We start from the raw sequence: 55,393 nt of genomic DNA on the forward strand, positions 1-55,393 counted from the left end.
GGCATCAGGCTTCCTCGCTTTCCTGCGCGGCGGCGGTGGCGGCCTGGCGCACGCGGCGTGCGCCCAGGTCGTCCATCTCGCGCTGGTCGCGGCGCTCGACCACCTGCCGCTCCTGCGCGCGGTAGCTGGCGGCCAGCTGTTCCAGCACCTGCTTGTCGCGGCTGGCCAGCAGCAGGCGGTCGCGTTCGATGTCCACGCTCGAGCGGCTGCGGTCCACGTTCTGCAACTGCTGCGCCAGCGCCTGGTCGATGCGGTCCAGGAAGGCGCGGCGGTTGGCCAGCTGCGCCGGACTGGTGGCGGCCATCTGGCTGTTGGCGTATTCGGCGGCATAGCCGCGCAGTTCCTCCAGCCGCGATTCCTGCAAGGCGAGCGAACGCTGGCGCTCGGCCAGGTCGCGGGCGACGGAATCCTCGTGTTCCTGCGCGCGGCGCAGCAGCGGGTCGATTCGGCGGGATTGCATCATGGCGGGACTTCCTTAGCTTTCCAGCGGACTGCGTGGGGCGGGGGCGCCCACGGGGGCATTGCGTTCGACCAGGGTTTCCAGCGCGGCGCGGCTGCTGGGCAGGTCGGCGGCGCGGGCCACGTCCTGGCCCAGGAACTCGACGATCTCCGGCCAGCGTTCCAGCGCTTCGTCCACGGTGGGATCGTTGCCGCGCTGGTAGGCGCCGATGGCGATCAGGTCGCGGTTGCTGGTGTAGGCGGACAGCAGGCGCTTGAGCTTGCGGATGCGGTCGCGCCAGGTTTCGTCGGCGATCTCGGTGACCACGCGGCTGACCGACGATTCCACGTCGATGGCCGGGTACAGGCCACTGTCGGCGACGCGGCGCGACAGGAGGATGTGGCCGTCCAGGATCGCTCGCGCGGCGTCGGCGATGGGATCCTGCGGATCGTCGCCCTCGGTCAGCACGGTGTAGAAGGCGGTGATGGAGCCGCGGCCGGCCGAACCGTTGCCGGCGCGTTCCACCAGCGCGGGCAGGCGCGCGAATACCGACGGCGGATAGCCGCGCGTGGTCGGCGGCTCGCCGACCGACAGGCCGATCTCGCGCTGCGCCTGGGCGAAGCGGGTCAGCGAATCCATCAGCAGCAATACATTGAGGCCCTGGTCGCGGAACCATTCGGCGATGGCGGTGGCGCGGTAGGCGCCTTGCAGGCGCGCCAGCGGCGGCCGGTCGGCCGGACTGGCGACGACCACCGCGCGCGCCAGGCCGACCGGGCCCAGCGTGCTTTCGACGAAATCGCGCACTTCGCGGCCGCGTTCGCCGATCAGGCCGACCACGATCACGTCGGCGGCGGTGTAGCGGGTCATCATGCCCAGCAGCGTGGACTTGCCGACGCCGGAGCCGGCGAACAGGCCCACGCGCTGGCCGCGCCCGATCGGCAGCAGCGCGTTGATCGCGCGCACACCCACGTCCAGCGGCTGGGTGATCGGTTCGCGCGAGAGCGGATTGATCGCCGCGCCGGACAGGCTGACGGTGCCTTCGGCGCGGATCGGGCCGCGCCCGTCCAGCGGCACGCCGTCGCTGTCGATCACGCGGCCCAGCAGGCCTTCGCCGACTTCCACGCCGCCGCGGCGGCGCGACGGCACCACGCGCGCGTTGGGCAGCAGGCCGTGCAGTTCGGCGCTGGGCATCAGGTAGGTGCGTTCGCCGGCGAAGCCGACCACTTCGGCATCGACCCAGCCGCCGTCGGCGACTTCGACCTTGCAGGTGGCGCCCATCGGCGCTTCGCAGCCGATCGCTTCCAGGGTCAGGCCGACGGCGCGGCGCAGGATGCCTTCGCGGATCAGGCCGCGGCCGCCCAGCTCGGGACTGATCTGTGACAGCCGCGCGGACAGGCGCAGGTCGCGCGCGGTCAGCCATTCCAGCGGTTGCGCGCTCATGCCCGCGCCCCGCGGTTGAGGACGGTTTCCAGCGCGCCGCGCAGGCGCGCTTCCAGGGTGCCGTCGATGCGCACGCTCTCGGCGTGCACGCGCAGGTCGCCGCGGGTCAGGCTGGTGTCGGCGGTCAGGCGGGTGGCCGGCATCAACGACAGCACCGGCGTCAGCGCGGCGATGTCGTCCGGGTGCAGGCGCAGCTCCACTTCGCGGCTGGCGCCGCCGACGGCGTCGAGCGCCTCGCTGGCCAGTTCCTGCAACAACTGCGGGTCGGCCTGGTAGGCGCGGCCGACCAGCGCGCCGGCGATGCGCACGGCCAGTTCGGACAGCGCGGCGACGACTTCGTTCTCCAGCCGGTCCAGCGGGCGCGAGAAGTTGTCCAGGATGCCTTCCATCTGCGCGGCCAGGCGACGCACTTCGGCCTGGCCCTGCCCGAATCCTTCGGCGTGGCCTTCGGCCAGTCCGCGTTCCAGCCCTTCGCGGTAGGCGGCGTCCTGGATGGCCTGGATCTCTTCCAGGCTGGGCGGGCGCGGCGGCGGCGGGGCGTCCTGTTCGGGTTCGTCGATGGACAGCACCACGTCCAGCGGCGGCGCCATCCAGCGGATCGGGGAAGGGACGTTCATACCATCTCCTCGGCGTTGGCCATCAGCGAGATGACGCCCTGGTCGGCCAGGCGGCGGACGATGGCCAGGATCTCCTTCTGCGCGCCTTCGACGTCGGACAGGCGCACGGGGCCGCGCGCCTCCATGTCTTCCAGCAGGATCTGCGCGGCGCGCTGGGACATGTTGCGGGTGATCTTTTCCCTGACCTTGGCGTCGGCGCCGCGCAGCGCCAGGCCCAGGCGGTCGTTGGGCACTTCGCGCAGCAGCGCCTGCAGTTCGCGGTCGCCCAGGTCGGCCAGGTTGTCGAACACGAACATCAGGTCCTGGATGCGCGCGCCCAGGTCGGCGTCGACCTGGGTGATGCTGCCCAGGATGGCCTGGTCCTGGCCCGAATCCATGAAGTTGAGGATGTTGGCGGCGACCTTGACGCCGCCGATGCTGGACGACTTGAGGTTCTGGTTGCCGGCGAACTGCCGCTCCATGATCTCGTTGAGTTCGTTCAGCGCATTGGGCGGGATGCCGTCCAGGGTGGCGATGCGCAGCAGCACGTCGGTGCGCGCGCGCTCGGGCAGCATCTTCAGCACTTCGGCGGCCTGGTCGCCGTCCAGGTGAGACAGCACGATGGCGATGATCTGCGGGTGCTCGTTGCGCACCAGGTCGGCGATGGCGCGCGGGTCCATCCACTTCAGCGTGTCCAGGCCGGTGGTGTTGCGGCCCAGCAGGATGCGGTCGATCAGGCTGCCGGCCTTGTCCTCGCCCAGCGCCTGCACCAGCACCTTGCGCACGTAGTCGTCGGCGCCCATGCCCAGCGAGGTCTGCTTGTCCAGCGCGGCGCCGAAGATGTCCATCACCTGCATCACCTGCTCGCGGCTGACGCCGGAGATGGTGGCCATGGCGATGCCGAGCTTCTGCACTTCCTTGGCGTTCATGTGCTTGAGCACTTCGGCCGCGTCTTCCTCGCCCAGCGAGAGCAGCAGCACGGCGGCCTTCTGCACGCCGTTGAGGCTGGTTTCGGGGTTACTCATCGTTGGCCACCCAGTCCTTGACCACCTGCGCGACCTGCTTGGAGTCGGCCTTCACCGCTTCGCGCGCCTGGCGCAGGCGGTCCTCGTAGGCGTCGGAGGGCAGGGCGCGCATCGGCGGCGGCTCGTGGTGCAGCGCCGCGGCGGCGCGCGCGTCGTCGTCCTCGTCGTCCACGACGGTCACGTCGATGCCTTCGTCGTCCTCTTTCCTGGCGGCCTTCGGGTCGATGATCTGGCGCATCGCCGGGCGCAGCACGCCGAACAGCAGGGCGATCACCACCAGCGCGCCCAGGCCGTAGCGGGCGATGTCGCGCAGCAGCGGGTTGTGCAGCCACGGGCTTTCCCAGAACGGCACGTCCTCCGGCTTGTCGATCTCGCGCACGAAGGGGGCGTTCATCACCGACACCGAATCGCCGCGCGCGGCGTCGAAGCCCACGGCTTCCTTCACCAGCGCTTCGATGCGGGTCAGGGTGGCGGCGTCCAGCGCGGTCATCACGACCTTGCCGTTCTCGCCGGTGCGCGGGATGTGGTCCACCAGCACGGCGGCGGTGACGCGGCGCACGCGGCCGGCCGGCTGCCGCGTGTGCTGCAGGGTGCGATCCAGTTCGAAGTTGCGGGTGGCGCTGCTGGCGGTCTCGACCGGCGCGGCGGGATTGGGCGTGGCGGCGGCGTCGGGGCCGGGCGGGGTATTGCTGGTGGCGCCGGGCACGCCTTCGGGGCCGGTGCCGGCGATCGTGTTCTGGCTGACCTGTTCGCTGCGGATCTTGGCCGGATCGTTGGCGAAGGTCTCGCGCGCTTCCTCGGTGACCGAGAAATCCATGTCCACGGCGACTTCGGCGTTGATCCGGCCGGGGCCGGTCAACGGTTCCAGCAGTTCGCGGATGCGTTCGTTGAAGGAGGTCTCCAGCTTGCGCACGCGCTCGAACTGCGCGGCGTTGAGCGCGGCCTCGCTGTTGGGGTCGCTGATGGTCAGCATGCGGCCGCTCTGGTCGACCACGGTGACGCGCTCCGGCGCCAGGTCGGGGATGCTGGACGAGACCAGGTGCACGATGGCGTCCACCTGGTTGCGTTCCAGCAGCGCGCCCGAGCGCAGGTCCAGCACGACGGATGCGCTGGCGACGTCGCGCTGGCGGGTGAACGCGCTGGGCTTGGGGATGGCCAGGTGCACGCGCGCGTCGCGGACCGGGCGCAGCGTGGTGATGGTGCGGACCAGTTCGGTTTCCAGCGCGTGCTGGTAGCGCGCGTTCTCGACGAACTGGCTGACGCCGAAGCCGGGGTCGCGCTCCATCATCTCGAAGCCGAGCCGGCCGCTCTCGGCCAGGCCGGCGCCGGCCAGCTTCAGGCGGGCGTCGTGCAGGTTCTGCTCCGGCACGGAGATCGCGCCGGTGGCCTGGTCCAGCTGGAACGGGATCTTGGCCGCGCGCAGCATGTCGGCGGCCTCGGCGGTGGCCTTGGCGTCCAGCCCGGTATACAGCGGCGTAAAGGCGGGCTTCTGCGACCAGAAGAACACCATCAGGCCCACCGCCACCGCGCCGGCGATCGTCAGCAGCGTGCCCATCTGGCGGAACACCGGCGTATCCTGGATCCTGGAAAGCGCCGCGCCCGCCTTCTCGGCATTCAGCGATTCCTTCAGCGATTCCTTGGAGAGGGTGAGGGCCATGGCGTTGCGGTTCCTGCGCTGGCGTGTCTGGGCGATGGGCGGATGGGCGAGGAGGATTGCGGTGTTGCGTTACGGCGGCGTGCTTTACAGCGGCATGCTCTACAGCGGCATGTTCATGACGTCCTGGTAGGCCTGCACCAGCCGGTTGCGCACTTCCACGGTGGCGCGGAAGGCCACCTGCGACTGCTGCGTGGCCACCATCACCCGCGCCAGGTCGGCGCGCGGGTCGCCCAGTTCGAACGCCTGCGCCAAGGCGCCGGCTTCCTTCTGGGCGTTGTTCACGCCCTGCAGCGCGTTCTGCAGGCTCTCGCCGAAGCTGGGCGCCTTGACCGCCGGCTGGCCGAAGCCGACCGCGCCGGGGGCGAAGGCGCCGGGATCCTGCACCGGTTCCAGCGAGCGCGTGCCCAACTGGGTCTGGTAGCTGCGGATCTGCGACAGGATGGAGGAGACGGCGTCGGACATGGGCGGCGGTGCGGGGCGTCGTGGTGTCTTGTCGTGTCAGGTGCAAGACGCGTGCCGGAACCGCTCGCCGCCGCTTGTCAGTTTTCCGTCGCCAACAGGGCGTCGTCGCGTTCCACGCCGTACTTGCGCAGCTTCTCCACCAGCGTGGTGCGGCGCAGGCCCAGCAACTGGGCGGCATGGGCGACCACGCCGCCGGCGCGTTCCAGGGCGTCGCGGATCAGGTTGATTTCGATCTGGGCGATGTGTTCGCGCAGGTCCAGGCCTTCCTCCGGCAGCCGGTCGACGGGCAGGGCGGCCACGACGGTCTCCGTTGCGGTGGCCGGCGCGGGCGCGGTGGCGGCCGGTGCGGATTCCACCGCCACCGGCTCGGCGGCCGGCGGCAGGTTTTCGGGCTGGTAGCGCTTGGGCAGGTCGTGCGCGCGCACCAGCCCGCCAGGGTGCAGCACCGCCAGGCGCTCGACCAGGTTGGTCAGTTCGCGCACGTTGCCGGGCCAGGCGTACTGGCCCAGCGCCTGCAGGGTGTCGGCGGCGAAGCGGACTTCGCCACGGCCGGTGCGGGCCAGTTGCGCGGCGATGGTGGCGACCAGCGCGGGCAGATCGTCGCTGCGCTCGCGCAGGGCCGGCATCTCGATGGGGAACACGTTGAGGCGGTAGAACAAATCTTCGCGGAAATGGCCGTCGGCGATGCGCGCTTCCAGGTTGCGGTGGGTGGCGGCGATCACGCGCACGTTGCAGCGGATGGTCTGGTTGCCGCCCACGCGCTCGAAGCTGCGTTCCTGCAGCACGCGCAGCAGCTTGACCTGCATCGGCAGGCTCATGTCGCCGATCTCGTCCAGCAGCAGGGTGCCGCCCTCGGCCATCTCGAAGCGGCCCTTGCGGGCGCTCAGCGCGCCGGTGAAGGCGCCTTTCTCGTGGCCGAACAGTTCGCTTTCCAGCAGGTCCGGCGGGATCGCGCCGCAGTTGATCGCCACGAACGGCCCGTCGCGGCGCGGCGACCGGTCGTGGATGGCGCGCGCCACCACTTCCTTGCCGGTGCCGGATTCGCCCAGCACCAGCACGGTGGTGTCGAACGCGGCCACCTGGTCGATCATCCGGCGCAGGCGGACCACCGCCGGGCTGTTGCCGGTCGGGCCGCTGCTGCCGGCGGCGTTCTGCGCCTGGTGCTCGGTATCCAGCCGCTTCAGGCTGGCGCGGCGCAGGCAGGCTTCCAGCTGCGCGTGGCGGATCGGGCTTTCCAGCGCCCAGACGCCGGCCTCGTGCAGGCCGTGCGCGCCGGCGAACGCGGCCGTGTCGCCTTCCAGCAGCAGCACCGGCGGCGGCAGTTGCGCCTTGCCCAGCCAGGCGAAGAAGGATTCCGCCGCCCTGGCATCCTCCAGCGTGCCCACCACCACGGCCAGCCAGTCGTGCGGGCGGTGCCGCTGCACATCCACGTCGCCGGCGCCGGCGACCCAGCGGGGTGTGAGGTCCATGAACTCAAGCAGGCCGGCCAGGCGTTCGGCACGCGTGGCGTCGGCGTCGATGACGAGGATGCGGGATTCACTCATGGCGGCTGTCTTTGTATCTCTCGAGGATGGGCAAGACTTCCTGGATGTAGGAAAGCTTGCTGACGAAATCGTCGGCGCCGGCGCGCATGGCGTGCTCGCGGTGTTCGGCGTCGTCGAAATGGCTGGCGATCACGATGAAGGGCGGTGCGTCCTGGGTCTTGATGAGGCGGGTGGCCTGCAGGCCGCCCATTTCCGGCATGGCCAGGTCCATCAGCACCACCTGCGGGCGCAGGGTTTCGGACCGCTCGATGGCTTCCAGGCCGTTGCTGGCGCGGCCGACGATGTCCAGCCACTCCACCTTGCGCAGGTGGCGCAGGGCGGCGTTGATGAAACCCTCGTGGTCGTCCACCAGCAGAACCGTGATCTTGCTCATGCTTTTACTCGCTCCGTTATCCGGCCTTGGCCAAGACCGTAACGGTAGCGCGTCGGCGTTCCCGGGCGGGAGCGATATCGAGCTGTTCCCGGTACTTCGCCACAGTTCTGCGGGCGATATGGATGCCCTGGCGGGCCAGCAGGCCGGCGATGGCCTCGTCGGCCAGCGGCTTGCCGGCCGGTTCGGACTCGATCAGGCGGCGCACCATGGCGCGCACGGCCGGGCCGGAGACGTTGGCGCCTTCCAGCCGCACGGCGAAGAAATGCTTCAGCTCGAAGGTGCCGCGCGGGGTCTGCATGTACTTGCCGGTGGTGATGCGCGAGACGGTGGACTCGTGCATGCCGATCTCGTCGGCGATCTCCTTCAGCGTCAGCGGCGCCATCGCCTCGTCGCCGTGGGCCAGGAAGCCGGCCTGGCGCTCGACGATGGCGCGGGCCGTGCGCAGCAGGGTGTCGTAGCGGATCGACAGGCCGCGGGTCAGCCAGCGGGCTTCCTGCAGCAGTTCGCGCAGCTTGCCGGCGCCGGGCGAGGCGTCAGCCTGGTCCAGGGCGCGTTCCTGCATGGCGTTGACGCGCACGCGCGGGGTGGTGGCCGGGTTCAGCGCCACGCGCCAGGCGCAGTCGGCGTGCCAGGCCACCACGTCGGGCACGATGTAGCCGGACGGCGCGGGCGCCAGTGTTTCGCCCGGGCGGGCGTCCAGCGACAGGATCAGGCGGACGCCTTCCCGTACCTGCTCCGGATCCAGGTCCAGCAGGCGGGCCAGGCCGTCGTATTCGTGCGCGGCCAGCAGGGCCAGGCCGTCATTGACGATGCGCAGGGCGATGGCGCGGGCCGGCACGCGGCCTTCCAGCCGCTCGAGCTGCACGCGCAGGCATTCGCGCACGTCGCGGGCGGCCAGGCCGGGGAACTCGCCATGCAGCAGGTGCAGGCGCAGGGCCAGTGCGTGTTCGGCGGTGGTGCGGAACTGCGCGGCGGCGATCAGCGCCAGCGATTCCGGGTCCTGTTGCAGGTAGCCGGCGTCGTCGGTGTGCTCCAGCCAGAAGGCGACGACCGGCAGGGCGCGCTCGTCCAGTTCCAGCGCCAGGCGGGTCAGCACGCGCACGTGCGGGTCGCTGGATTCGCCGGCCTCGATGCGCTGCATGCGATCGTCGTCGCCGTCGTGCCAGCTGGCGCCGGGCACGTCCCACAGGCTGGATTCGGGCAGTTCGTCGAACGCGGCCGTCTCGACGGCGGCGGCGTCCTGCGGCGGCAGTTCCTGCAGGGTCTCGCGGGCGTCGGCTTCGGCGGTCTCCTCGACTTCCAGCAGCGGGTTGAGGTCCAGTGCGCGGCGCACTTCCATTTCCAACTGCAGGCCATCCAGTTGCAGCAGCCGGATCGACTGCAGCAGTTGCGGCGTCAGGTGAAGCTGTTGCCCGAGCTGGGCGGATATACCCGTTTTCATTCCCGTGTCCCCGATTCGATGGATGGCCGTGGTGGGCTTCACACCGTGTGAACACTTTGCGCGCGCCGCGCCGGAAAAATAATCGGGGCGTTTCTGGTTGTGATGAGGGCGCGCCCGACCGGCTGTAGGGGCGGCCCCTACAGCGTCGGGTTATCGTCGATGGAGAGTGCCTGTCGGGGCGGGGCGGTCACGGGAATCCGTCACCGGTGGGGCGTATCCACCCCGGTCATGCAAGGCTCAGGCCAGTTCGTTCTGGTGGCGCGCGGCCAGCAGCAGCAGGTCGTTGGCGCGGCGGCAGCCCAGCGATTCCATCATGCGGGCGCGGTGGGTTTCCACGGTCTTGACGCTGATGCCCAGGTTGGCGGCGATTTCCTTGCTGCTCATGCCGCCGCCCAGCTTGCGCAGGATCTGGCGCTGGCGCGGCGAAAGCGCGGCGATGCCGGTGGGGCGCTGGTTGCCCAGCATCGGCGCCAGCATCTTCGAGGAGACCTGCGGGCTCAGGAACACCTGGCCGGCGGCCGCGGCGCGCAGGGCCAGCTCCAGTTCCATCGGGGCGGCTTCCTTGACCACGAAACCGGCGCAGCCGCGGTCCAGCGCCACGCGCACTTGGGTGGGGTCGTTGTGCATGGACATGATGACCACGCGCGCCTGCGGCAGCGTCTCGCGCAGTATCGGCAGGACGTCCAGTCCGCTGCGGTCGGGCAGCGACAGGTCCAGCAACACCACGTCGGGGCGGTGGATGGCGGCCATGTCGATGGCCTGCTGGGCGTTGCAGGCTTCGGCCACGACATCCACATCGGGCAATGACTGCAGCAGGCGGGAGATACCGGCCCGCACCAGGGTGTGGTCGTCGACGATGAGTACGCGCACGGGGGAGAAACCAGTCGGCAGAAGCTGTCCTTAGGGCAGTCACAATAGCGGCGCTGTCGGAAGACGCCAATTCAGAAAGCGGGGAAAGCGCCGGATTCCAGACCTGGGTCACACTTGGCGCGTCCGTTCGCGGCGCGAGAACGCGCACGACGCAAGGCAGGCACGCGACGAGGCCGCACCATGCTCAGGCGTAGGGTGGGTGCATGCGCGTGGGCCGTGCCCGTGGGGAATCAATCCTCGCGGCTGGCGAGCGCGGCCTGGCGGGCTTCGGCGATCTGCCGGCGGTGCTGGCGGAACAGGTGCCGCTCCATCGCTTCGGCCAGGCCCGGGTTGAGCGCACCGAAGCGCAGCCAGAGATGCTGGCCGCCCTTCGCGTCCGGCACATGCGCCAGCACGGTGGCGGGCAGTTCGATGTGGTCGCTGAGCCAGGCCACCGGTTGCAGCATCACCACGCCGGCGGTGCCGGGCGCGACGCCAGCGGGCTGCGCCAGGTCGAGGCGAAGGCCGCGATGCGACCAGCGCAAGGGACGGATGGGCAGGGCGTCTTCCTGCCTGCGCGCCAGCCGGCCCAGCAGGGCCAGCACCAGGTCGAGCTTGGCTTCCAGGCGCTGCAGGGAGGGCGTGGCTTCGTTGCGGTCTTCGTGGTCCTCGCCGCGCACGTCCTCGGCGATGGCCAGGCCGTGCAGCAGCGCTTCGGACTGCGCCTGCAGCAACGGCCGCTCGCCGGCCGCGAATCGCGCGGGCAGCACGGCCTCGCAGGTCAGGGCGTCGCCGAACAGTTCGGTTTCGGCCGGGTGGTCCAGCAGTGGCGCATCGACGGGCATGGTCAGTCCTCGGCCAGGGCCAGGTAGGCGCGCGCGGCGCGGTCGGCGCGTTGCGAGGCCTGCATCTGGCGACGGGATTCCTCGCGTGCATCCTTCATCTGCTGCTGCAGGTCGAGCTGCGCGCGCAGCAGCGTGGCCAGCGCATCGTAGCCCGCGGCACGGCCGCCGTCGGCATGCAGAAACGCGCGCACGTCGCGATCGTGCCGCAGCAGCATGGGTTCGACGTCGTGGAGCTGTCCATCGCGCAGGTCGGCCTGCATGGCCTGCAGTTGGGCGAACAGTTCGTCCAGGGTGGGCGCGGTGCTCATCGCGCGGCGGCGGCCACCGCGGGGCGCTGGCGCTGCTCGGCGGGAATGGCGTTCCACGCCGCTTCGATCTCGGTCAGCAGGTCCAGCGATTCCCGCAGGGCCGAGGCGTCGTTGTTGAGATTGGCCTCGATCAGCCGCGATTGCACGTAGTCGTACAGCGAGGCCAGGCTGCCGGCGATTTCGCCGCCGGCCTCATGGTCGAGCGAGCCGTTGAGGTGGCCGATGATGGCGCACACTTCGCCGATGGCCTTGCCCTTGCGGGCCAGGTCGCCGCGTTCCACGCAGGCTTCGGCCAGGCGCAGGCGCTCGCAGGCGCCGGCCAGCAGCAACGCCACCAGGCGGTGCGGGTCGGCTTCCATGACCGCGCTGCTGAGGCCGGTGTTGCGGTACTGGGCGGCGTACGAATGGGATGACATTCCATTTTCTCCTGTGATCCCCGGCGCGACTGTTCGGCGCCGGTGCGGATCGACGGTTATCCGGTCTGGTTTGCCAGGGCGGCAAGTTGTTGGGCCAGGTAGTTGCTGGTGCTGTTCATCCGCGCGACCATCGCGTCCATCGCCACGAACTGCGCCTTGTAGCGGTTGCCCACGGCTTCCATGCGGGCATCCAGCGCGGTGCGTTGCGCGGCGACATCCTTGATCTGGGCATTGAGGCTGCTGGTGCGTTGCGTGAACGCGCCGTTGCTGCCGATGTAGCTGCCCACCGCGGTCTGCAGCTTGCCGGCGAATCCGCTGTCGCCGGTGAAGGCGGCACGGATCTTCTCGGGGTCGCTGGTCAGGGTGGCGGTGAACTTGCTGCTGTCGAACACCAGCGTGCCGTCGGACGAGGGGTACGCCTTGGTCTGCAGTCCGATCGCCTTGGCGTCCAGCCCCTGCGCGGATAGTTCGCCCAGCAGGCTGCTCAGCACGCTTCGCAGCTGGCCCGAGGCGCTGCGCATCTGCGCATCGCCGGTCAGCGCGGACGGCTCGTTGTTGGTGGCGTTGTACTTGGTCGCCGTGTTGATGGCGTTGATGGCGCCGTTGTACGCGGTGACGAAATCCTGGATCAGCTTGCCGGCCGCCGCCGTGTCGGTGGACACGGTGACGGTGCTGGTGCCCACGGTCTTCAGGTCCAGGGTCAGGCCGGGCACGGCGTCGGTGATCTTGTTGCCGCTGGCGGTGACGGTCAGGCCATCGATCTTCACTTCCGCATCGGCGGCCGGCACGCGCTCCTGCAGGCTGGCGGCCAAGGCCTGCAGGTCGTCGCCGCCGGACGCGAAGGCGAGCGAGATGCCGTTGGCGGCGCCGGTCTTGTCCGAGGACACGGACAGGTACAGGCCGTCGTTCGAGGTCAGCACGCTGGCCTGCACGCCCTTGCTGCGCGCGGCGTCGTTGATGGCGCTGCGGACATCCTGCAGGGTGCTGTCCTGGGCGATGTCGATGGTCAGCGACTCGCCGCCCACCGACAGCGTCAATTGGCCGGCGCCGAACGTCTGGTCCGCCGCCACCGGCTGGTCGGCGATCCACTTGTTGGCGGTGGCCAGCGACACGACTTCCACCGAGTAGGTGCCGTTGGGGGCGCCGCTGCCGACGCTGGCGCCGAGCACGCTGTCCGTGCCCGACTTGACCGTGCGGGTATCGAAGGCGGTGGAGGACTTCAGCGCATTGAGCGCGGTGCTGAGCGTGCTGAAGGCCGAACTGACCGTGCCCAGTGCGGACAACTTGAACTTGGCCTGGCTCTCGATGCGGGTCAGGCGGTTCTCGGCCGGCTTGCGGTCGGCGGCCACCAACTGCTCCACCATGCCGGTGATGTCCAGCCCGGAGCCGATGCCGCCGTATCCCAACGAGTAGTCTGCCATGCCGTGTCTCCTGTCTTTCCCTTTCCGCAAAAGGGAGGCCGGGCGGGCCTGACATCCGCTGCCGGATGCGGCCCGCCCATGCAGTTCCAGTAACGGCCCGCGGCGGCCGTTCTTTAGCCCGCATTTCTCCGTCTCCCACCGCCGCCGTATGCCTGGCCGCTGGTGAGAAATGCGGGCGAGGGGAACGGATGCAGGGTTTGTGCCAGAAGAGCCGGGATTGGGGATTCGTAGAGCAACAGCCGACGGCGCGCCCAATCCCATCATCCCCAATCCCCAATCCCGGCTCCAAGAAAAAAACCCCTCCCGTTGCCGGGAGGGGTTGGAGTACTGCCAAACGGAGGGAGACGAATCCGTCCGTGACGACAGAGAACTAGTCGAGAAAGGTGGAGCGGCGAGGCGTCAGCGGAGCAGGCTGAGCACGTTCTGCGGCACCTGGTTGGCCTGGGCCAGCATGGCCGTACCGGCCTGCTGCAGGATCTGGGTGCGGGTCAGTTCGGCGGTTTCCTTTGCGAAGTCGGTATCGCGGATGCGGCTGCGCGAAGCGGCGAGGTTTTCCGAGCTGGTCTGCAGGTTGGCGACCACCGAGGTGAAGCGGTTCTGCACCGCACCCAGGTCGGCGCGGGCGCTGTTGACCGCGGTCAGGGCGGCATCGACGATCTCGAGGGCCTTCTGCGCGCCTTCGAACGTGGTGATGTCCAGGTCCTTGGCGAAGCTGGCGGTGGCGGTGGCGGCCGCGGTGGCGTCGACGATGCCCGTCAGGCCGATTTCGGTGGCGCCGCCGGTGATGGCGCCGGCCGTGATGTCGAAGTCCTTGCCTGCCTTCACCGAGGTCATGATGACCTTGCCGGCATCGGCGCCGGTGCCGACCGAGGCCGATACGCCGGATTCGCCCAGCTTGGCGTTCACGGCCGTGGCGATGGCTTGCGCGATTTCATCGCCGGTGGCGCCATTCTTCCATTCCACATCGGCGATGGTGACGCCGTTGATCTGCATGCCGGCGAGCTTGCCGTCGGCGGTGGCCGCCGCCGCCGCCGTCGTGGCGGTCTGGACGGCCGCGAACTTGACGTTGCCCAATGCGTCGGACTTCGCATCGACCACCTTGTCGATGGCGATGGCCTGGCCGGCATTGGCGCCGACCTGGAACAACTGGCTGGAGAACGAGCCATCCAGCAGCTTGGTGCCGTTGAAATCCGCCTGCTTGGCGACGCGGTCGATTTCGGCGGTGAGCTGCTTGACTTCGGCGTTCAGCGCGGCGCGGTCGGAGGCCGAGTTGGTGGCGTTGGCCGACTGCACCGACAGTTCGCGGATGCGCTGCAGGTTGTTGCCGATCTCGGTCAGCGAACCTTCGGCGACCTGGGCCAGCGAGATGCCGTCGTTGGCGTTGCGCACGGCCACGTCCAGGCCGCGGATCTGGGTGCTGAAGCGTTCGGAGATGGCCAGACCGGCGGCATCGTCCTTGGCGCTGTTGATGCGCAGGCCGGAAGACAGCCGCTGGATGGTGGTGGCCAGCGAGGCGCCGCTGGTGCCCAGGTTGCGCTGGGCGTTCAGCGAGATCGTGTTGGTGTTGATGACTTGTGCCATGAGAATTTTCCTTGGTCGTACGGACTAGAAGGGGGGCCTGGCCGGAACGGACGGGAGAGCGCCCGTCTCGGCGGTTCTCCGCGATCAGCGGAGCAGGCTGAGCACGTTCTGCGGCACCTGGTTGGCCTGGGCCAGCATGGCCGTGCCGGCCTGCTGCAGGATCTGGGTGCGGGTCAGTTCGGCGGTTTCCTTGGCGAAGTCGGTGTCGCGGATGCGGCTGCGCGAAGCGGCCAGGTTTTCCGAGCTGGTCTGCAGGTTGGCGACCACCGAGGTGAAGCGGTTCTGCACCGCACCCAGGTCGGCACGCGCGCTGTTCACGGCGGTCAGCGCCTTGTCGACGATCTGCAGGGCTTTCTGCGCACCGGCGAAGGTGGAGATGTCCAGGTCGCCCACGAACTTGGAGTCGCCCGCGGCGATGGCGGCGTTGGTGAAGGTGCCGCCGGCCAGCGTACTGGTGATCTGGTCGCCGACCTGGCCTTCCTTCCACGACGAGAAGGTGACCGCGCCGGTGGTGGCGTTCACTTCCGCCGTGATGCCGGTATCGCCGGTCTTGGCGTTCACCGCGGCGGCGATGGCGTTGCCTTTGGCGACCTGGCTGGCCGTGGCTGCGGCCGGGGCGGAGCCGTAGGTGGAGCCCGAGGCGGCGATGTCGATGGCGTCGAAGCTGGTGGTGACACCGTCATTGGTGATGGTGAATGCCGCGATGGTGGCGGCGTTGTAACTGAACGTGCCGGTGGTTTCGGTGGTGCCGCTGGCGGTCGCCGTAAAGCCTGCCTGCGCGAACAGCGAACCGCCCAGCGCATCGGCCTTGGCATCGACCACCTTGTCGATGGCGATGGCCTGGCCGGCGTTGGCACCGACCTGGAACAACTGGCTGGAGAACGAGCCGTCCAGCAGCTTGGTGCCGTTGAAATCCGCCTGCTTGGCGACGCGGTCGATTTCGGCGGTGAGCTGCTTGACTTCGGCGTTCAGCGCGGCGCGGTCGGAGGCCGAGTTGGTGGCGTTGGCCGACTGCACCGACAGTTCGCGGATGCGCTGCAGGTTATTGCCGATCTCGGTCAGCGAACCTTCGGCGACCTGGGCCAGCGAGATGCCGTCGTTGGCGTTGCGCACGGCCACGTCCAGGCCGCGGATCTGGGTGCTGAAGCGTTCGGAGATGGCCAGACCGGCGGCGTCGTCCTTGGCGCTGTTGATGCGCAGGCCGGAAGACAGCCGCTGGATGGTGGTGGCCAGCGAGGCGCCGCTGGTGCCCAGGTTGCGCTGGGCGTTCAGCGAGATCGTGTTGGTGTTGATTACCTGTGCCATGAGTTTGACTCCTAGGGCGTTTTCTGCACGGGGGAAAAGTTTTCCAACGATCCCCGCCGTGCCGCCGGGGATACCTGGTTCAGCGTTGCAATAAGCTCAGTACGTTCTGCGGCACCTGGTTGGCCTGGGCCAGCATGGCCGTACCGGCCTGCTGCAGGATCTGGGTGCGGGTCAGTTCGGCGGTCTCCTTGGCGAAGTCGGTGTCGCGGATGCGGCTGCGCGAGGCGGCCAGGTTTTCCGAACTGGTCTGCAGGTTGGCGACCACCGAGGTGAATCGGTTCTGGATGGCGCCCAGGTCGGCGCGCGAACCGTTGACCGAGGTCAGCGCCTTGTCGACGATCTCCAGCGCCTGCTGCGCGCCGGCGAAGGTGGTGATGTCCAGGTCCGACACGAACTTCGGTATCTGGCTGGTGGCCGGCGCCGTGGCCGTATAGGTACCGCCGGTGATGGCGACACCGAAGGCCGCGAAGTCGCCGTTGGCGTCCACGCTGGTCTTGACCGACGTCAGCTTGAGCCCGGTGCCCGCGGCATCGACCTCGGCGTACACGCCGGTCTCGCCGATCTTGGCGTTGATGTGGGCGGCCAGCGCCTTGGCGGCGGCTTCGTTGGTGCCCGCTACCGAACCCTGACTCTTCACGGTCAGGTCGTCGAAGGCGATGGCGTTGCCCAGGCTGTCGGTGAGGGTCAGGCCGGTGATGTTGATATCGGCGGTGGCGCTGGCGGCGGCCGTGATGGCCAGCGTGCCGCTGTCGAACTGCGAACCGCCCATCGTGGTGGCGCGGGCATCGACCACCTTGTCGATGGCGATGGCCTGGCCGGCGTTGGCGCCGACCTGGAACAGCTGGCTGGTGAAGGAACCGTCCAGAAGCTTGGTGCCGTTGAAGTCGGCCTGCTTGGCGACGCGGTCGATTTCGGCGGTCAGCTGCTTGACCTCGGCGTTCAGCGCCGCACGGTCGGAAGCGGAGTTGCTGGCGTTGGCCGACTGCACGGCCAGTTCGCGGATGCGCTGCAGGTTGTTGCCGATCTCGGTCAGCGAGCCTTCGGCGACCTGGGCCAGCGAGATGCCGTCGTTGGCATTGCGCACGGCCACGTCCAGGCCACGGATCTGGGTGCTGAAGCGTTCCGAGATGGCCAGACCGGCCGCATCGTCCTTGGCGCTGTTGATGCGCAGGCCCGAAGACAGGCGCTGGATCGTGGTGGCCAGCGAAGCGCCACTGGTGCTCAGGTTGCGCTGAGCGTTCAAGGACATCGTGTTGGTGTTGATTACCTGTGCCATGGGTCGTCTCCTCTTATTTGGGTCCCGGCGTGGATGGATGAGGGTGCTGCCGGTTTTATGTGTGGTGGCTAGTCGCCCTCGGTTGCGAAATGAATAACGGCGCTGCCAAAAAAACCTTTAGGCCTCTTGCGAAAATTTGTGTTAGGCGGCAGGACGCACGCATGGACGCCGCTGCGCAGGGGTTCGAAAAAGACCTGGAAAGCGTCGGTCCGGACCCTTCAGAACGTCCGGAGCCTGCCGTTAACCGGCCGCTCTCCGGCGGGACGGTGGCGACGGGGCGGCGACGACGCGAAAGCATGCGCACCGGAAGGCCGGCGATATCTGCGCATCGCGGAAGAAGAATCCGTCTTCGGCCTTTGGCGAAGATGGACCTGCCGTCGCGGCAGGAGAAGGCGTCGTGCGGGTGGGCGACAGCGCGGTGCGGATCGGATCAGATCAGGGCGTGGACTTGCGCCACGCGTCCTGTGGGTCGTCCAGCAGCGAAAGGTCGGGGATGCGGTATTCGCAACCGATCAGCGTGCGAGTATCCAGTCCGGGCCGGTCGCCCGCGTACACCAGCAGCGCATGCTGCTCGTCCAGCGCGCCGGACAACGGCGCATCCTGCGTGCGTTGCAACTCGTGTTCGAGTTGCGCGGCGGCCTGTTCCAGCGGCCCTTCGACGGCCAGCAGCACGCGGTTGGGCGTGACGACGACGGCGTCGCTTTCATGGCCCCATGCACGCACCGGTTCGACCAGGCGATAGAGGTCCATCATCGGCGACGAATACTGCCGTTCGGTCTGCACGAACTCGTCGGGGCGTTCGCGCCGCAGCCGTGGCAACAGGCTGGCGATGTCCGCGACGGAGGTGCGGCAGGTCAACGCATCCAGCAGCGTGTCGCCGGGTGGGTCCGCGCCGCTAGGGATGGCCGCACTTTCCGCGACGGGCGGAGACGAAGCGGGCGATGCCGGGGCCTGCGCCTGTGCCGTGCCCGCCCACGACAGCAGGCAGACGAGGGCGAGGGCTTTACTCGAGCTGGGCGTTCGCATGGGCGGCATCCAGCGCTTCCATGGCGTCGCGCGGCTTCAGCTTGCCGGCTTTCTCGAAGGCCGTCGCCGCCGCGTCTTCCTTCTTGTCGCCGTACAGCAACAACAGCACGTTGGCGTGCTCGATGTGCGCGATGGGCGAATCGGGCGTCAGCTTAAGCGCCGTCCTGATATGCGATTCGGCCTCGGCCGCCTTGGCGCCGTAGGTCAGGCCGCCGATCATCGCGCCGATCTTGCCGATGATCTCGGCGTGGTACAGCGCCAGCGCGGTATGCGCCTCGGCATGTTTCGGCGCCAGTTCCAGCGTGGCGTCCAGCGCGGTACGCACCTTGCCGGCGATGCCCTGCTTGAGCGCCTTGGCGATGCTCAGGCCCTGGCTGTAGCGACCGAGCGCGAAGGCGTGGCGGTAGTGGCTGTTGGCTTCGTCCGGCAATGCCTTCACCGCCGCTTCCGCCAGCTTGGCCGCCTGCTCGAAACGCTTGAGCTGCTCGGCTTCGTCGTCCACCAGATAGGTGGCATGGATGCCCATGGCCTTCACCGCGACCGACGCGCCCAGCGGGCCCAACGCCTCGCCGGCCTCGTAGGCCGCCTGGAAATCGCCACGGTGGAACGCGCGCCACGCGTCCTGCAGCCGCTGCGCGAGGTCGGCGGGTTCGATGCCCTTGGCCGACTTGCCCGCGGCCGCGATCAGCGCCTTGGCGCGCTTGTCGTCGGGGTAGGGCTCCAGGTCGCCGGCATGCAGGACCGGCCAGGCTTTCTTCAATGCGTCGCCGGCATGGGCGAAGGCCTTGGCGTCATGCGGAAACGGTGCCCACTTCGATGTTTTTCCGGCCATTTTGCGTCCCTCCCAGGAGGCATCGAGCATGGCCGCAGCGTCGGCCGGTGGCAAGCCCCGCACCGTGAACGCCAATAGTGTGATTGCTCGATGGGCCTTGGGCAGCATCGCCTCATGGAAACCGGCCACTGGGGCCGGTATTCGGAAAGCCCCCATGCCCGTCAAGAAGAAATCCCGCGCCAAGACTCCGGAACCCACCCTGCGCCATGTGTGGCTGGCCGGTTTGGGACTGGCCGCCGTGGCCCGTCGCGAAGCCATCACCGCCGCCAACGATGCGGCCGCCCGCGTCGTCGCCCTGCGCCGGCAGGCCGGAAAGCTGGCCAGCGATACCCAGGCCAACGTGCTGGGCGGCATCGCCAGCGTGCGCGAGCAGGGCGAGGCCAGGGTCGGCCAGTTCAGCGCCGAAGTGGAAGCGCGCCTGGCGCCGGTGTTGTCCAAGCTGGGCCTGAAGCCCGCCCGCAAGACGGCAAAGCCGCGCGCCCGCAAGGTGGCGAAGAAGGCCCCGGCCAAGCGTGCCCGCGCCACCCCCGCGCGCAAGCCCGCCGCCAAGCGCACGGTGCGTCGCCGCAGCGCCTGATCGTTCCAGTTCCCTCCATTGCAACGAAAACACCCGGCCCGCCGGGTGTTTTTTTTGGGTATCCGGCCCCGGTCGACCAAGCCCGGGATGCCTGTGCCTGTAGGAGGGGCTTCAGCCCCGACCGGATGGGTGTGGACAAGCGTCGGGGCTGAAGCCCCTCCTACAGGGGGCGGCTCTCCCGTCGATGAAGAGAAGGACGCCTCCTGAATTCTGGATGCCTTCCTTTGGAGCATGCCCGGAGCGGGCAGGGCGCTCACAGGTGCCGCGTCACCGTCGGTTTCGAGAACCAGTCGTTGTCGCGTCCGTTCGAGTAGCGAATGGCGATGGCGGCCAGTTCGGCGTCCTCCACGTCGTCTAGGCAGGCCAGGTTGATCGAGTAATAGCGGCCGCCCAGCACTTCCAGCTCGCCGCTGCCGAAGGACTTCACCCCGCAATGCCGGCAGAACAGGTGGTTGCCTGCCCGGGTGCCGAACCGATAGCTGCTGAGGGCTTCTTCGCCCTGCAACAGGCGGAAGGCCTCCGGCTTGACGACGGTGCCCCAGTAGCGGGTCTTGGCGCAGATCGAACAGTTGCAGCGGCCGCTGCCGGCGGCCAGATCGATGTCGGCCTCGTAGCGGACCTGTCCGCAGTGGCAACTGCCCCGATAGGTCTTGATCGCCATGCACATGCTTCCTGTCAGGTGGTGGAATCAGCGGATCATGCGCGCCGTTGAGGACAGAATCGGTCCGCAATAGCCGGCATACTGTTTCCATGCTGAGCACATCGAACCGACTCCTGCGCCTGTTGTCGCTGATGCAGTCGCGCCGCCACTGGACCGGCGCCGAGCTGAGCCAGCGGCTGGAAGTGGACCGCCGCACGCTGCGGCGCGACGTGGAGCGCCTGCGCGAACTGGGCTATCCCATCGACGCTTCGCCCGGGTTGGGCGGCGGTTACCGGCTGGGTGCGGGCAGCGAGATGCCGCCGGTCCTGCTGGAGGACGACGAAGCGGTCGCGGTCGCAGTGGCGCTGCGCACGGCCGCGGCCAGCGTGGGCCGGATGGAGGACACCGCGTTGCGGCTGCTGTCCAAGCTGGACCAATGGCTGCCGGCGCGTCTGCGCAGGCGGGCCAGCGCGTTGTATTCGGTGACGCTGTCGCTGGCCGGCGGTTCGCCCACCTCGGACGTCGAATCGCTGCTGCGCATCGCCGCGGCCTGCCGCGATGGGTTCCGCCTGCGCATGCACTACCGCGACCGCAGCAACCGCGCCAGCGAACGCCTGATCGAACCGCTGCGGCTGGTGCATACCGGCAGCCGCTGGTACCTGGTGGCATGGGACATGAAGCGCGAGGACTGGCGCACGTTCCGGATGGACCGCGTGCAATCGCTGCACGATACCGGCGCGCAGTTCCCGCCGCGCCCGTTCCCCGGCGATGTCGGCGAGTACGTGGCGCAGTCCATCACCCAGCCGTTCACCCGCTTCAAGGTCAAGCTGCGCCTGCGCGGCTCCATCGAGCAGCAGGCCGGCCGCGTGCCGCCGTGGTGCGGCATCCTGCAGGCCGGCGACGAGCATCATTGCGTGCTGGACCTGGGCGCGGAATCCGTCGAAGCCCTGTTGGCGCTGATGGCGTTGGTGGGGCCGGAGTTCGAGGTGATCGACGACCACGGCCTGTTGCCGCAATTGCGGGAGGCGTCCTCACGATTGGAGCGGGCCCTGACGACGGCGTAGGAGCGCCCCATGGGCGCGATGCTTTTGATGCCTTCCGATATCTCAGCGTGAAAAGCATCGCGCCCATGGGGCGCTCCTACAGGTCGGGGCGAAACGGACGCCGCCGCCTATTCCACGTAGGCCTGCGTCAGCGTGTTGAGGTGCACGCGCTCGGCATCGCGCAGGAACGGCGCCACCAGCATCATCACCTGCACGATGCCCTGGCGGATGGCGGCCTGTTCGTCCTTCTCGCCGCGCGTGGCCGCGTAGTTCAGCCAGAAGGTGGAGATCACCAGCACGTTGGTCGCCGTGGCGGCCAGTTCGGCCGCCGAGGCGCGCATCACCCCGGCGTGGCCCATGCCGCGCATCACCGCATGGGCGCTGTCGTCGGCGCGCCTGAGGATGCGGGCGAAGCGCATGCGCAGGCGGCGATTGCGGCTGAGGATCTCGACCAGGTCGCGGTACAGGAAGCGGTAGTCCCAGATGCACTCGAACACCAGGTGCAGTTGCAGCCAGATGTCCTCCAGCCCCGGCAGGCGGTCCGCCGGCGGCGTCAACGCGGCATCCATGCGCTCTTCGTAGCGTGCGAAGAGCTGCTCGATGATGTCGTCCTTGTTGCGGAAGTGGTAGTACAGGTTGCCCGGGCTGATCTCCAGTTCGTCGGCGATGTGGTTGGTGGTGACGTGCGGCTCGCCCTGCGTGTTGAACATCGCAAGCGAGGCGTCGAGGATCCGCTGGCGGGTATCGCGCGCCACTGGGGCAGGCCCTAGGCGGTGAGTTTCTTCACCAGGTCCACGTACTTCTTCTGCGCCTCTTCCTGCGGTGTGCCCTTGAGCTTGGCCCATGCCTCGTACTTGGCGGTGCCTACGAAATCGAAGAAACCCGGCTTGTCGCCCTTCACGTCGCCTTCCGAACCCTGCTTGTACAGGCCGTACAAGCGCAGCAGCGTGTCGTTGTCCGGCCGCTCGGGCAGGCCCTGGATATCCTTGGATGCCTGTTCGAACGCGGTCTTGAGATCGGCCATGGATGTTCCCTCCCGATGAACGCGGCCATCACACCACGCGGCGCAGTAGCGGTCAATCCGTGACGGGATTGTCGAACCGCAGCGGCTCTGGCAAGTTAGGCCGCAGGGCGGTCGGAGGGGCTCGCCCACACAACGTAGGGATGGGACGTCATGAGCTACTTCGTCACCGGCGCCACGGGATTCATCGGTCGTTACCTGGTCGGCAACCTCCTGAAGCGTAGCGGCACCGTGTACGTGCTGGTCCGCAAGGACTCGCAGAAAAAGTTCGACGCCATCGCCAAGAAAGCCGGCTGGGACATGAAGAAGGTTTCCGTGGTGCACGGCGACATGACCAAGCCCAAGTGCGGACTGACCGTCGCCCAGGTCCGCAGCCTGTCGGGCAAGGTGAAGCATTTCTTCCATCTGGCGGCCATCTACGACCTGACCGCCACGCGCGAGGCGCAGCATGCCGCGAACATCGACGGCACGCAGCACGCGCTGGACCTGGCGGCGGCGCTGAAGGCGGGCTGTTTCCATCACACCAGCTCGATCGCGGCGGCGGGCCTGTACCCGGGCATCTTCCGCGAGGACATGTTCGAGGAAGCCGAGGGCCTCGACGATCCCTACCTGCGCACCAAGCACGAGTCCGAAGGACTGGTGCGCAAGGAGACGCGGGTGAAGTGGCGCATCTACCGCCCCGGCATGGTGGTGGGGCATTCGAAGACCGGCGAGATCGACAAGATCGACGGCCCGTACTACTTCTTCACCCTGATCAAGAAGCTGCGCGAACTGCTGCCGCAATGGGTGCCGGTGCTGGGCATCGAGGGCGGGCGCATCAACATCGTGCCGGTGGATTTCGTGGCCGATGCGATGGACCACATCGCCCACAAGCCCAAGCTGGACGGACACACCTTCCACCTGACCGATCCCGAGCCGATGCGGGTGGGTGAAGTGCTCAACACCTTCTGCCGTGCCGGCCACGCGCCGGAAATGACGATGCGGCTGGACGCGCGCATGTTCGCCTTCGTGCCCAGCGGCATCCGCGCCGCGGTCGGCAACCTGCCGCCGGTGCGCCGCTTCATCGGCATGCTGCTGCGCGACTTCAAGATCCCCAAGGAAGTGCTGAAGTTCATCACCTATCCCACGCGCTTCGACAGCCGCGAGACCGAGCGTGCGCTGAAGGGCAGCGGCATCGCCGTGCCGCGCCTGGACGACTACGCCTGGCGCCTGTGGGACTACTGGGAGCGCCACCTGGACCCGGACCTGTTCGTCGACCGCACGCTGAAGGGCAAGGTGCGCAACAAGGTCGTGGTGATCACCGGCGGCTCGTCCGGCATCGGCCTGTCCACCGCGCAGCGCGTGGCCGAGTCGGGCGCGGTGACGATCATCGTCGCGCGCGGACAGGAGGAACTGTTCAAGGCACGCGACGAGATGAAGAAGGCCGGCGGCAAGGTGTTCGCCTACACCGCGGACCTGGCCGACATGGCCGACTGCGACCGGCTGGTGAAGACGGTGCTGGACGAGCATGGCCACGTCGACATCCTGATCAACAACGCCGGCCGCTCGATCCGCCGTTCCATCGAGCTGAGCTACGACCGCTTCCACGACTTCGAGCGCACCATGCAGCTGAACTACTTCGGCAGCCTGCGCCTGATCATGGGCTTCCTGCCCAAGATGACCGAACGCCGCAAGGGCCACATCATCAACATCAGTTCCATCGGCGTGCTGGCCAACTCGCCGCGCTTCTCGGCCTACGTCGCGTCGAAGGCGGCGCTGGACGCGTTCAGCCGCTGCGCGCAGGGCGAACTGTCGGGCAAGGGCATCAGCTTCACCACCGTCAACATGCCGCTGGTGAAGACGCCGATGATCGCGCCGACCAAGATGTACGACAGCGTGCCGACGCTTTCCCCCGAGGAAGCGGCCGACCTGCTGGTCAAGGCGATCATCGAGAGGCCCAGCCGCATCGCCACCCGCCTGGGCATCTTCGCCGCCCTGATCAACGCGGTGGCGCCCAAGGCCTACGAGGTGGTGATGAACACCGCCTTCGAACTGTTCCCCGACTCGGCCGCCGCCAAGGGCGACCGCAAGGCGCTGAAGGAAGTCGCGCCCAGCCAGGAGCAGATCGCCTTCGCCGCGCTGATGCGCGGGGTGCATTGGTAGACGCAGCGTGTTGTAGGAGGGCCTTCAGGCCCGACCGGGAATCATCGCAGGGGTGGGGTTGTCGTATGCAAGGCCTCCGGGCGCACGCAACCCCTGGTGTCGCGTTGCGAGGTTCGCGGGTGTTTCCCGTTGCGGTCGGGCCTGAAGGCCCTCCTACAGGTGCTACGGCGCGTTGTCGGCCCACCGCAACGGCAGCGCCTGTTGGTTGCGCATGTGCAGGGCCAGCGGTTCGATGCGCGACCACAGGAACTCGCGCAGGGCCTCATCGTCCACGGTTTCGTGCATGGCCTGGTGGAAGCAGGCCAGCCAGCCGCCGGCTTCCTCCATGCCGATGGCGAAGGGCAGGTGGCGGGCGCGCAGCATCGGCGCGCCATGACGCTCGGTGAACAACGGCGGGCCGCCCAGCCAGCCGCTGAGGAACTCGAACAGCTTCTGTTCGCTGCCTTCCAGCGAGGTTGGATGCAGCCGGCGCACCGCCGCCGCTTCCGGCAATGTTTCCATCAGCGCATACATGCGCCGCGTCATCCGGCGCAGTCCCTCGCTTCCACCGATGCGCTGGTAGGGAGTGGCTTCAGGGGATACGTTCATGCCGGGGAGGTCCTGGGAAAGAAGCGCCATGGGCGTGGCCGCCGGCGCCGGGGGGAGGAACTGCACCCTAAGCCTTGTGGAAGCGACGTGTGGGAGCGACGTGAGTCGCGACGCGAGGCTTTCCGGTCGCGACTCACGTCGCTTCCGCGGGGGCGGTCGGCCGGGATGCGGTCAGACGGTCTTGCACTGCCGCCAGCGGACCGGTTCGTCGCTGCCCGGCGGCGGGTTGAGCTGCACGCGGGTGGTGCGCAGGGCGGGATAGCGCTCCAGTTCCAGGCAGATCCACGGCCAGACTTCCTTTTCGCTGGCGATGCGGTCCACGCTGAGCGTCAGTTTCGTCTGCCAGACGCCGCTGCCGATGCCAGGTGTTTTCGACAGCGCCTTCAGCACGGCGCGCATCTGCTGTTCGAGTTCTTCTTCGGTCGGCTCGCGGAAACCCGTGCCCGGCTCGGCGGTCGGCTCGGCAGTTGGCGGGACAGGGCCGGGGACGCTGGGTTGCGCGGCGGTGGTTGCGGTTTCGCGGGGCGCGAGTTCCAGCGCCAGTCCACCGACATCGTTGAATCCGACCATCGCCACCGCGCCGGCGGCCACGGCACCCAGCCAGGCGATGCCGACATGGCGCTTGGCGCGTGCGGCGGCGTAACCGACCACCTGGTCGCGCAGCGCGGGTTCGATCAGCGGCTTCACTTCCGGCCACAGGCGCGGACCGTCCAGCAGCTCGATGTTGGTGCCCTGCGCGGCGTCCCGGCCTTCCTTCTCCACCTTGCCCTCGGTGGCCAGGATGCCGCCCCGGGCCGCTCCCAGACGGATGCTGGAAGCCAGCTCCACCACCGGCGCGGCGGCGATGCGGTAGGCCGAACCATGCTTGCACGACAGCAGCCAGCGTTCATTGCCCCTGGCCAGCAGCAGGAAAGTGGATTGCGGTTCGCGCGATTCATGGGCTTCCGGCGTGGCGACCACCAGGCCGCGGTGCTCCATCGCGGCCAGCACCAGCTTCGAGAATTCACGCCAGCGCAGGCCGGACAGCGCATGCAGGCCGTAGGACATCTCGTCGCGGGGGCGGCGCACGAGCCAGAAGTAGACGGTTGCCGCAATGCCGACCAGCAGGGTGACGGCCAAGCCAAGGAGCCAGATGGGCATAGATCGCGAACGCGGTTGTTGTCAGTCGAACCGGTAATTCTAACCAGTGCGGCGGAAGCTGTCTGTCGGGCCGTCCCCGGGCGGCGGCCGGGTCACTGGCGCGGCCCGCGGGCTGGGGCCGCGGGCAAAGAAAAGCCCGCCAGTCCGAAGCCGTAAGGGGAGGGGAGCATACGTACTTCGAGTGGACTGGCGGGCCGAGTCGATTGTTACGCTTTTTGATGTTGCCTTGCAACAAAATTCTGTTCAGAAAAAAGGCCGTTCGTCGCAACGCCGGATCAGGCCTTGGCGGCCTTGCGCGGCGCGCGTTTTGCGGGGGCTTTCTTGACCGTTTTCTTGACCGCCTTGGTGGCCTTCTTCGTCGCCTTGCGCACGGGGGCCTTGCGTGCGGCCTTGGCGGTCGGCGCGCCGCCCAGCGAGCGCAGCTGCGCGTTCAGTTCGTCGACACGGTCGATCAGCGCAGACAGGTCTTCGCGGCCGGGGACCTCGAGGCGGCGCAGGGCGCGCTGCACGCGTTCCTCGAACACCTTCTCCAGGCGGTCCCAGGTATCGGACGCGCGTTCGCGGGCCTGCCCCACGGTGCTTTCCACGGCATCGCGCATCACCTGCGCCTTGCCGCCGGCCAGCTTGCGGGTGGTCTGTTCCAGCGACAGGCCTTCCTTCACCAGGGTCTCGAACAGCTTGGTGCCTTCGGCCTGCGCGCGGCCGAACGCCCCCACGCCGGCCAGCCACACCTGCTGGGCGGATTCGCCCAGGCTCTTGGACAGGCGCTCGGCCTGGGCCTGCAGGTTTTCGTTCTTGGTGGAAGAAGCGGTCTTGCGGGCGGATTTCTTCAGCGTGGCCATGGGATTCCGTAGACGGTCGGGGAAAGGGATTGCGTACCAGAATCGGTGCGCTGTCTAGAGTTTTCACACCAGCGCATGGCCCCCGTGGCGTGGGAGCGATGTCAGTCGCGATCGGGATGCGTCAACAGCCGTCGAGCCACGGATCGACGCGGATGACGCGGATAAAGTATTTGAAGCGTCATATCGGACCTGAATCCGCGACCCATGGCTTGGATGTTCCGGTCGCGACTCACGTCGCTCCCACAGGGGGAGAGCAGTAGCCCGACCTAACTGTGGGAGCGACGTGAGTCGCGACCGTGGAATCCGGAAACATCGAGCCACGGATCGACACGGATGAACACATCAAGGTCTTATCCGTGCTCATCCGCGCAATCCGCGGCGGAAGCTTCTCCGTCTGCCCGCGGTCGCGACCGAAGCCGCTCCTGCAGGGCCTCAGGCCTTGACCAGGCTGGCGCGGCGCCGCGAGACCACCTGGTCCACGTCGTCCAGCGCACGGCGCAGGCGCGCAGTGGTTTCGGTCATGCGCGGGGTCACGTCCAATCCATCGAGGATGGAGCGGTGCCGGTCGTCGACGATCCCGTCGCGGTAGCGGATGCCGTGCGCGGCCAGCATGGGCCTCAGCACGTCGGCGCGCTTGCGCAGGTCGGCCAGGGTGTTGCGGTAGGCCAGCTGGCAGACCCGGTGGCGCGAGGAGAAGCTGAAGAGATTGGTGAAGAACAGTTCGCTGTCGGTCGCGTTGGGCTCGAACACCAGCTGGTCGATGTCGGGGAACTGGTGCGGGTACTTCTCCATGCCGATCTGCATGCGCGACTGCAGCAGCGTGCGCAGCGTCTGCGACAGCACGGCGGGCAGCCCGCCGCTGGCCAGCCCGACCTGTTCGGCCTCGTCGGCGTGCGGCGCGGCGTGGTTGGCGTCGAAGGGCACCAGCGGGTTGATGCCGATCATCAGGTCGATGCCGCGTTCCAGCACCGTGCTGCCGTGCATGGTGCGCCGCAGCGCGCCGTCCAGGAAATGGCGTCCGCAGATCTCCACCGGCGGATACAGGCCGGGCAGGGCGGAACTGGCCTGCACCGCGCGCGAGATCGGCACGTCGTCCCAGCCTTCCTCGCCGAAGCGCACGGCCTCGCCGCTGTCCAGGTCCACCGCCACCACGAACAGGTCGGCCTCCAGTTCGCGGAAGTCGTTGCTGCGGCCGCGGCGGCTGAAGATGTCGCGCAGGAAGCGCTCCACGCCCGCGTTGTCGAAGATGCCGGTGGGCACCAGTCCGCCGAAGCGCAGGAACATGTCCGACCAGCGCGCCGCCTTGCGCGGATTGCGCAGCAGCCGCGACAGCCAGTCGCCGTAGAGCGCGGGCAGCGTGGCGGCGCGGCGCAGGTATTCGCCCACGTTCGGGCGCAGGAAGGTCTCGGGGCGGAATTCGGCATCGTCGCTGGTGCCGGTGATGAAGATGCGGCACATCTCCGCCGTGCTCATCCGGTTGGCCAGGCCGGCGGCCAGGAACGCACCGGAGCTGACGCCCACGTAGCAGTCCATCCGGGTCAGGTCCAGCCCGTCCAGCGCCTCGTCCATCGCGCGCAGCGCACCCAGTTCGTACATCCCGCCGATCGGGCCGCCGCCGGCGATGGCCAGCCCGATCTTGCCGTTGCGGCCCCGCTTGCGCGCACTGTGGATCGAAAGCATGTAGTTCCCGTCTTGACCTTGCCGGGCGAGTGTAGCCGACCCATGGGGCGCTTGCGGTGGGCCGGCCCACCCGGGATCATGCGCGGCATGGCGCGCAATCCATTGGTCGAACGTCTGGGGCGACGGCTCCGCTGGCACCAGTCCCTGCACGATCCGCAACAGGAGCCGCGCAACCGGCTGCGCTGGCTGCCGGAGCTGCGGCGCTGGCAGGCCGAGCGGCTGGAGGCCAGCTTCGAGCACTTCCTGAACGATCCGAAGCGCCGCGCGGCCGCGCTGTTCTTCCTGACCGACGTCTACGGCGACCACGACTTCAGCGGTCGCGACGCCAACGTGGCCAAGGTGATGCCGATGATGCAGCGCCTGCTGCCCGCCGCCGTGCTGCACACCGTGGCCGATGGCATCGAACTGGGCGCGCTGACCCACGCGTTGGACGTGCGCATGGCCGAAGCCCTGCAGAGGATCGCGCCAGGCCGCCGCAAGCTGGACGCCGAACTGTATGCCAAGGCCTATCGCGAAGTCGGCCACCCGCGCCTGCGCCGCCACCAGATCGACCTGATCGCCGAAGTGGGCGTGGGCCTGGCGCGAGCGGTCAAGACGCCCGGCGTGGCCACCTTGCTGAAGCTGTCGCGCGGCCCCGCCAAGGCCACCGGCCTGGGCGACCTGCAAGGCTTCCTGGAACGAGGCTTCGCCGCCTTCGCCGCGCTAGGCGACGGCAAGGCCTTCGTGCGCGACATCGAAGAGGCCGAACGCGAGGTCTCGCGCCGGCTGTTCGCCGGCGAGCCGGATCCGTTCGCCTGAAGGCGGGGATTGGGGATTCGGGATTCGCAAAAGCGAGAGGCTGGCTTTGAACCGGGTGCCGTCGGCTTCCAACGAATCCCCAATCCCGAATCCCGAATCCCGGCTTCAATCAACCGAACTTCTCGCTCAGCACGCGGCGGATTTCCGACTCGATGGGTCCCTTCATCGCCGACAGCAGGAAACCCAGGTCGGCGGTGACGTGCAACTGCTGCGGCAGCAGCGCGATGTGGCCGTCCACGCCGGAACGGCTGAAGTTCAGCGTGTCGCCGTCCCAGCCGTAATCCATGTCGAAGCGCTCGGACAGCTTCTTCGCCACTTCCTCGATGGCTTTGCGCGCCTGTTTCGGCGTCTTGGAATGGTCGTGCAGGATATCGATGCTGGCCATGCGTGCGGGGCTCCCGGTGAATGACGCCTATTCTGCGCAAGCGCGGCGCGCAGGCCAAGCGGGAGATGGAGCGGGAAAGGGGGAAGGGGAAAGTCGGTGGCTGCGCCGCCTGCAAGCAGGAGCAAGGACGCTTTCCTCACCCCTCGCAGGCGGCGCAACCGCCGACTTGCAGTGCGCGCGGCGCACGATTCCCCCCTCCTGCGGGGCTGTCGAACCCGCGGCAACCTGCTAGGCTCCCTGCGCGTGGAAAACCTGCGGCTTCATTTCACAAACCGTCCCTCTCCCGACCGTCCGCTGTCCACGGGCGTGCATCGCATCGTGCGCGAAGCCGCCGGCACGATCGGGGTCGGCGACGCGTTGCAGGGCGCACTGCTGGCGCAGATCTGCGTGGACCGCCGCGGCCTGTGGCTGCAGGTGGCCAACGGCATGCGCGGCGTCCACATCAACGGCCGGCCGGTGAAGCGCATGGCCGTGCTGCGCCCCGGCGATTCAGTCTACGTGGAAGGCGTGGAGCTGCTGCTGCAATCCTCCCACCTGCCGGCCACCGAGGTGCGCGAGGCCGATGCCGGCCAGGGCGACCCGCGCGTGGTGCTGCGCGGCGTGGGAGGCAAGTACCACGGCCGCAGCATTCCGCTGGGCCAGCCCTGCGTGGTCGGGCGCGGCCGCGACGCGACCCTGAGGGTGGACGATCCGGCGTTCGCCGAGCGCCATGCCCGCCTGGAGCTGCGCGGCGAACGCGTGCTGCTGCGGGACCTGGGTTCGGCCGAAGGCACCCGGGTCAATGGCGTGCCGGTGCGCGACGCGCTGCTGGTGGCCGGCGACCAGGTGGTCTTCGATGCGCAGCATCGCTTCGTCCTGGAAGTGCCGTGGTTGCCGAGCGCTTCGGTGGGGGAACCGATGGACGCCGACGAGCCGCCCGTTTCCGATGCCCCGGTCGCCGAGCGTCCGCCGCAGGGCCGCTCGGTCGGCCGCTGGCCGTGGCTGTTGCTGGCCGCGCTGTTGCTGGCGGCTGCGCTCAGCGCGTTGTTGCTGTTCGGCGCGGGCTGAGGCGCTTCCATACCCGCCAGCCCAGCAGCGCGGCCAGGATGGCCGCATACAACAGCGGCTCGCGGATGTCGGATTTCACCAGCCACCAGAAGTGCAGCACCGCCAGCACGCCGATGGCGTAGACGGCCTTGTGCAGCCTGCCCCAGTTGCGACCCAGTCGCCGCATCCAGCCTTGGGTGGAGGTGATCGCCAGCGGCACCAGCAGCAGCCAGGCGGTGAAGCCCACGGTGATGTAGGGGCGCTTGACGATCTCCTCGAAGATCTGCGTCCAGTAACCGCGCAGGTCCAGCACCAGGTACGCCGACAGGTGCAGGGTGGCGTAGAAGAAGGCATACAGCCCCAGCATGCGGCGGAAGCGGATCAGCACGGGCTTGCCGGTCAGTTGCCGCAGCGGGGTGACGGCCAGGGCGATCATCAGGAGGCGCAGCGCCCATAGCCCGGTGCGGTGTTCGATCTCGGCCACCGGGTCGGCGCCGAGCGCGTCGCTGCCGGTGGTCCAGACGTCGTGGAACTGCCAGGCCAGGATCGCCAGTGGGGTCAGGGCCAGGGCGTGGACAAGCGTCTTGGCGGCGATGAGGGTGGGGGAGGTCTTGGGCATGGTGGGGATGATGCCTGCTTTGCGGGTCTGGTTTGGGGCTTATTGTTTTCGTTGGCCCTGCGGGGTGGGTTTGTGGTGTTCGGTGGCATGGTGCCGCTCGCCGCGGGGGCCCTACTTTCTTTGCTTGTGCAAAGAAAGTAGGCAAAGAAAGCACACCCCGGCGGTCCGCCCGCCACTGCGTGGCGGGTGCGCAGTCCCGGCAGGAATTTCCGGAAGACACATCCTGTGTCATCCGGAAACGGCGCACATCCTTGTGCGCCGCCCTGCGGGTTGTACCTGCCGGGACTGCCGGACCTCAGGGGCCCCGACAGCGGGCTCCCGGATCAATCAGACAACCTGCTTGTGCTCTTGCTTTCAGGGGCCCCCATTTAGGCGCGGCAAGCGGGCCGGGTAAAACCCGTAGGGCGGCGCGCTGGATGCGCGCCGTTTTCGTATGGCACAGGGATGTGCCTTACGAAAATTCCCGGTTCGCTTGCGGACCCGGAGCGAAGCGCAGGGCGCGCCGCCTGGGGTGTGCTTTCTTTGGTTCTTTCTTTGCACAAGCAAAGAAAGAACGCCCCGCGGCGAGCGCGCCATGCTTGATGAAAGCAGGCCCCTCCGAAAAGTGAGAATGAACATATTGCGTTCATCACAAATGAACGTGATACGTGAATCCGCATGTCGCCAGTACATGTTAAGTGGGACGCAGGCAGGCTTCGTTCAGCCCTCACCCCAACCCCTCTCCCGGTGGGAGAGGGGCCTGGATCGTGCATGCCGAGGAGCAGTGGTGCGCCAGGGCGCACCCTACGGCGTGCTCGTCGTCGCGCAGGCGCGGGGCGCGGGCGCACCCAGCGGAGGCCACCGCGCGGACTCAATACCACTTCTTCAGGTCCATCCCCGCATACATCGCCGCCACCTGGTCCGCATACCCGTTGAACATCCTCGTCGGGATGCGCTCGGCGAACAGCTTGCTGGCGGTGCCCGAAATGCGTCGCTCGGTCTTCTGGCTCCAGCGCGGGTGGTCCACGTTCGGATTGACGTTGGAGAAGAACCCGTATTCCGAAGGTTGCAGATCGTGCCACGCGGTCTTCGGCATCCGCTCGACGAACGTGATCTCCACGATCGACTTGATGCTCTTGAAGCCGTACTTCCACGGCACCACCAGCCGCAGCGGCGCGCCGTTCTGCTGCGGCAGCGGCTTGCCGTACAGGCCGGTCGCCAGCAGCGTCAGCGGGTTCATCGCCTCATCCATGCGCAGGCCCTCGCGATAGGGCCAGTTGATCGAGCGATAGCGGATGCCGGGCATCTGCACCGGGTCGGCCAGGGTGGTGAATGCCACGTACTTGGCTTTCGAAGTCGGTTCGAACCGCTTCAACACCTCGCCCAGCGGCACGCCCAGCCACGGGATCACCATCGACCAGCCTTCCACGCAACGCAGGCGATAGATGCGTTCCTCCGGCACGAGTCCTTTCACCAGGTCCTCCAGCGACAGCGTGCCGGGCCTGGCGCATTCGCCCGTGACCGCGACCGACCAGGGCGAGGTCTTCAGGGTCTTGCGGGCGGTGGACGGGTCGGCCTTGCCGGTGCCGAACTCGTAGAAGTTGTTGTAGCTGGTGATGTCCTCGTAGCGGGTCAGCGTTTCGGCGGTACGGAAACCCGAGCGGGCCTGTTCCGGCGTCACGGTGGCTGTGGGAGGAGCGGGTGGCTCGGCGTCGGCGCAGCCGGACAGGGCCAGGGCGGGCGTCATCGCGAAGGTGCGCAGCAGGTTGCGTCGGTCGCGGTAGACCGCTTCGTCGGTGATCTCCGAGGCGGGGATCCGCAGGGCGTCGCGCAGGGACATGGGGGCTCCAGGGCAGGTTCCGGACATTACTGTTGGACGAAGGAAGGAGCGGAAAATTCCCGACCGCGCCGGGGCAGCGGGAACAGGGTAGGCGCCGGCGGCTGAAGGCGGAGTGCACGCCTTGCGCAATCCGCCTGCCCGGGTCGCGCTTGGTTGCCCCTGCAACTGATGCGCTGCGGCATACTAGGGATTCATTCCTTCAGGTGCTCCATGACGCGCGCGTTCAACTTCAGTGCCGGTCCCGCCACGCTGCCCGAGCCGGTGCTGCGGCAGGCCCAGGCCGAAATGCTCGATTGGAACGGCATCGGCGCGTCCATCGTGGAAATCAGCCACCGCAGCGCGGACTTCATCGCCGTGGCCGCCGAGGCCGAAGCCGACCTGCGCCGGCTGATCGGCATTCCCGACGACTATGCCGTGCTGTTCCTGTCCGGCGGCGCCACCACCCACCAGGCCCTGCTGGCGCTCAACTTCGCCGCGCCCGGCCAGGTCGTGGACTACGTGGTGACCGGCCACTGGGGCAAGACCGCGATCAGGCAGGCCAGGCCCTACGTCACCGTCAACATCGCCGCCGATGGCGGGCCGGGCGGCTTCCACGACATCCCGCCGCGGGAGACGTGGAAGCTCACGCCGGACGCGGCCTACGTGCACATCACCGCCAACGAGACCATCCATGGCGTGGAGTTCCGGGAGACGCCGGAGGTCGGCGAGGTGCCGCTGTTCGCCGACTTCAGTTCCAGCATCGCGTCCGAGCCCATCGACGTATCGAAGTACGGCGCGATCTACGCCGGCGCGCAGAAGAACCTGGGGCCGGTGGGCGTGGCGGTGGTGATCATCCGCAAGGACCTGTTCCAGCGCGCCGGCCAGCCGCGCGCGGACATCTTCGACTACCGCTCGCACGCCGAACGCGATTCGATGCTCAACACGCCGCCGACCTGGAACTGGTACCTGGCCGGGTTGGTGTTCAAGTGGATGCTGGCCGAAGGCGGGGTGCAGGAATTCGCCCGGCGCAATGCGCTCAAGTCGGCGCTGGTCTACGACGCCATCGACGCCTCCGGCGGCTTCTACCGCAACGAGGTGGCGCCGGCCGTGCGTTCGCGGATGAACATCCCGTTCTTCCTGCCGGACGAAACGCTGACCGCGCGCTTCGTGTCCGAATCCAAGGCCGCCGGCTTGCTGGCGTTGAAAGGCCACAAGGCCGTCGGTGGCCTCCGCGCCTCGCTGTACAACGCGCTGTCGGTGGAGGGCGCGCAGGCGCTGGTGGATTTCATGCGCGATTTCCAGCAGCGCAATGGTTGAATGAATCTATTGTAGGAGCGGCTTCAGCCGCGACCGTGGAACGGCAGTCGCGGCTGAAGCCGCTCCTACAGAAAGCACCGTGAGGAAAGGAACATGGCCGCAAAGCCGAAGAAGACCGCAGGCAAGACCACTACACCCGTCGGCAAGAAAACCGATGGATCCAAGGCGGTCGCCCCCGTCCTGTCCGACGTGCGCGCCAAGATCGACGGCATCGACCGGCAGATCCAGGCGCTGATCGCCGAGCGCGCGCAGTTCGCGCATCAGGTGGGCAAGGCCAAGGGCAAGCTGGCCGCGGCGGTGGACTACTACCGGCCGGAACGCGAGGCGCAGGTGCTGCGCATGGTGGTGGACCGCAACGAAGGCCCACTAAGCGACGAAGTGCTGGTGCACGTGTTCCGCGAGATCATGTCGGCCTGCCTGGCCCAGCAGGAGCCGTTGAAGATCGGTTTCCTCGGGCCGGAAGGCACCTTCAGCCAGCAGGCCGTGCTGAAGCATTTCGGCCGCTCGGCGCATGGCCTGCCGCTGGCCAGCATCGAGGAAGTCTTCCAGGAAGTGGAGAACGGCAACGCCGACTTCGGCGTGGTGCCGGTGGAGAACTCGGGGCAGGGCACCATCCAGATCACGCTGGACATGTTCCTCACCTCCAACCTGAAGATCTGCGGCGAAGTCGAACTGCGCGTGCACCAGTACCTGCTGTCGCGCACCGGCCGCATCGAGGACATCGAGCGGATCTATTCGCACCCGCAGTCGTTCGCGCAGACCTCGTCTTGGCTGCGCGCCAATCTGCCCAAGGTGGAGAAGATCCCGGTTTCCAGCAACGCCGAAGGCGCCCGCCGCGCGCGCGGCTCCGACGACGCGGCCAGCATCGGCGGCGAGAGCGCCGGCCATGTCTACGGGCTCAAGAAAGTGGTGATGAGCCCGATCCAGGACGACGCCGACAACACCACCCGCTTCCTGGTGATCGGCCGCAGCATCTTCCCGCCGTCGGGCCACGACCGCACCTCGGTGCTGGTGTTCATCCACGACAAGCCCGGCGCGCTGTTCGACGTGCTCAGCCCGTTCGCGCGGCACGGCATCAGCATGAACCGCATCGAGTCGCGGCCTTCGCACCATGCCAAGTGGGAATACGGCTTCTTCATTGACCTGGCCGGCCATGTCGAGGACGAAGGCATGAAGCAGGCGCTGGCCGAACTGAAGAAGCACTCGGCGCAGATCAAGGTGCTGGGGTCGTATCCCGTCGCCGTGCCTTGATGCGAACCCTTCCCGCCGCGTGCGGGGGGAAGGTGCCTGAAGGGCGGATGGGGGCAGTCCGCGAGCGCTGCTTGCCCCCACCCCAGCCCTCCCCCGCAAGCGGGGGAGGGGCTAACCAAGAGATCGCAATGACGAACAAGCAACACTGGATCGCATCCCAAGGCCGACCGCTGCGCGGCACGCAGGACATTCCCGGCGACAAGTCGGTGTCGCACCGGGCGGTGATGTTCGCCGCGCTGGCCGATGGCGTGTCGAGGATCGACGGCTTCCTGGAAGGCGAGGACACCCGCGCCACCGCCGCGATTTTTTCGCAGTTGGGCGTGCGCATCGAAACCCCGTCGCCGTCGCAACGCATCGTGCACGGCGTGGGCGTGGATGGGCTGAAGGCGCCCGAGGGTCCGCTGGACTGCGGCAACGCCGGCACCGGCATGCGTCTTCTGGCCGGCCTGCTGGCGGCGCAGCCGTTCGACAGCGTGCTGGTGGGCGATGAATCGCTGTCGAAGCGCCCGATGCGCCGCGTTGCCAATCCGTTGTCGAAGATGGGCGCGCGCATCGATACCGAAGAGGGTGGCCTGCCGCCGCTGCGCATCCATGGCGGCCAGCCGCTGCGCGGCATCGACTACACGCTGGAAGTCGCCAGCGCGCAGGTGAAGTCCGCCGTGCTGCTGGCCGGCCTGTACGCCGGGGGCGAGACCGTGGTGCGCGAGCCGCATCCCACCCGCGACTACACCGAGCGCATGCTGTCGGCGTTCGGCGCGCAGATCGAATTCTCGCCCGGCTTCGCGCGCCTGCGCGGCGGGCAGCGGTTGAAGGCCACCGACATCGCGGTGCCGGCGGACTTCTCCTCGGCCGCCTTCTTCCTGGTCGCCGCCAGCATCGTGCCCGGCTCGGAACTGCGCCTGCGCGCGGTGGGCCTGAATCCGCGCCGTACCGGCCTGCTGGAAGCGCTGCGCCTGATGGGCGCCGACATCACCGAGGAAAACGCCAGTGAGCATGGCGGCGAACCGGTCGCCGACCTGGTCGTGCGGCATGCGCCGCTGCGCGGCATCAAGGTGCCGGAACGCTTGGTGCCGGACATGATCGACGAGTTCCCGGCGCTGTTCGTGGCCGCCGCCTGCGCAGAAGGCCCGACCGTGGTGCGCGGCGCCGCCGAACTGCGGGTGAAGGAATCCGACCGCCTGGCCAGCATGGCCAACGGCCTGCGCGCGCTGGGCCTGCGCGTGGACGAAACGCCGGACGGCGCGACGATCTTCCCCGGCGCCTTGCAGGGCGGCGAAGTGGACAGCCATGGCGACCACCGCATCGCGATGGCGTTCGCGGTGGCCGCGCAGCGCGCCCAGGGCGAAGTGCGGATCGGCGACGTGGCCAACGTGGCGACCTCGTTCCCCGGTTTCGACGAGTTGGCCGCCGGCGCGGGTTTCCGACTGCGCGGCGCCTGATCCTTCCTGTGTGTAGGAGGGGCTTCAGCCCCGATCCAGGCTACCCGGTTGTCGGGTCGGGGCTGAAGCCCCTCCTACAGGGGATATATAAAAAACGGGGAAGCCGATGGCTTCCCCGTTTCTGTCCGGTCCGCTTGTTGCTGGACCTTACCTCGCGGCGACCATGTCCGACGGCCTGAAATCGACCGGCACGCGCACGGCGCTGGCGACGGTCTTGCCGTTGCGCATCGCGGGTTCGAAGCGCCACTGGCGCACGGCGCTCAATGCGGCGCGGTCCAGTTCGCGTTCGCCGCTGCGCTTGGCCACGCGCACCTCGACCGGCACGCCGTTGGCGTCCACTTCGGCATGCACCACCACGGTGCCGCCAACGCCGGCGCGCAAGGCCGCGGCCGGGTATTTGGGTTCGGCGTTGCCGGCCAACGGACGTGGCTCGCGGTTGATGGCGGCGCGGGTCGTCGCCTTGGCTTTCGGCGCGGGGGCGGCGGCCGTGGAACGTTCGCGCAGGGCTTCCTCGGCGGGAGCGGTAGGTGCGGGCAGCGCGCTGGCCGGACGCAGCGGTTCGGCCTGGCGGTTCTGGCTCATCCAGACCAGCGCGGCCGTGGTCACGGCAAACGCCAGCAGGACAAGCAGCAAGGGCGATACGCTGCGACGCGGAGAGGCGGCGTTGTCTTCCATCGTTTCCGGAGTGCGGTATTCGTTGTTCGTGGACGGCGACATGGGACCTCCTGATCACGTTGTGGAACGTGGCCGAGTCTTGCATGGCGCTTTGTTCGGGCCATGTGATCCGCAAGTGAAGTCGCCGCCGGTGGATTCAGCAACCCGAACGCAGGTTCAGCAACGCGAGCGCGGCGTCAACGCAACTTAAAGTCGATGGGAATGGTCACGCTGCCCACGACCGGCTGGCCGTCGCGTTGCGCGGGCTGGAAGCGCCAACGGCGCACGGCCTCGACGGCGGCGCGGTCCAGGTCGCGCGATCCGCTGCGCTGCTGCACTTCGACGGACAAGGGCACGCCGTCGGCGCCCACTTGCACGCGTACCATCACCGTGCCTTCCGTGCCGCGGCGCATCGCCGCCGAAGGATATTGCGGGGCCGGCGTCTGGCCCGGCACCGGCACCGGCACTTCGCCGGGGGCCAGCGCCACGCCAGCGGGCAGGGGAGCGGCAGGCGCCACGGGCGCGGCGGGTGCGCCGGGAGCGTCCTGCACGGGCGCCGGCATCGGCCTTTCCTCGACCAGCGTCGGGCGATCGTCCGCCGGGCGCGCGGGCGGCTCGTCCATGCCGCTGGCGCCATCGCCGCTGGGCAGCGGCTCGGGCAGGGCCTCGACCGGCTGGTTTGCGCCGGCAACGGTTGTTTCGGGCTTGTAGAACCCATCGTCGCGGCCGACCCACCAGACGATGACGAACAGCAGCAGGCCGATGCCGAAGGCGAGGGCGGCGAAGATCAGGGCACGGCGGGGCAGGCGGAAGACGAAGTGCGGATCGCGCGGTTGCTGGGAGGCCGACATGGGAATCACCGGTGGAATCGCGCCGATTCTTGCACAGCCGGCGTTAACCGCGCGGGCAAGCGGCCGCGGATGGGCGATAATGCCCGCTTCCCTCGCCAGACCGCTGTTTCCATGCTCGATCCCGTCCTGCTCCGCACCCAGACCGCCGAACTCGCCCAGCGCCTCAAGGACACCCGGGGCTTCGACCTGGACACGTCCCGGCTGGCCGAACTGGAAAACGCCCGCAAGCAGATCCAGAAGCGCACCGAGGAACTGCAGAACCTGCGCAATACCCGCTCCAAGGCCATCGGCCAGGCCAAGGCCAAGGGCGAGGACGTGTCCGCGCTGATGGCGGAAGTGGCCGGTTTCGGCGAGGAACTGAAGGCCTCGGAGGCGAAGCTGGAGGAGATCCGCGCCGGGATCGAAGCCATCGCGCTGGGCATCCCCAACCTGCCGCACGCCAGCGTGCCGGCGGGCGCGGACGAATCGGCCAACGTCGAACAGCACCGCTGGGGCACCCCGCGCGCGTTCGGCTTCGTGGTGAAGGACCACGTGGAACTGGGCGCGCGCCACGGCTGGCTGGACAGCGATGCCGGCGCCAAGCTGTCCGGCGCGCGTTTCACCGTGCTGCGCGGCCAACTGGCGCGCCTGCATCGCGCGCTGGCGCAGTTCATGCTGGACCTGCACACCAACGAACATGGCTACGAGGAAACCAACGTGCCGCTGATCGTCAACGAGGACTCGATGCGCGGCACCGGCCAGCTGCCGAAGTTCGAGGAAGACCTGTTCGCCACCCAGGTGGGCGACGCCCGGCGCTACCTGATCCCGACCTCGGAGGTCTCGCTGACCAACATCGTCCGCGACGCCATCGTCGAGGACGCCGTGCTGCCGCTGCGCATGAGCGCGCACTCGCTGTGCTTCCGCGCCGAGGCCGGCAGCCATGGCCGCGACACCCGCGGCATGATCCGCCAGCACCAGTTCGAGAAGGTGGAGCTGGTCTCCATCGCGCGCCCGTCGGAGAGCTACGACGAGCACGAGCGCATGACCCGCAGCGCGGAAGTGGTGCTGGAGAAGCTGGGCCTGCCGTACCGCCGCATGCTGCTGTGCAGCGGCGACATGGGTTTTTCCGCGACCAAGACCTACGACCTGGAAGTCTGGCTGCCGTCGCAGGACACCTACCGCGAGATTTCCTCGTGCTCCAACTGCGAGGATTTCCAGGCCCGCCGCATGCAGGCGCGCTGGCGCAATCCCGCCACCGGCAAGCCGGAGCCCGTGCACACGCTCAACGGTTCCGGCACCGCCGTGGGCCGCGCGCTGATCGCGGTGATGGAGAACTACCAGAACGAGGACGGTTCCATCACCGTGCCCGAGGTGCTCCGCCCGTACATGGGCGGCACCGAACGTATCGCCTGAAATGAACTAGCGACGGGATCCACTCCTTCCCCCGCTTGCGGGGGAAGGCTGGGATGGGGGCAAGCACGAAGCCTCGACGAATGACAGGCGCCTACCTGCTGGTCACGCCGCTTCCGCCACCAGCGCCTGGTGCAGCGAAACGCCGGCAGTCACGCCGTCGGCCACGGCGAAGCTGATGCTATGCCCCGCGCGCACGATGTCGCCGGCGGCGTAGATGCCGGGTACGCTGGTCATGCGGCGTTCGTCGGTGCGGACGAGCCGGCCCATGGGGCTGTCGTCCATGTCCAGTTGCAGTTGGGCGACCAGGGGACGCTGGTGCAGCGTTGGCGCGACGAACAGTGCTTTCAATGGCAATTCGCGTCCATCGGCCAACACCACCCCCGTCAGATCAGGGGCGTTGCCCGATAGCCCGGCGATGGGTGTGGTCTCGATGGCCACGCCTCGAGCCTTGAGCTTGCCGGCGGCCTCTTCGTCCGGAAGCGGTCCGCCATGGGTGAAGAAGGTCGTCGGACCCCAGTCCCGCACCAGGCTGGCCTGATGTCCCGAGAGCGGATGGCCGCCCAGCACGCCCAGCGGCCCACCGCCGGTTTCGTAGCCGTGGCAGTACGGACAGTGCAGGACCGTCCGGCCCCAGCGCTCCTGCAGGCCGGGCAGTGCGGGCAATTCATCCCGCAAGCCGGTGGCGATGACGACCTTGCGGCTGGTCACCGTGGTGCCATCGCTCAGCAGCACGTCGAACGTCGATGCCATGGCCTGGATGGCGATCACGTCGCCCGTCCGCAGCGCCGCTGTGGGATAGGCCAGGACTTGCCGGCGCGCCGTGGCGAGGATATGCCGGGGCGGTTGGCCGTCGTGGCCGAGAAAGCCATGCGCGGCCGGAGAGAAACGATTTCGCGGTTGTCCGCCGTCCACTACCAGCACGCGGCGTTTTGCGCGGGCGATATAGGTGGCCGCGGCCAGTCCGGCGAAACTGCCGCCGACAACCAGGGCGTCGCAAGCGGTGGGGATTTCAGTGTCCATGGGTTCGCTTCGCGGCAGGGAACGGGTGGGCAGCCATGTGCTGCCGGAAATCCGCGGCGAGGTCCGCCAGCGTCACTTCGCCCAGACGGGCGGCCAGCAGTGCCTCGGCATCGCGCATCACGCCGTTGAGGGCCACGTTCACCGCCTGCTGCACGGCGCACTCGGGGCGCTCGTTCAAGGGATTCATCTTCAACAGGGACGGCGTGCCCAGTGCGCGATGCACGTCCAGCAGGGTGGTTCGATCCAGGTCGCAGGCCAGCTTCCAGCCGCCGCCATGGCCCTTGGCGGACTGCACCCACCCCAGTTCGCGTAGCCCGGCCAGGGTCCGGCGGACCACCACCGGATGGGTATGCATCATCCGGGCGATCTGGTCGGAGGTCATCGGGCCATCGACCTGAGCCATGTGCAGCAGCACATGCAGAACGGCGGAAAGGCGGTCGTCGGATTTCATGTAACCATAATAGTTACGTTAAGAGTGAGCGTCAACCGTACAAGGAAAAACGGCCCGCTTGCGCAGGCCGTTGGAGGAAGGAAGTATTTCTGCAACAGCAGGTTATGCGGCTTCCTTGAGAGGTTGCGGGATGTTGGCGAGCGCTGATTCGATGGCATCGGCACGATGCTGGGTGGAGTAGGCCACGCCTTCGGCATGGACGAACTCCACGTCGGTGATGCCCAGGAAGCCGAACACCTGCTTCAGATACGGTTCCACGAAGTCGATCGGCGTGCCCGTGTAGATGCCGCCGCTGGCGGCGGCCACGATCACGCGCTTGCCGCCGGCCAGGCCCACCGGGCCGTTCTCGGTGTACTTGAAGGTGCGCCCGGCGATGGCGATGCGGTCGATCCAGGCCTTCAGCGTGGACGGGATGGCGAAGTTGTAGCGGGGCGCGCCGACGACGATCACGTCGGCATCGAGGAACTGCTACATCGCCAGTTCGCCGGCTTGCGCGGCGGCGGCATCGCCCCCACCCAATACCGCACCGGTCAGGTGGGACAGCGGCTCGGCGTCCAGGTCGCGATAGGTGACCTCCAGCCCGGGCAACTGGTCCTGCCAACGGGCTACGATGGCCGCGGTAAGCTGGCGGGTGACCGAGTTGTCGGCCAGGGCGCTGCTGTCGATATGCAATAGTTTCATGGTGTCTCTCCGGTCGGGATGCGGCCTCAACCGCGTTGGAGAGCACTCTAGATCGTTGCATATGTGGAATAAAGTTGGTCTAACATCATTGATTGTTCTAAGGGTGGAACTATAGTCATGCAGCACGACCTCAACGATCTCTATTACTTCGCCATGGTGGTGGATCACGGCGGCTTCGCCGCGGCCGAGCGGGCATTGGGCATTCCCAAGTCGCGCCTGAGCCGCCGCATCAGCCAGTTGGAAACCGACCTGGGCGTGCGCCTGCTGCAACGTTCCACCCGCCGCTTCGCGGTGACCGACGTGGGCATGAGCGTGCACCGCCACGCGCAGACCATGCTGGCCGAGGCGCAGGCCGCGCGCGAAGTGGTCGATCGCCTGAGCGCGGAGCCGCGCGGCGTGGTGCGGGTGAGCGTGCCGGTGGCGGTGGCGCAGATGCAGTTGCCGAAGATCCTGCCGATGTTCCTGGACAAGTACCCCAAGGTCCGGCTGCAACTGCACGTCAACAACCGCCGCGTGGACATCATCAACGAAGGCTACGACGTGGCCCTGCGCGTGCGCGCCAAGCTGGACGACGACGGCAGCCTGGTGATGCGCAGCTTCGGCCAGATACAGGAACTGCTGGTCGCCAGCCCCAAGTACCTGCAACGCGCCGGTCGCCCGCGCGACCCGGACGAACTGGCCCAGCACGTCACCCTGAGCATCAGCGAGGACGAGGCGCGCCAGCGCTGGGAGCTGCATGGCCCCAACGGCGAGGTGCGCCGGGTGGAACTGCAACCGCGCCTGGCCGGCTTCGACTTCCCGCTGCTGCAGTCGATGGCGAAGGACGGCTTCGGCATCACCCTGCTGCCTGAGACGGTCTGCGCCGAGGCCGTGCGCAAGGGCGAGCTGGAAGTGGTGCTGCCGGAATGGAGCCTGCCGCAGGGCATCTGCCACGCAGTGTTCGCTTCGCGACGCGGGCTGCTGCCGGCGGTGCGGGTGTTCATCGACTTTCTGGCCGAGCACCTGCCGCAGCAGATCGAGTCCTCGCGCCTGGATTGCGGCGGCAAGTGCTCGGAAGAGAAGGAAAAGGCGCTGGCGGTGGCCATCGACAACACCCGCGCCGGCAAGGTGAAGAAGGCCTCGTAGGCCAAGCCCCGGCGTTCGTGCGAAAATGCGGCCCCGTCTGCAAGGGGCCAGGCAGTTGGTAGCGGGGACGGGATTTGAACCTGCGATCGGGATCGAAGCCGTTACGACGAAAAGATGGCCGAGCGGTTCAAGGCACCGGTCTTGACTGCGAAGGCCGCAAGGCCGAAGCGAACATCGACCGCAGGTCGATGGTCAAACCGGCGACGGCGCGTCAGCGCCGCAGGTAGTGAAGCGACAATGGAGAGATGGCCGAGCGGTTTAAGGCACCGGTCTTGACTGCGAAGGCCGCAAGGCCGAAGCGAACATCGACCGCAGGTCGATGGTCAAACCGGCGACGGCGCGTCAGCGCCGCAGGTAGTGAAGCGACAATGGAGAGATGGCCGAGCGGTTTAAGGCACCGGTCTTGAAAACCGGCGAAGGGTCAAACCTTCCGTGGGTTCGAATCCCACTCTCTCCGCCAACCGCAAGGCATTCGCGGCGCCGTCATCCGGCGCCGACCCCGCCGATCTCGTGCAGTTTGGCTTGGGCCGCCAGATGGTCCAGCTGCTCGAGCGGCAGCGAGACCAGCAGTTCGATCCGACGGCGCAGCATCGCGAAGGCGGCGGTGTAGGCGTGCCGGCGGGTGTCTTCGTCGCCGCTCACCGCCGCAGGGTCGGGGACTCCCCAGTGCGCGAGCGCAGGATGGCCGATCCATACCGGGCAGGCTTCACCGGCGGCGTTGTCGCACAAGGTGATGATGATGTCCATTTCGGGCGCGCCGTCGCCCGAGAATTCGTCCCAGCTCTTGCTGCGCATGCGGGCGGTGTCGTAACCGAGGGCTTCGGACAGTTCCCTGGCCATCGGCTGGACCTCGCCTCTGGGATCGCTGCCGGCGCTGAAGGCGTTGAATCGCCCCTTGCCAAGCACGTTGAGCAGGGCTTCCGCCATGATGCTCCGCGCCGAGTTGCCCGTGCAGAGGAACAAAACATTGTAGGTCTTGTTTTCCATCGGTTGCCTCATCGGTTCAGAAAAACTCGGCGCCGCGGCTCTTTCGTGGCCGGCGCGCAGGCCCGGCCGCCGCAACAGTTCTCGGCCAGGAAGCCGACCAGCGCGTTCATGTGCTGGAAGTCGGCGCGGATGCGGATCACCCGTCCCTCGCGCTCGTCGGTGACGAGTCCCACCGCCCGCAATTGATTGAGGTGCGCGGTCATCGTGGCGGCGGGCAAGTCGAGCGCCTCGCGCAACTGGCCCACGGCCAGCCCTTCCGGTCCCGCCTGCGCGAGCGCCCGATAGGCGGCCAGGCGATGATCGTGGGCGAGGGCGCGCAGCGCCTGGACGGTGTGTCGGCTGTTCATGCTTCCATCTTTCCGGAATATTGGAAAAATAGAGGAGAAGGTTTGCAGTTTTGTGGCAGCTTCGATCCAGGCAAGCGGGAAACCATGAAGTGGACGACAATCGGCGTCATTGCCGGTCCCGGCCGCCGTGCGGAAGTGCTTGCCATACGGGCCGAACTGGCATCTCCGGTCTGGACGATCCTTGACGATGGCGGCGGTGGATATGACGAACGTGGACACGATAGTGGCGGCCCTCGACCTGGAGACCGGCACCGATGCCGTGCTGGCCCGGGCGATCCAGTTGGCGACGGCCCATGCCGCCAGGCTGCTCGTGCTGCATGTCATCGAGGCCGAGCCTCTGTCGCAGGTTGCCGCTTTGTCGGGTCGCAGCGAAAGCGACCTGCAGGAAGAACTCGAGCGGCAAGCGTTTTCGACGATCGAGCCTCTGCTGGTCGAAAGCGGCCGCACTTGGCGGGCGGATGCGCACATCGAATTCGGGGCGCCACATGAAGTTATCGCGCGCATCGCGGGCGAGCAGAATGCGGCCGTCGTCGTGATCGGGCCGGGCAAGGGCCGGTCGCTCAAGGAAAAGGTCCTGGGTTCCACGGCGGACAGGGTGATCAGGACGGCCGCCGTCCCGGTCCTCGTGGTCAGGAAGGCGTCGGCGGAACCCTATCGGCAGGTGGTGGCCGCCGTCGATTTCTCGCCTCAATCGGCGGTGGCCGTGAAGGAGGCACGCCGGCTGGTTCCCGAAGCCGCCCTGCAACTGGTCCACGCCGTCGACATTCCGCCCGCTTTCGAGCAGGCCATGCTGCGCGCCGGAACCTCTCAGGTCGAGATGCAAAGATACCGTTTGGCAAGGATCGACAAGGCGCGTCGCGATCTTGCCGCATTCGTGCGCGACGTTGCCGGGGCCGGCAAGATCGACACCCGCGTCGTGCACGGCAGGGCTGGTCCTGCCTTGGTCCGCCTTTCGAAGGGTCGCCGGGTCGACCTGGTGGTCATGGGACCGCATGGCCAGGGACGCTTGCCCCATGCGCTCCTGGGCAGCGTGACGCAGCGGGTATTGAAGGAATCGGGATGCGACGTTCTTGTCGCGGGCGGCCGATGATCGCCGCTGGTATCGATATCGATGATCGGCCAAGGCTGGTCATCAAGGCACAGTGACTTCCGGGGCTTTGACGGCTGGAGGTAACCCGTATCATCCTGCAGGGACAGGAGGGGTTATGCGTCTGGTTCGATGGGCCTGCTTGCTTGCCGTGTTTCCACTCGTCGGACTGGCGTCGGAACCGACGGCACCCCCGGTGCCCAGCCGTACCGAGTTGGACGCCGAAGTCGCCCGCGTGATGACCGCCGCGCAGGCCAATGGCCTGGCGTTGGCGGTGATCGACCAGGGCAAGGTGGTCCACGTCGCGGCATACGGCACGCGCAATGCGGCGGGCGATCCGCTTGAGACGGACACCATCATGTACGGCGCGTCGCTGACCAAGGCCGTCTTCGCCCATGCCGTCATGCAACTGGTGGAGGAGGGTGTGCTGGACCTCGATCGCCCCATCGGCGAGTACTTCGACAAGCCGCTGACCGACTACCCGGCCGAGGACAAGTACGGGCCGTGGCCCGACCTGGCCGGCGACGCGCGCTGGAAGAGGATCACGCCGCGCATCCTGCTGACCCACAGCGCCGGCTTCGCCAACTTCGCCTTCCTGGAACCCGACGAGAAACTGCGCATCCACTTCGAGCCCGGCAGCCGCTACGCGTATTCCGGCGAAGGCCTGATCCTGCTGCAATACGTGCTGGAACGCGGGCTGGGCCTGGACGTGGGCGAGGAAATGCAGCGCCGCGTGTTCGACCGGTTCGTCATGCCCGATACCAGCATGATCTGGCGCGAGGATTTCGCCGCCAACCTCGCCGATGGCTGGACGGAAGACGGCGGCGTCGAGCCCCACGACCCGCGCAGCCGCGTGCGTGCCGCCGGCTCCATGGACACGACCATCGCCGACATGGCGAACTTCGCTGCCGGATACATCAATGGAGAAGGGCTTACGCCGCGCGGCTTCTCCGAGTTGACCTCTCCGCACCTGCCGATCACCACTGCCTCGCAGTTCCCGACGTTGCAGGACGAACTGCCTGCGGCGCAGCGCCGGAAGGACCTGGCCGCCGGTTTGGGCGTGGTGGTGTTCGAGGGGCCGCAGGGGGCCGGCTTCTTCAAGGGCGGGCACAACGATTCCACCGGCAATACGCTGGTATGCATCCCGCGGAACAAGCGCTGCGTGGTCATCCTGGCCAACGATGTCCGTGCCGAACGCGCGTTCCCGCGCCTGGTCGCCTTCGCACTGGGCGAAACCGGCGTGCCTTGGACGTGGGAATATGGCGACATGCGGTTCATCCGCTGAACCGCTTCTTGTCCTGCTTGCCCGGCCCGATCGACGACATCGCATGCTCATCCTGCAAACCCCGCGCCTGACGCTGCGTCGCCTGCAACCCGGCGACCTGGATGCGCTGGCGGCGCTCTACGCGGATGAGGAAACGCGTCGCCATTTTCCCCGTGGCACGCTTACCCGCGATCAGACGCAGGAAGAACTCGAGTGGCACCGGCACGGGCACCCCGACGATCCGCGCCTGGGGCTATGGGCGACCATCGAGCGCAGCAGTGGCGCCCTCATCGGCCGCTGCGGCCTGCTGCCGTGGACACTGGACGGCGTGGACGAAATCGAAGTGGCCTATTTGATCGACCGCTCGCGCTGGGGGCAGGGCCTGGCGGGCGAGGCCGCGCAAGGCATCGTCGAATACGCCCACGGCACGCTGGGCATCGACCGCCTGATCGCCCTGATCAAGCCCGGCAACATCGCTTCCGCCCGCGTCGCCGAGAAGATCGGCATGCGCCACGAACGCGATTACCAGCATGCATCCGGGCCGTGCCGGCTGTATTCGCGAACGCGATAGGCATGCGCCCCGCGTCGCGGTTGCTTCCACTTTTCCAGCAAGCATCTTCGCGATGGCGCCGCGACCTGATGCGCGCGCGCATCGGCTGCGCCAGCATCAAGATGGCCATGCCAACGCATGATGCGTATCCGCCCTCATGACAGGACGCATGCAACGTTCTTAACATCGTGTTGACTTAATGAAATGCGATGCGGGCTAGAATGCTGCATCGCATCAGTCGGCACGACGTCAGTCTTGGGGATCGACGTTCCTGTTTGCGGCGCCTCGCGCCCTGTACGCCATGCACACGATCTTTCCGCGGCCTGCCTCGCGCATTGCGCCATCGGTTGTGGGGTTCCATGCGTGCGTCGCTTCGACCCGCGCCGGCCACGATGCCTCCGCATGTCCCTCGTGTTGTCGACGGACGTCTTACGTCGCCCCGTGCGCGGCAGAACAAGGAGCATCCGCCCATGAGTTTGATGACATCCACGCCGCCGTTGCTGTTGGCGACCGATCTCGACGGCACTTTCCTGGCCGGCGATGCCGAAGCGCGCATGCAGTTGTACCACCTGGTGGACGCGCATCCCGACGTCAGGCTGGCATGGGTGACCGGGCGCGGGCGCGAAGCGGTGCTGCCGCTGCTGGCCGATCCGGCGTTGCCGCGACCGGATTTCATCATCTGCGATGTCGGCGCCACCGTGTTGAGCACCCGCGACATGCGCGCGATACAGCCGCTGCAATCGCAGATCGAGGCGCGCTGGCCGGGCGAGCACGTGGTGGCCGAGGCGATGCGGCGATTCCCGATGCTGGTGCGGCAGGATGTACCGCAGGAACGCCGTTGTTCGTACTACTGCCACCCGGAAGAACTGCGGCCCCTGCGCGCGCAGATCGAAGCCGTCGCCGCGTCGCTGGGCTGCGAAGTGCTGTACTCGGCCGACCGTTACCTGGACATCCTGCCGCGCGACACGCGCAAGGGCAGCACGTTGTCGGCCCTGGTGGCGAAGCTGGAGATGGGGCCGGGCCAGGTGCTGGTGGCCGGCGATACCTTGAACGATCTGTCGATGTACGGCGAGGGGTTCGCCGGCGTGTGCGTGGGCGATTCCGAGCCCGCGCTGCTGGAAGCCACGGCCGGGCTGCCGCGCGTGCTGCATGCCGACGAACCCGGGTGCGGCGGCATCCTGCAGGCCATCGCGCATTTCGAACTGCTGGATGCGCGCGACTACGCCGTGCCCGTGCGCACGCACGGCAAGGCGGAACTGGTGATGGTCTACCACCGGCTTCCGTACGAGGAGCACGTGGTGGACGGCAAGCGTCTGCGCCGGCCGCACAGTTCGCCCAACGGCATCATTCCCAGCCTGCTGAGCTTCTTCTCCGACGGGCATCCCGGTTCGTGGGTGGCGTGGACGGTGGACGATGCCAAGCGTCCCGCGTTCGAGACGCATGTGCCGGTGGACCCGGAGCGCTACCCGGGCCTGACCGCGACCCACGTGCCGCTGAGCAAGGCGGAAGTGGACGTGTTCTACAAGCGCTTCTCGAAGGAAGCGTTCTGGCCGGTGATCAACAGTTTCTGGGAGCGCGCGCGCTTCAACGAGGACGACTGGCGCCTGTTCAAGCAGGTCAACCGCCGTTTCGCCGAGGCCGCCGCCGCCGAGGCCGCGCCGGGCGCGACCGTATGGCTGCACGACTACAACCTGTGGATGGTGCCGTCGGTGCTGCGCGAATTGCGGCCGGACGTGAAGATCGCCTTCTTCCACCATACGCAGTTCCCGTCGGCGGACATCTTCAGCATCCTGCCGTGGCGGCGCGAGATCCTCGGCAGCCTGCTGGCCTGCGACTACATCGGTTTCCACATTCCGCGCCACGTGGAGAACTTCACCGATGCCGTGCGCAGCACCTTCCCGGTGGAAGTGGTGTCGCGCGCCTCGTGCGCGCCGCGTTTCCTGACCTATGGTTGCGCGGTGGGCGTGGACAGCATGGCCACGGAGCTTTCGCTGGACGGCCGCAGGGTACGGTTGGGCGCGCATCCCATCGGCACCGACGTGGGACGCATCGAAGCTTGCCTGAAGACGGAGGAGGTGTCCGACGACATCCGGCGCATCCGTGGCGAGATAGGCGAGCGCAAGCTGGTGCTGTCCATCGAGCGGCTGGACTACACCAAGGGCATCCTGCAGAAGCTGCACGCTTTCGAGCGGTTGCTGGAGGAATCTCCGGAGCTGCAGGGCAAGGTGACGTTGGTGATGGTGTGCGTGCCGGCGGCCAAGGAGATGACGGTGTACCGCCCGTTGCAGCAGCAGATCGAACAGGCGGTGGGCCGCATCAACGGCCGCATGTCGCAACTGGACTGGACCCCGGTGCGCTTCTTCTCGCGCGTGCTGCCGTTCGCCGACGTGGTGGCGCACTACGCCGCCGCCGATGTCATGTGGATCACGCCGCTGCGCGACGGGTTGAACCTGGTGGCGAAGGAATTCGTGGCGGTGCAGGGGCTGCGGCGCGGCGACGGCGTGCTGGTGCTGTCCGAGTTCGCCGGCGCGGCGGCCGAACTGAAAGGCGCGTTGCTGACCAACCCGCACGACCCCGCCGACCTGAGCCGGGTGCTGCGCCATGCGCTGATGATGCCGCTGGTGGAACGCAAGGACCGCAAGCGGCGCCTGTTCGACATCGTCCGGCACTACGATCTGGCGCGCTGGGGGCGGGATTTCCTGGAAGGGGTCGCGGCGACCTGACCGGACGGTCGGACCGGCCTTGAAGAAGTCCGTCACAACTCAATGCATTTACCTGCAACTCCATGCATTTACCTTTGACAACGGCTGTTGCGCGTGTCGATAGTGATGTCTCAGGCAAGGGACAGGAGGCCTGTCATGAGGACGATGATGACGCGTTGCATGACCTGGATGCTGATCGGCTCGGCAGCCCTGCTGCTGTTCGGCCTGGCCCAGATGCCCGAGTTGTGGATTCCCACCGGTGGCTGAGCGCCGCGTGTTTCCGCGTACGCACTAAGACGAGACCAATATCAGTTCCAACGCGGGAACCTTTCTCCCCGTGGCCGGGGAGAGGGGGAGGGGACGGCTATCCCATCACCACATTCCGGAGCCCCGAAAAAACGAACCCGGCCGCCACAGGCGCCGGGTTTGAAAGGGGAAGCCCCCGACTCTCCTGCCGTGCCGCTTGCTCAAGGCGGCGCCCGTTTCCGTTGCTGAGCGGCCTTCGTGGCCTTCGCAGGGCGTGCTGTCGGGGAACGTGCCCATCCTGCGCGCCGGCAGTCACATTCGCAGTCAGGCAATGCCGCGATGGCATGTAAGGATATTCCTACCCGCATGGGGCCGGCCATACCCCGGCGGCCCACGGTCGTCACGCGCACAGGCGCAGTCCGTGGAACAGGCGCCACTTGCCGTCGCCGCCCTCCACGTTGATGGCGTAGTCCAGGCCCTGCTGGATCCGCTGGTTGGCCAGTTTCACCGCATAACGCAGGGCCGCGCCCCGGCTGTTGAAATGCAGGGGCGGAGACTCGTTGATGGACAGCGAGTAGGTGCCGTCCTCGGCGGGCGCGTTGTAGAGGTCGAAGGTCATCATGTCGGCAGGTGGGGGATTGCCTGACACGAATCTACGGAGCGTGCCGTGACGCAGGCGCATAAATGCCGGCCTGGCTTTCGCGGCGGTTCAGGCACGTGCAGCGGATGTTGCGAAAACGTGCGCTGGGGCTGAACGGCCTGCACATGGCCTTCGCATTCCCGAACGTATAACGCGCGCAGTGGTAGGCGCGCGGATCCACCCCTTCCGCCGCCTGTTCCCCTTTCACCGAGCCCTATGGGCCGACGACCCGGGAGCCACGAGAGAACCAAACGCAGCGCACGGACATCCCCCTGTTCCATTGCTGCGCCTGGCGGTCGATCGCGAGTCCGACACCGTCGCCGTCCGGAGAGCCAGGCGTGTTCTCGCACAATCAGGAAGGAAACAAGAACGGGCCCGGAAGGGCCCGTTTGCGTGCCGGACGCCGGCAGGCGCGTCAGTGCCGGGCGGTGCCGGCCTGGTCCCAGGCGCGTAGCCCGGCCTCCACCACCCGCAACGCATCGTCGACCTGCCGGCCGTCGAGTTCGGCCGCGGTGTCGCGCGGGCTGTGGATCACCTGCATGACCTTGGGGACTTCCGCGGGCTTGCCGCCGCCGAAGATCTCCAGGATCGGGCCGATTTCGTCGCGGCCCACCAGCGAGAACGACACCGCCGACCAGCCGGCCTTGAGGAAGGCCAGATGGTCGGTGGGCGGGTACTTGTCGCCAGGCTCGAAATCCAGCTTCTGGTACTTGCTGGCGGCGCGCAGTGCGGCGACCAGCAGCGTGTCGGCTTCCGGGGACATCATCCACAGCGTATCGCCCCAGCCGAACACGTCGAAGTTGACGTACAGGGCGGGCTGCTCGCGTTCCGGCGTGGCGACCCAGGCGCGCGAACCCAGCAGGCCATGTTCCTCCAGGTCCCAGAACACCAGCTGCACGCGGTGATGCTGCAAGGGATTGGCCTTCAGTGCAGTGGCCAGTTCCAGCACCGCCGCCACGCCGGAGGCGTTGTCGGTGGCGCCGTGGCCGACATCGACCTGATCGTAGTGCGCGCCGATCAGCAGGAGTGGGGCATCCGCGGGACCGCCGAGGTCGGCGACGAGATTGGTGCCCGTCTTGCCGTCCTGCTCGAAGCCCTCCTGCTTCCACGACAGGCCGAGCGTGTCCAGCCGCTCGCCGATGGCCGCCGCGCGGGCGGGCGTCTGCGTATGCGCGCTGATCCGCTGCACCTGGCTTTCCCAGCGGCTGGAGACATCCGCATCGGCGAAGGCGGGGAGCGGGGCCAGCAGCGCGAACAGGCAAAGCCAGCGGCGGGAGGAGAGCGGATGCGGCATCGGGGAACCCTGAGGGTGAAAGTCCGGAGTATGCCGCATCGCCCAACGCGGAGTGACCGGCATGCCGGCCCACGAAGCCGCTAAAATGTGAGTTGCGGCGCCCGGGTCCACAGGACTAGTCTCGGATTTCGTCCCCTTGGTCCGGAAGCTTTGCCGAATGCCGATCCGTGTCTTCCTGATTGACGACCACGCGCTGGTGCGAACCGGCATGCGCCTGATCCTGGGCACCGAAACCGATATCGATGTCGTGGGCGAAGCGGAAACCGGCGAGGCGGCGTTGCCGCAAGTGCGGCAGCTGAAACCCGATGTGGTGCTGTGCGACCTGCACCTGCCGGGCTACAGCGGGCTGGAGGTCACCGAACGCATCGTGCGCGGCGATTCCGGCGCGCGCGTGATCATCGTGTCGGTGCTGGAGGACGGCCCGCTGCCCAAGCGCCTGCTGGAAGCGGGCGCGTCCGGCTACATCGGCAAGGGCGGCGATGCGACGGAACTGATCCGGGCCGTGCGCGACGTGGCGCGCGGCAAGCGTTACCTGGGCACCAACGTGGCGCAGAACCTGGCGCTGCATACGGTGGGCGGCGATGCCTCGCCGTTCGATGCGCTGTCGCCGCGCGAACTGGAGGTGGCGATGCTGTTGACGCAAGGTTTGCGGCAGGAGGAAATCGCCAAGCGCCTGAGCCTGAGCGCCAAGACCGTCAACACGCACAAGACGCGCCTGTTCGAGAAGACCGGCGTGCAGGACAACATCGCGCTGGCACGGCTGGCTGCGCAGTGGGGGCTGGTGGATCCGGCACGCGCGCTGTGATGCGTGGATGCCATGCAGGGCGGCCGGCGGGCGGATAGGCCGCTTCTCATCCACCCTCGATTTCCGAAGCACGAATGGGCTGTCGCGACTCGCGTCGCTCCCACATGGCAACCCTCATAACGACACTGGCCGCATGAGCGGCCAGTGTCGTTGTCTTGCGGTGTGCGGCGCGATCAGGCGCTGCGCTCGTCGTTGCCTTCGCCGTCGGACCCGGTCGGCGCGTCGTCGTTATGGGCGACGGACGGCGACGCCGCCGGTTTTTCGACCGGCTGGGGTGTCGGCACGGGCTCGAACAGGCTGCGGGTGACGGAAGGCGGCGTATCGGCATCGGCCACGAAGAACAGCGAGCCCGTGCTGCCAAGCGGCGTGACCGGTGCGGCAGGCTTGGCGGCGGCAACAACCGGCGGCGGTGCCAGCGGAGCGTCCACCGGGGTCGGGATGGCAGCTTCCGCCACGACCGGTGCTTCCGGCTTCGTTTCGGCAGGACGCACCTCGGTCGCCTGGATCGGGGCGGGTGCCCGGACCGGCGTGGCGACGACGGTAGCCGGTGTTTCTTCGACCACGGCATCGTGCCGGGCGACCGGGGCAGCTTCTTCGGCCGTCTTCGCGATGTCCGCCTTGACGGCTTCCAGCACTGCGGGCGGCGAGGTTGGCGCAATGGCGGCAGCGGCCTGCGCGACCGGCGCGGGTTCCGCCGCGATCTCCACCTTGGCCTGCTCGACCACGGCGGCACCGATGGCCGCTTCGGCTTCCACCGTGGCCGCGACTTCGGCCTTGGCCTGGTGGCTGATGGGCGCAACGGTTTCGACCGGGACAGGCGCGGCAGCGGTGACTTCACGGACCGGCGGCGCGGCAGCAGGTGTCAGGGCGGGCGCGATGGCCGGTTCCGCCGCGATCTGCGCGGGTGCCGCGATGGCAGCGGCCGCGACCGGTGTGGCCGGCGCACGTTCGCGCGGGGCGGGTTTCGCGGCCGGTGCGACGGCGTCATCGTCGAAGTCGAACTCCGGCTGCGAACTGCTGGCGACCGGGGAGGCGTCGTCATCGCCGCCCAGTTCGTCCATCGACAGCTCGTCGCCGGCGGCGGCGGCTTCGCCATTGCCACGGCGGCGGCGGCGGCCACCACGGCGACCGCGGCGGCGGCGTCCACCTTCGCCCGCGTCACCGGTTTCGCCGGATGCGGCCGGCGGCTCGGCGCCTTCGGTCACGATGGCGGCGTCGGTTGGCGCGGTGTCCTGCGTGGTCACGTCGGACGCGATGGGCGCGGGACGGACAGCTTCCGCGGCGACCACCGCGGCCACTGCGGGAGCGACCTGCTCCACGGCGTCCGCGGTGGCGGTTTCGGGCTTGGCCGGCTTCGGCGCATCGGCCTGGCGCTGCGCAGGATTGCGCGGCGCATTCTGCTGGGCGGCCGTGGCGTTCTGCTGCTGCGGCTTCGGGGCCTTGGGCGGCTGCTGCGGGTTCTGCTGCTTCTGGCCCTGCTGCGCCTTCTGCGGCTGCTCGCCGCGCGTCTTCTGCGATTGGCCCTGCGGCTGTCCACCCTGCGGCTTGCGTTCGTCGCGGCGCGACGGCTGCTGGCCGCCACGGCCCTGGTTCTGCTGGCCGCGGGCGTCGCGATTCTCGCGGCGCTGCGGATTGCGGTCGTTGCGCTGGCGGTTGTCCTGCTGCGGGCGCGACTGCGGTGCAGGCGCGGCGGCTTCGCTGCCGCCCAGCAGGCGCTTGAACCAGCCGATCACGCCGCCGTTGACGGGCGCGGCCACCGCGACGGGCGCGGCGATCGGGGCAGGGGCGGGCGCCGCGGCCACGGGAGCTTCGCGTTCCTCGCGGACCGGGGCGGGCTGGGCGTGCTTGACGTGGGTGACGGCCGGCGCGACCGGGATGTTGAGCTGCGCCTTGGTCAACGCATGCACCGGCAGCTTGCGCGGGGTGCCGCGCTGGTAGCTGGGCTTGCTGGATTCCTCGCCGAGTTCGTTCTCGCGGATGCGGGTGACCTCGTAGTGCGGAGTATCCAGCGACTCGTCGGCGACGATGATGATCGGCGCGTCGTGGCGCTGTTCGATCTCGCGCAGCGCGCTGCGCTTCTCGTTGAGCAGGTAGTTGGCGATTTCCAGCGGCGCCTGGATCAGCACCTGCCCGGTGTTGTCCTTCATCGCGTGCT

General features: G+C 68.0%; 53 protein-coding genes, 1 tRNA gene and 1 pseudogene (1 of these 55 only partly in view). 16 read left to right on the forward strand and 39 right to left on the reverse strand.

The window, feature by feature from the left end; translation table 11 throughout:
- Positions 1–4: 4 nt before the first annotated feature.
- From fliJ to AAD027_RS07830, 19 genes are all read right to left on the reverse strand, one after another.
- Positions 5–463 (reverse strand): flagellar export protein FliJ, encoded by a 459-nt coding sequence (gene fliJ, locus AAD027_RS07740; protein ID WP_341725451.1) that lies wholly within the window; start codon positions 461–463, stop codon positions 5–7.
- A 12-nt stretch (positions 464–475) separates the two neighbouring features.
- Entirely contained in the window at positions 476–1,879 is a 1,404-nt protein-coding gene (fliI, locus tag AAD027_RS07745) for a flagellar protein export ATPase FliI (RefSeq protein ID WP_341725452.1), read from the reverse strand.
- On the reverse strand, positions 1,876–2,496 hold the full coding sequence (locus tag AAD027_RS07750; protein WP_341725453.1) for a FliH/SctL family protein: 621 nt from the start codon (positions 2,494–2,496) through the stop codon (positions 1,876–1,878). The genes fliI and AAD027_RS07750 overlap by 4 nt, the downstream gene beginning before the upstream one ends.
- Positions 2,493–3,500: a flagellar motor switch protein FliG gene (gene fliG, locus AAD027_RS07755; protein ID WP_341725454.1), complete on the reverse strand. Its 1,008-nt coding sequence runs from the start codon at positions 3,498–3,500 to the stop codon at positions 2,493–2,495. Before fliG ends, AAD027_RS07750 begins: the two co-directional genes overlap by 4 nt.
- Entirely contained in the window at positions 3,493–5,157 is a 1,665-nt protein-coding gene (gene fliF / locus AAD027_RS07760) for a flagellar basal-body MS-ring/collar protein FliF (RefSeq protein WP_341725455.1), read from the reverse strand. Before fliF ends, fliG begins: the two co-directional genes overlap by 8 nt.
- Before the next feature lie 99 nt (positions 5,158–5,256).
- Complete coding sequence (gene fliE, locus AAD027_RS07765; protein ID WP_341725456.1) at positions 5,257–5,619, reverse strand: flagellar hook-basal body complex protein FliE; 363 nt, start codon at positions 5,617–5,619, stop codon at positions 5,257–5,259.
- Positions 5,620–5,696: 77 nt separating this feature from the next.
- Positions 5,697–7,163 carry a sigma-54 dependent transcriptional regulator gene (locus AAD027_RS07770; protein WP_341725457.1) on the reverse strand — a complete coding sequence of 489 codons (1,467 nt, stop codon included), beginning with the start codon at positions 7,161–7,163 and terminating at the stop codon, positions 5,697–5,699.
- Positions 7,156–7,536 carry a response regulator gene (locus AAD027_RS07775; RefSeq protein WP_341725458.1) on the reverse strand — a complete coding sequence of 127 codons (381 nt, stop codon included), beginning with the start codon at positions 7,534–7,536 and terminating at the stop codon, positions 7,156–7,158. Before AAD027_RS07775 ends, AAD027_RS07770 begins: the two co-directional genes overlap by 8 nt.
- 16 nt (positions 7,537–7,552) lie before the next feature.
- Positions 7,553–8,977 (reverse strand): RNA polymerase factor sigma-54, encoded by a 1,425-nt coding sequence (rpoN, locus tag AAD027_RS07780; protein ID WP_341725459.1) that lies wholly within the window; start codon positions 8,975–8,977, stop codon positions 7,553–7,555.
- Between the two features lie 237 nt (positions 8,978–9,214).
- Positions 9,215–9,847 (reverse strand): response regulator, encoded by a 633-nt coding sequence (locus tag AAD027_RS07785; protein ID WP_341725460.1) that lies wholly within the window; start codon positions 9,845–9,847, stop codon positions 9,215–9,217.
- Positions 9,848–10,077: 230 nt separating this feature from the next.
- Complete coding sequence (locus AAD027_RS07790) at positions 10,078–10,671, reverse strand: PilZ domain-containing protein (RefSeq protein ID WP_341725461.1); 594 nt, start codon at positions 10,669–10,671, stop codon at positions 10,078–10,080.
- Positions 10,672–10,673: 2 nt separating this feature from the next.
- Positions 10,674–10,979 (reverse strand): hypothetical protein, encoded by a 306-nt coding sequence (locus tag AAD027_RS07795; protein WP_341725462.1) that lies wholly within the window; start codon positions 10,977–10,979, stop codon positions 10,674–10,676.
- Positions 10,976–11,395, reverse strand: coding sequence for a flagellar export chaperone FliS (gene fliS, locus AAD027_RS07800; protein ID WP_341725463.1), 420 nt, complete (start codon positions 11,393–11,395; stop codon positions 10,976–10,978). Before fliS ends, AAD027_RS07795 begins: the two co-directional genes overlap by 4 nt.
- Before the next feature lie 56 nt (positions 11,396–11,451).
- Positions 11,452–12,816: a flagellar filament capping protein FliD gene (gene fliD / locus AAD027_RS07805; protein WP_341725464.1), complete on the reverse strand. Its 1,365-nt coding sequence runs from the start codon at positions 12,814–12,816 to the stop codon at positions 11,452–11,454.
- 399 nt (positions 12,817–13,215) lie between these two features.
- Positions 13,216–14,397 (reverse strand): flagellin, encoded by a 1,182-nt coding sequence (locus AAD027_RS07810; RefSeq protein ID WP_341725465.1) that lies wholly within the window; start codon positions 14,395–14,397, stop codon positions 13,216–13,218.
- 84 nt (positions 14,398–14,481) lie between these two features.
- Entirely contained in the window at positions 14,482–15,702 is a 1,221-nt protein-coding gene (locus AAD027_RS07815) for a flagellin (RefSeq protein WP_341725466.1), read from the reverse strand.
- A 79-nt stretch (positions 15,703–15,781) separates the two neighbouring features.
- On the reverse strand, positions 15,782–16,978 hold the full coding sequence (locus AAD027_RS07820) for a flagellin (protein WP_341725467.1): 1,197 nt from the start codon (positions 16,976–16,978) through the stop codon (positions 15,782–15,784).
- A 435-nt stretch (positions 16,979–17,413) separates the two neighbouring features.
- A complete protein-coding gene (locus AAD027_RS07825) occupies positions 17,414–18,004 on the reverse strand; it encodes a hypothetical protein (RefSeq protein ID WP_341725468.1) in 591 nt (196 codons plus the stop codon).
- Positions 17,982–18,836, reverse strand: a complete 855-nt coding sequence (locus AAD027_RS07830) for a tetratricopeptide repeat protein (protein WP_341725469.1) — start codon at positions 18,834–18,836, stop codon at positions 17,982–17,984. Before AAD027_RS07830 ends, AAD027_RS07825 begins: the two co-directional genes overlap by 23 nt.
- A gap of 154 nt (positions 18,837–18,990) precedes the next feature.
- Between AAD027_RS07830 and AAD027_RS07835 the strand changes: the two genes are divergently transcribed.
- Positions 18,991–19,413, forward strand: a complete 423-nt coding sequence (locus tag AAD027_RS07835; RefSeq protein WP_341725470.1) for a hypothetical protein — start codon at positions 18,991–18,993, stop codon at positions 19,411–19,413.
- 253 nt (positions 19,414–19,666) lie between these two features.
- Here AAD027_RS07835 and AAD027_RS07840 read toward each other — a convergent pair whose 3' ends face one another.
- Positions 19,667–20,074 (reverse strand): GFA family protein, encoded by a 408-nt coding sequence (locus tag AAD027_RS07840; RefSeq protein ID WP_341725471.1) that lies wholly within the window; start codon positions 20,072–20,074, stop codon positions 19,667–19,669.
- A gap of 89 nt (positions 20,075–20,163) precedes the next feature.
- Between AAD027_RS07840 and AAD027_RS07845 the strand changes: the two genes are divergently transcribed.
- The gene (locus AAD027_RS07845) at positions 20,164–21,117 is read left to right on the forward strand and encodes a helix-turn-helix transcriptional regulator (RefSeq protein ID WP_341725472.1); all 954 of its coding nucleotides are present in this window, start codon (positions 20,164–20,166) and stop codon (positions 21,115–21,117) included.
- A gap of 107 nt (positions 21,118–21,224) precedes the next feature.
- On the opposite strand, the gene AAD027_RS07850 is transcribed toward AAD027_RS07845, so the two are convergent.
- Positions 21,225–21,851: a TetR/AcrR family transcriptional regulator gene (locus tag AAD027_RS07850; protein WP_341725473.1), complete on the reverse strand. Its 627-nt coding sequence runs from the start codon at positions 21,849–21,851 to the stop codon at positions 21,225–21,227.
- Between the two features lie 11 nt (positions 21,852–21,862).
- The gene (locus tag AAD027_RS07855) at positions 21,863–22,120 is read right to left on the reverse strand and encodes an acyl-CoA-binding protein (protein WP_341725474.1); all 258 of its coding nucleotides are present in this window, start codon (positions 22,118–22,120) and stop codon (positions 21,863–21,865) included.
- Between the two features lie 150 nt (positions 22,121–22,270).
- Here AAD027_RS07855 and AAD027_RS07860 point away from each other — a divergent pair, with 150 nt between their 5' ends.
- The gene (locus AAD027_RS07860) at positions 22,271–24,259 is read left to right on the forward strand and encodes an SDR family oxidoreductase (protein WP_341725475.1); all 1,989 of its coding nucleotides are present in this window, start codon (positions 22,271–22,273) and stop codon (positions 24,257–24,259) included.
- A gap of 162 nt (positions 24,260–24,421) precedes the next feature.
- Here AAD027_RS07860 and AAD027_RS07865 read toward each other — a convergent pair whose 3' ends face one another.
- The 4 genes from AAD027_RS07865 to AAD027_RS07880 form a co-directional block, all read right to left on the reverse strand.
- A complete protein-coding gene (locus tag AAD027_RS07865) occupies positions 24,422–24,847 on the reverse strand; it encodes a group II truncated hemoglobin (RefSeq protein WP_341725476.1) in 426 nt (141 codons plus the stop codon).
- A gap of 171 nt (positions 24,848–25,018) precedes the next feature.
- Entirely contained in the window at positions 25,019–25,987 is a 969-nt protein-coding gene (locus AAD027_RS07870; protein ID WP_341725477.1) for a restriction endonuclease, read from the reverse strand.
- Positions 25,988–26,262: 275 nt separating this feature from the next.
- Positions 26,263–26,829 carry a phasin family protein gene (locus tag AAD027_RS07875; protein WP_341725478.1) on the reverse strand — a complete coding sequence of 189 codons (567 nt, stop codon included), beginning with the start codon at positions 26,827–26,829 and terminating at the stop codon, positions 26,263–26,265.
- A gap of 432 nt (positions 26,830–27,261) precedes the next feature.
- Positions 27,262–28,509, reverse strand: coding sequence for a patatin-like phospholipase family protein (locus AAD027_RS07880; protein ID WP_341725479.1), 1,248 nt, complete (start codon positions 28,507–28,509; stop codon positions 27,262–27,264).
- Between the two features lie 87 nt (positions 28,510–28,596).
- Here AAD027_RS07880 and AAD027_RS07885 point away from each other — a divergent pair, with 87 nt between their 5' ends.
- Positions 28,597–29,307: a DUF8198 family protein gene (locus AAD027_RS07885; RefSeq protein WP_341725480.1), complete on the forward strand. Its 711-nt coding sequence runs from the start codon at positions 28,597–28,599 to the stop codon at positions 29,305–29,307.
- Between the two features lie 109 nt (positions 29,308–29,416).
- On the opposite strand, the gene AAD027_RS07890 is transcribed toward AAD027_RS07885, so the two are convergent.
- Entirely contained in the window at positions 29,417–29,692 is a 276-nt protein-coding gene (locus AAD027_RS07890) for a polyhydroxyalkanoic acid system family protein (RefSeq protein WP_341725481.1), read from the reverse strand.
- A gap of 243 nt (positions 29,693–29,935) precedes the next feature.
- Between AAD027_RS07890 and AAD027_RS07895 the strand changes: the two genes are divergently transcribed.
- A complete protein-coding gene (locus AAD027_RS07895; protein ID WP_341725482.1) occupies positions 29,936–30,739 on the forward strand; it encodes an FHA domain-containing protein in 804 nt (267 codons plus the stop codon).
- Here AAD027_RS07895 and msrQ read toward each other — a convergent pair.
- Together msrQ and msrP are read right to left on the reverse strand one after the other, a co-directional pair.
- Positions 30,708–31,337, reverse strand: coding sequence for a protein-methionine-sulfoxide reductase heme-binding subunit MsrQ (msrQ, locus tag AAD027_RS07900; RefSeq protein WP_341725483.1), 630 nt, complete (start codon positions 31,335–31,337; stop codon positions 30,708–30,710). The two genes, AAD027_RS07895 and msrQ, sit on opposite strands and share 32 nt — an antisense overlap.
- A gap of 850 nt (positions 31,338–32,187) precedes the next feature.
- Positions 32,188–33,156: a protein-methionine-sulfoxide reductase catalytic subunit MsrP gene (gene msrP / locus AAD027_RS07905; RefSeq protein ID WP_341725484.1), complete on the reverse strand. Its 969-nt coding sequence runs from the start codon at positions 33,154–33,156 to the stop codon at positions 32,188–32,190.
- Between the two features lie 210 nt (positions 33,157–33,366).
- On the opposite strand from msrP, the gene serC reads away from it, so the two are divergent.
- The 3 genes from serC to aroA all read left to right on the forward strand — a co-directional run bounded on the left by serC (position 33,367) and on the right by aroA (position 37,142).
- Complete coding sequence (gene serC, locus AAD027_RS07910) at positions 33,367–34,452, forward strand: phosphoserine transaminase (RefSeq protein WP_341725485.1); 1,086 nt, start codon at positions 33,367–33,369, stop codon at positions 34,450–34,452.
- 93 nt (positions 34,453–34,545) lie between these two features.
- Positions 34,546–35,703, forward strand: coding sequence for a prephenate dehydratase (gene pheA / locus AAD027_RS07915; RefSeq protein WP_341725486.1), 1,158 nt, complete (start codon positions 34,546–34,548; stop codon positions 35,701–35,703).
- Between the two features lie 128 nt (positions 35,704–35,831).
- Complete coding sequence (aroA, locus tag AAD027_RS07920) at positions 35,832–37,142, forward strand: 3-phosphoshikimate 1-carboxyvinyltransferase (RefSeq protein WP_341725487.1); 1,311 nt, start codon at positions 35,832–35,834, stop codon at positions 37,140–37,142.
- Positions 37,143–37,289: 147 nt separating this feature from the next.
- Here aroA and AAD027_RS07925 read toward each other — a convergent pair whose 3' ends face one another.
- Positions 37,290–37,859, reverse strand: coding sequence for an energy transducer TonB (locus tag AAD027_RS07925; protein WP_341725488.1), 570 nt, complete (start codon positions 37,857–37,859; stop codon positions 37,290–37,292).
- A gap of 134 nt (positions 37,860–37,993) precedes the next feature.
- Positions 37,994–38,647 (reverse strand): energy transducer TonB, encoded by a 654-nt coding sequence (locus AAD027_RS07930; protein ID WP_341725489.1) that lies wholly within the window; start codon positions 38,645–38,647, stop codon positions 37,994–37,996.
- A 111-nt stretch (positions 38,648–38,758) separates the two neighbouring features.
- Here AAD027_RS07930 and serS point away from each other — a divergent pair, with 111 nt between their 5' ends.
- Positions 38,759–40,039 carry a serine--tRNA ligase gene (gene serS / locus AAD027_RS07935; protein ID WP_341725490.1) on the forward strand — a complete coding sequence of 427 codons (1,281 nt, stop codon included), beginning with the start codon at positions 38,759–38,761 and terminating at the stop codon, positions 40,037–40,039.
- Between the two features lie 102 nt (positions 40,040–40,141).
- Here the strand turns inward: serS and AAD027_RS07940 are convergent, their stop codons facing one another.
- The 3 genes and pseudogenes from AAD027_RS07940 to AAD027_RS07950 form a co-directional block, all read right to left on the reverse strand.
- Complete coding sequence (locus AAD027_RS07940; RefSeq protein WP_341725491.1) at positions 40,142–41,059, reverse strand: NAD(P)/FAD-dependent oxidoreductase; 918 nt, start codon at positions 41,057–41,059, stop codon at positions 40,142–40,144.
- Positions 41,049–41,510 (reverse strand): Rrf2 family transcriptional regulator, encoded by a 462-nt coding sequence (locus AAD027_RS07945; protein WP_341725492.1) that lies wholly within the window; start codon positions 41,508–41,510, stop codon positions 41,049–41,051. Before AAD027_RS07945 ends, AAD027_RS07940 begins: the two co-directional genes overlap by 11 nt.
- A 102-nt stretch (positions 41,511–41,612) precedes the next feature.
- Positions 41,613–42,191: pseudogene (locus AAD027_RS07950) on the reverse strand (FMN-dependent NADH-azoreductase).
- Between the two features lie 117 nt (positions 42,192–42,308).
- Between AAD027_RS07950 and AAD027_RS07955 the strand changes: the two are divergent.
- Together AAD027_RS07955 and AAD027_RS07960 are read left to right on the forward strand one after the other, a co-directional pair.
- A complete protein-coding gene (locus AAD027_RS07955) occupies positions 42,309–43,316 on the forward strand; it encodes a LysR family transcriptional regulator (protein ID WP_341725493.1) in 1,008 nt (335 codons plus the stop codon).
- A gap of 370 nt (positions 43,317–43,686) precedes the next feature.
- A tRNA-Ser gene (locus AAD027_RS07960) sits at positions 43,687–43,776 on the forward strand.
- 23 nt (positions 43,777–43,799) lie between these two features.
- On the opposite strand, the gene AAD027_RS07965 is transcribed toward AAD027_RS07960, so the two are convergent.
- Both AAD027_RS07965 and AAD027_RS07970 read right to left on the reverse strand, forming a co-directional pair.
- Positions 43,800–44,303, reverse strand: a complete 504-nt coding sequence (locus tag AAD027_RS07965; protein ID WP_341725494.1) for an arsenate reductase ArsC — start codon at positions 44,301–44,303, stop codon at positions 43,800–43,802.
- Between the two features lie 8 nt (positions 44,304–44,311).
- Complete coding sequence (locus AAD027_RS07970; protein ID WP_341725495.1) at positions 44,312–44,869, reverse strand: ArsR/SmtB family transcription factor; 558 nt, start codon at positions 44,867–44,869, stop codon at positions 44,312–44,314.
- On the opposite strand from AAD027_RS07970, the gene AAD027_RS07975 reads away from it, so the two are divergent.
- From AAD027_RS07975 to ggpS, 4 genes are all read left to right on the forward strand, one after another.
- Entirely contained in the window at positions 44,862–45,740 is an 879-nt protein-coding gene (locus tag AAD027_RS07975; protein WP_341725496.1) for a universal stress protein, read from the forward strand. The genes AAD027_RS07970 and AAD027_RS07975 overlap by 8 nt on opposite strands.
- Before the next feature lie 115 nt (positions 45,741–45,855).
- Positions 45,856–47,022: a serine hydrolase domain-containing protein gene (locus AAD027_RS07980; protein WP_341725497.1), complete on the forward strand. Its 1,167-nt coding sequence runs from the start codon at positions 45,856–45,858 to the stop codon at positions 47,020–47,022.
- 43 nt (positions 47,023–47,065) lie between these two features.
- The gene (locus AAD027_RS07985) at positions 47,066–47,572 is read left to right on the forward strand and encodes a GNAT family N-acetyltransferase (RefSeq protein ID WP_341725498.1); all 507 of its coding nucleotides are present in this window, start codon (positions 47,066–47,068) and stop codon (positions 47,570–47,572) included.
- A gap of 449 nt (positions 47,573–48,021) precedes the next feature.
- Entirely contained in the window at positions 48,022–50,274 is a 2,253-nt protein-coding gene (ggpS, locus tag AAD027_RS07990; protein WP_341725499.1) for a glucosylglycerol-phosphate synthase, read from the forward strand.
- A 625-nt stretch (positions 50,275–50,899) separates the two neighbouring features.
- Here the strand turns inward: ggpS and AAD027_RS07995 are convergent.
- Both AAD027_RS07995 and AAD027_RS08000 read right to left on the reverse strand, forming a co-directional pair.
- Complete coding sequence (locus tag AAD027_RS07995; protein WP_341725500.1) at positions 50,900–51,121, reverse strand: hypothetical protein; 222 nt, start codon at positions 51,119–51,121, stop codon at positions 50,900–50,902.
- 433 nt (positions 51,122–51,554) lie between these two features.
- A complete protein-coding gene (locus AAD027_RS08000) occupies positions 51,555–52,433 on the reverse strand; it encodes a M28 family metallopeptidase (RefSeq protein WP_341725501.1) in 879 nt (292 codons plus the stop codon).
- A 157-nt stretch (positions 52,434–52,590) separates the two neighbouring features.
- Between AAD027_RS08000 and AAD027_RS08005 the strand changes: the two genes are divergently transcribed.
- The gene (locus AAD027_RS08005) at positions 52,591–53,238 is read left to right on the forward strand and encodes a response regulator (RefSeq protein ID WP_341725502.1); all 648 of its coding nucleotides are present in this window, start codon (positions 52,591–52,593) and stop codon (positions 53,236–53,238) included.
- A gap of 173 nt (positions 53,239–53,411) precedes the next feature.
- Here the strand turns inward: AAD027_RS08005 and rne are convergent, their stop codons facing one another.
- Positions 53,412–55,393, reverse strand: partial view of a ribonuclease E gene (gene rne, locus AAD027_RS08010; RefSeq protein WP_341725503.1) — the 3' portion only. It continues 1,279 nt past the right edge of the window; 1,982 of the gene's 3,261 nt are visible here — the last part of the coding sequence; its start codon lies off the right edge, out of view — the gene reads right to left on this strand; it ends in the stop codon at positions 53,412–53,414.

It is taken from the genome of Pseudoxanthomonas putridarboris (assembly GCF_038321125.1).
Classification (GTDB): domain Bacteria; phylum Pseudomonadota; class Gammaproteobacteria; order Xanthomonadales; family Xanthomonadaceae; genus Pseudoxanthomonas_A; species Pseudoxanthomonas_A putridarboris.

Bases quoted from the DNA above. Each gene is read 5' to 3' on its own strand.
- fliJ (WP_341725451.1), bottom strand. From the start codon at position 463: ATGATGCAATCCCGCCGAATCGACCCGCTGCTGCGCCGCGCGCAGGAA.
- fliI (WP_341725452.1), bottom strand. From the start codon at position 1,879: ATGAGCGCGCAACCGCTGGAATGGCTGACCGCGCGCGACCTGCGCCTG.
- AAD027_RS07750 (WP_341725453.1), bottom strand. From the start codon at position 2,496: ATGAACGTCCCTTCCCCGATCCGCTGGATGGCGCCGCCGCTGGACGTG.
- fliG (WP_341725454.1), bottom strand. From the start codon at position 3,500: ATGAGTAACCCCGAAACCAGCCTCAACGGCGTGCAGAAGGCCGCCGTG.
- fliF (WP_341725455.1), bottom strand. From the start codon at position 5,157: ATGGCCCTCACCCTCTCCAAGGAATCGCTGAAGGAATCGCTGAATGCC.
- fliE (WP_341725456.1), bottom strand. From the start codon at position 5,619: ATGTCCGACGCCGTCTCCTCCATCCTGTCGCAGATCCGCAGCTACCAG.
- AAD027_RS07770 (WP_341725457.1), bottom strand. From the start codon at position 7,163: ATGAGTGAATCCCGCATCCTCGTCATCGACGCCGACGCCACGCGTGCC.
- AAD027_RS07775 (WP_341725458.1), bottom strand. From the start codon at position 7,536: ATGAGCAAGATCACGGTTCTGCTGGTGGACGACCACGAGGGTTTCATC.
- rpoN (WP_341725459.1), bottom strand. From the start codon at position 8,977: ATGAAAACGGGTATATCCGCCCAGCTCGGGCAACAGCTTCACCTGACG.
- AAD027_RS07790 (WP_341725461.1), bottom strand. From the start codon at position 10,671: ATGCCCGTCGATGCGCCACTGCTGGACCACCCGGCCGAAACCGAACTG.
- AAD027_RS07795 (WP_341725462.1), bottom strand. From the start codon at position 10,979: ATGAGCACCGCGCCCACCCTGGACGAACTGTTCGCCCAACTGCAGGCC.
- fliS (WP_341725463.1), bottom strand. From the start codon at position 11,395: ATGTCATCCCATTCGTACGCCGCCCAGTACCGCAACACCGGCCTCAGC.
- fliD (WP_341725464.1), bottom strand. From the start codon at position 12,816: ATGGCAGACTACTCGTTGGGATACGGCGGCATCGGCTCCGGGCTGGAC.
- AAD027_RS07810 (WP_341725465.1), bottom strand. From the start codon at position 14,397: ATGGCACAAGTCATCAACACCAACACGATCTCGCTGAACGCCCAGCGC.
- AAD027_RS07815 (WP_341725466.1), bottom strand. From the start codon at position 15,702: ATGGCACAGGTAATCAACACCAACACGATCTCGCTGAACGCCCAGCGC.
- AAD027_RS07820 (WP_341725467.1), bottom strand. From the start codon at position 16,978: ATGGCACAGGTAATCAACACCAACACGATGTCCTTGAACGCTCAGCGC.
- AAD027_RS07825 (WP_341725468.1), bottom strand. From the start codon at position 18,004: ATGCGAACGCCCAGCTCGAGTAAAGCCCTCGCCCTCGTCTGCCTGCTG.
- AAD027_RS07830 (WP_341725469.1), bottom strand. From the start codon at position 18,836: ATGGCCGGAAAAACATCGAAGTGGGCACCGTTTCCGCATGACGCCAAG.
- AAD027_RS07835 (WP_341725470.1), top strand. From the start codon at position 18,991: ATGCCCGTCAAGAAGAAATCCCGCGCCAAGACTCCGGAACCCACCCTG.
- AAD027_RS07840 (WP_341725471.1), bottom strand. From the start codon at position 20,074: ATGGCGATCAAGACCTATCGGGGCAGTTGCCACTGCGGACAGGTCCGC.
- AAD027_RS07845 (WP_341725472.1), top strand. From the start codon at position 20,164: ATGCTGAGCACATCGAACCGACTCCTGCGCCTGTTGTCGCTGATGCAG.
- AAD027_RS07855 (WP_341725474.1), bottom strand. From the start codon at position 22,120: ATGGCCGATCTCAAGACCGCGTTCGAACAGGCATCCAAGGATATCCAG.
- AAD027_RS07860 (WP_341725475.1), top strand. From the start codon at position 22,271: ATGAGCTACTTCGTCACCGGCGCCACGGGATTCATCGGTCGTTACCTG.
- AAD027_RS07865 (WP_341725476.1), bottom strand. From the start codon at position 24,847: ATGAACGTATCCCCTGAAGCCACTCCCTACCAGCGCATCGGTGGAAGC.
- AAD027_RS07870 (WP_341725477.1), bottom strand. From the start codon at position 25,987: ATGCCCATCTGGCTCCTTGGCTTGGCCGTCACCCTGCTGGTCGGCATT.
- AAD027_RS07875 (WP_341725478.1), bottom strand. From the start codon at position 26,829: ATGGCCACGCTGAAGAAATCCGCCCGCAAGACCGCTTCTTCCACCAAG.
- AAD027_RS07880 (WP_341725479.1), bottom strand. From the start codon at position 28,509: ATGCTTTCGATCCACAGTGCGCGCAAGCGGGGCCGCAACGGCAAGATC.
- AAD027_RS07885 (WP_341725480.1), top strand. From the start codon at position 28,597: ATGGCGCGCAATCCATTGGTCGAACGTCTGGGGCGACGGCTCCGCTGG.
- AAD027_RS07890 (WP_341725481.1), bottom strand. From the start codon at position 29,692: ATGGCCAGCATCGATATCCTGCACGACCATTCCAAGACGCCGAAACAG.
- msrQ (WP_341725483.1), bottom strand. From the start codon at position 31,337: ATGCCCAAGACCTCCCCCACCCTCATCGCCGCCAAGACGCTTGTCCAC.
- msrP (WP_341725484.1), bottom strand. From the start codon at position 33,156: ATGTCCCTGCGCGACGCCCTGCGGATCCCCGCCTCGGAGATCACCGAC.
- serC (WP_341725485.1), top strand. From the start codon at position 33,367: ATGACGCGCGCGTTCAACTTCAGTGCCGGTCCCGCCACGCTGCCCGAG.
- pheA (WP_341725486.1), top strand. From the start codon at position 34,546: ATGGCCGCAAAGCCGAAGAAGACCGCAGGCAAGACCACTACACCCGTC.
- aroA (WP_341725487.1), top strand. From the start codon at position 35,832: ATGACGAACAAGCAACACTGGATCGCATCCCAAGGCCGACCGCTGCGC.
- AAD027_RS07925 (WP_341725488.1), bottom strand. From the start codon at position 37,859: ATGTCGCCGTCCACGAACAACGAATACCGCACTCCGGAAACGATGGAA.
- AAD027_RS07930 (WP_341725489.1), bottom strand. From the start codon at position 38,647: ATGTCGGCCTCCCAGCAACCGCGCGATCCGCACTTCGTCTTCCGCCTG.
- serS (WP_341725490.1), top strand. From the start codon at position 38,759: ATGCTCGATCCCGTCCTGCTCCGCACCCAGACCGCCGAACTCGCCCAG.
- AAD027_RS07940 (WP_341725491.1), bottom strand. From the start codon at position 41,059: ATGGACACTGAAATCCCCACCGCTTGCGACGCCCTGGTTGTCGGCGGC.
- AAD027_RS07945 (WP_341725492.1), bottom strand. From the start codon at position 41,510: ATGAAATCCGACGACCGCCTTTCCGCCGTTCTGCATGTGCTGCTGCAC.
- AAD027_RS07955 (WP_341725493.1), top strand. From the start codon at position 42,309: ATGCAGCACGACCTCAACGATCTCTATTACTTCGCCATGGTGGTGGAT.
- AAD027_RS07965 (WP_341725494.1), bottom strand. From the start codon at position 44,303: ATGGAAAACAAGACCTACAATGTTTTGTTCCTCTGCACGGGCAACTCG.
- AAD027_RS07980 (WP_341725497.1), top strand. From the start codon at position 45,856: ATGCGTCTGGTTCGATGGGCCTGCTTGCTTGCCGTGTTTCCACTCGTC.
- AAD027_RS07985 (WP_341725498.1), top strand. From the start codon at position 47,066: ATGCTCATCCTGCAAACCCCGCGCCTGACGCTGCGTCGCCTGCAACCC.
- ggpS (WP_341725499.1), top strand. From the start codon at position 48,022: ATGAGTTTGATGACATCCACGCCGCCGTTGCTGTTGGCGACCGATCTC.
- AAD027_RS07995 (WP_341725500.1), bottom strand. From the start codon at position 51,121: ATGATGACCTTCGACCTCTACAACGCGCCCGCCGAGGACGGCACCTAC.
- AAD027_RS08000 (WP_341725501.1), bottom strand. From the start codon at position 52,433: ATGCCGCATCCGCTCTCCTCCCGCCGCTGGCTTTGCCTGTTCGCGCTG.
- AAD027_RS08005 (WP_341725502.1), top strand. From the start codon at position 52,591: ATGCCGATCCGTGTCTTCCTGATTGACGACCACGCGCTGGTGCGAACC.